Genomic DNA, 57,095 nt, shown 5'->3' on the forward strand with positions numbered 1-57,095 from the left:
GTGTCAGCAACGCATGGATTTCACTGTCGGTGCTGCGGCATTCGATACCCACCGCGCCCTGGCCACCGGCCGGAAGGCTGTCGTCGATGCTGATGGCCGAGGTGATGCGGTCTTCGAATCCCAGACGGATCAGGCCGGCAGCGGCGAGGATGATGGCGTCGTATTCGCCAGCATCGAGCTTGGCCAGGCGGGTGTTGACGTTGCCGCGCAGGAAGCGAATTTCCAGATCCGGGCGACGGGTCAGCAATTGAGCCTGGCGGCGCAGGCTGGAGGTACCGACGATGCTGCCCTGGGGCAACTCATCCAGGTTGGTGTAGGTGTTGGAAACGAAAGCATCGCGCGGGTCTTCCCGCTCGCAGATACAGAACAGACCGAGGCCTTCAGGGAAGTCCATCGGCACGTCCTTCATGGAGTGCACGGCGATGTCGGCTTCATTTTCCAGCAGCGCGGTTTCGAGTTCCTTGACGAACAGGCCCTTGCCGCCGATTTTCGACAGCGGAGAGTCAAGCAGCTTGTCACCACGGCTGACCATGGGGACGAGGGTCACCAGCAGCCCCGGATGAGCTGCTTCAAGACGGGCCTTGACGTATTCGGCCTGCCACAGGGCGAGAGCGCTTTTGCGGGTGGCGATGCGGATCTGGCGAGAGGACATGGATCAATCCGTACTGAATAGATATGACGGATAATAACAGCTCAGCCAAATCCACTTTGACTTGTATCAGATACTACTCGGCCTCCCTGGCCCCGGATGTCCGGCAATCGGGTGTAAAATTGGCCTGCGAACAGCTTTTTAAAGCTGTTGCATCATTTTGCGTACCCCAGCCACATGACGACGGCTGACGATCAGCGCATCACCGTTGAGGCCTTTGAGGAATAGCTGAAAATGCCCCAGGGGGGTGCGTTGCAATCGCTCGATACGCTCGCGGGCAACCAGTGCATTGCGATGGATACGCACGAAACGGTCACCGAATTCATCTTCGAGGGCCTTGAGCGGCTCATCGAGCAGCACTTCGCCGCTTTCGTGGCGCAAGGTCACGTATTTGTGGTCGGCAATGAAATACACCACCTGATCCAGCGGAATCAGCTCGATCCCTTTACGGGTTCGGGCGCTGATATGACTGCGCGGACCGTTGCCGCTTTCGGCAGCAGGGCGGGTCAGGGCGGAGAGTTGGGCACGATTGGGGCGCTCGGCTCTCTTTAATGCGTCATGTAATTGTTCAGTTCTCACAGGTTTCACCAGATAGCCTACGGCGCTGGCCTGTAAGGCTTCCACGGCAAATTCATCGGGCCCGGCGCAGAAAACCACGGCGGGGGGAGTTTCGCGTTCACACAACCGAGCAGCCACTTGCAGGCCATCCAGGCCAGGCATGCGGATATCGAGCAGCACAATATCCGGCTTGTGGCTGTCGATCAGTGCCAACGCCTCTTCGCCATTCGTGGCACTAGGCTCCAGGACACTGTACCCCTCGAGTTCGCCAACCATTCGGCTCAGGCGCTCGCGGGCCAAGGGTTCGTCATCAACGATCAGGACATTCATATTGCGCTGGATTCCTGCGTGAGTCTCGCACAAGGATAGCGTAGACAGGTGAAGTGACGTCCGTCACCGCGATCCACGCTAAGACTAGCGCGAGCGTCAAAAAGTGCCGCTGGTCCGGCGGCTAAATTTTCATCTACCGGGCGATTGGCGGCCCAGGCCCGCGTTGGCGATGCATCGCCACAGGGTTTGCTGATACGCAATATGAACACCCCACTCTTCTTATAGTCAGCGGCTGCACCGAGAAAATGCGCTGATCCTACTGTCCAACTGTAGACGGTTGCCGGGACGATATTGCTCAATTGGAAAATATCGTTCGGCAAAAATGCGTGGCTCTTGCCCCGGCCCGGTCCTTCTCTCCCCAAAAAAAACGTATCGACCAGTGTCAGCGACAGGATTGGCAACCCTGTTATTATCCGCGCCAGCGTTCCACGCCTTCTTACTTCAAGCCGATACGAGCGAATTCATGAGCACTGACAAGACCAATCAGTCCTGGGGCGGCCGCTTCAGTGAACCCGTCGACGCCTTCGTCGCCCGCTTCACCGCCTCCGTCACCTTCGACCAGCGCCTGTATCGCCACGACATCATGGGCTCGATCGCCCACGCTACCATGCTGGCCAAGGTCGGCGTGCTGACCGATGCCGAGCGCGACAGCATCATCGATGGGCTGAACACCATCCAGGGCGAAATCGAGGCCGGTCAGTTCGACTGGCGCATCGACCTCGAAGACGTCCACATGAACATCGAGGCGCGCCTGACCGACCGCATCGGCGTGACCGGTAAAAAACTGCACACCGGCCGCAGCCGTAACGATCAGGTCGCCACCGACATCCGTCTGTGGCTGCGTGATGAGATCGACCTGATCCTGGCCGAAATCACCCGCCTGCAAAAAGGCCTGCTGGAGCAGGCCGAGCGCGAAGCTGCCAGCATCATGCCGGGGTTCACCCACCTGCAGACCGCACAGCCGGTGACGTTCGGGCATCACATGCTGGCCTGGTTCGAAATGCTCAGCCGCGACTACGAACGCCTGATCGACTGCCGCAAGCGCACCAACCGCATGCCACTGGGCAGCGCGGCGCTAGCCGGCACTACCTATCCGATCGATCGCGAATACACCGCCAAACTCCTGGGTTTCGACGCGGTTGGCGGCAATTCGCTGGACAACGTCTCCGATCGTGATTTCGCCATCGAATTCTGCTCGGCGGCCAGTATCGCGATGATGCACCTGTCGCGTTTCTCTGAAGAGCTGGTGCTGTGGACCAGCGCGCAGTTCCAGTTCATCGATCTGCCTGACCGTTTCTGCACCGGCAGCTCGATCATGCCGCAAAAGAAAAACCCGGATGTGCCGGAGCTCGTGCGTGGCAAGACCGGTCGTGTGTTCGGCGCGCTGATGGGCCTGCTGACCCTGATGAAAGGCCAGCCTCTGGCCTACAACAAGGACAACCAGGAAGACAAGGAGCCGCTGTTCGACGCCGCCGACACCCTGCGCGACTCGCTGCGGGCCTTTGCCGACATGGTCCCGGCGATCAAGCCCAAGCATGCGATGATGCGCGAAGCGGCCCTGCGCGGTTTCTCCACCGCCACCGACCTGGCCGACTACCTGGTGCGGCGCGGTCTGCCATTCCGTGATTGCCACGAAATCGTTGGCCATGCCGTGAAGTACGGCGTGGACAGCGGCAAGGATCTGGCGGAAATGAGCCTGGAAGAACTGCGCAAGTTCAGCGACCAGATCGACCAGGACGTGTTCGCCGTGCTGACCCTGGAAGGCTCGGTCAATGCCCGTAACCACATCGGCGGCACCGCGCCGGCGCAGGTGAAGGCTGCAGTGGCTCGCGGTCAGGCGCTCCTCACCAGCCGCTAAAAGCTTCGCGGGCAAGCCCGCTCCCACAAGGATCCAGTACTTGCCAAAAATCCATGGCAAACAAAGAAACCTGTGGGAGCGGGCTTGCCCGCGATGACTGACTTCAGAACGCCACAGAACTACTTTTTGGCAGCAATCATCGCCATGAACGCCGGCATCGCGGCCTCCCGGTCCGCCGCCACACGCTGCACATTCGGATTCCCCCCCAAAAACTCCAGCAGCGCCTTGGCCTTCGGCATCTCGGCCAACAGATCGATGCCAAACAACTTCTTGGCGACCCCACACGCCAACGGCACGCTGTACAGAAAATACAGATCCGCCACACTCAGGCTTTCGCCAGCCACGTAAGGGTTGAATTTGCCGTGCCGGCCCAGCGCCGCCATCCCCAGCAACAATTCGGCTTTGGTTTTTTCCTTGATCGCATCCGGCAGGGTCATGCCGAAAAAGGCTTCGGGATAGCAGGCCCGGCCTGGCAATTCGATGTACAGCTCGATTTCCCTGGCCAGTGCCAGCACCTGCGCGCGCTCGAACGGATCGATCGGCAACAGCGGCGTGCCTTTCTGGCTTTGCTCGATGTATTCGAGGATCACGCTGGTTTCATTGATGAAGCCCTGCTCTACCTGCAGCACCGGGACCTTTCCGCGAGGGCTGATGGCCAGTGCCTCGGGGCTTGTGCCAGCGTAAAACGGTACTTCTTCGAAGGGCAGGCCTTTTTCCAGCAGCGCCAGTTTGACCATGTTGTAGTAGTTACTGACGGAGAATCCATAAAGCTTGATCATCACAAAGCCTCCAGGCCATGCGGGGGTGGGCAGTGCCTGTTTATAGAACGCTGCCGAGATTCTTGCCAGCAGCATCACGCCGCTGAATGCGGGTAAACTGGCCGCCTTTCCCTGAGGAGCCTGCCATGAGCGAGCCAACCCCCGATACCAACCAAGACGACATCGACGAAGAAAAGTTCGCCGAGAACACGCTGATCGAAGCCATCGAAAACCAGATCGAAAGCGACAACCCGCCAGCTGCCAAGGCGACGTTCAACAAGCTGACGCTGGTGGGTTACGAGCGGGAAGAAATCCTCAACCTGATGGCTCACGTTTTGGCGGTAGAAATCGACGCGATCCTCGAAGAAGACCGCGCGTTTAATACCGAATGGTACGAAGCTGCCCTGCGCGCCTTGCCCGAGTTGCCGCCAGAAAAGCAGTAAGCCCACACCTCCCTGTAGGAGCGAGCCCGCTCGCGAAAAACCTGAGAGCGCCGCTGGGCATCTGGTTTTACGCGTCATCGTTGACGACCTTCGCGAGCAAGCTCGCTCCTACAGAGTAAAAAAACCCTGTCGCGAGCACTGGACATGCCGGACAAGCGGGTTCACCTTAGGGGCGCTGTCGTCCAATTCCTAGAAAGTCTGGAGTCCTTATGTCGCTTACCCCTGAGTTGGTTGCCGAACTGGAAGTCCTCGCACTCTTCAACCTGGACAGTTCCCAGGAAGGTCTGAAAATTCATCAGACCGCTGCCCCGAAACACATTGCCGCCGCCAAACGCCTCTTTGAAAAAGAACTGACCGACCAGCCTGATGGCGGTTACCTGACTAGCCTGGGTCGTGACGCCGCGCAAAATGTGCAAGCCGTGCTGACCATTCTTAACGCCGAAGTAACAGCCTGAATTCTGCCGCATCGCCCACGGAGACCCCGATCCAGGGATTTCCGCGGGCACATCCCCCTGATTTCTGTCTGCAGCCGATAGAAATCTGACGCCAGAAAAACAAAATCAGCTTAAAAGTCGTCGCCTCAAGGCGCTAAACTGCCCCTCATCCGAAGAGCCCCACGTCCGAGCCCTGCGAGCCGGTTTGAGCTGACATGACGCGCACCCACGAAATCCGCCCCGATCTGGACGAGGGAATCGACCGCAAGGTTCTCAGCCAGCTGCGCGCACGTTTTCTGAAACTCAACGAAGGACGCATGGCTCGCACCATGGAAGGGTTGTCGACCCGCCAGCAAGGGGTCCTGACCTTGCTGCCGTTGTTTTTTCACGTTAACCATCCGCTGTTGCCCGGCTACGTTTCCGGCAGTACGCCGGCCGGGCTGTCGAATTTCGAGCCGGATGCCAATGTCCTCGCTGAAGCCCAGCGCCTGACCCGCTCGTTTTCCTACAAGCCGCGCCACGGCAGCAACCCGCCGAGGCCAATTCACGGACTGTTCCTGATGGGCAGCCTCGGCACCCTGGCCCAGGCCGACCAGAGCGACATGGATGTGTGGGTCTGCCATGGACCGGACCTGACCGAAAACGAACTCGCCGAGCTGCGCAAGAAATGCCAGTTGCTGGAAGCCTGGGCCGCCAGCCAGGGCGCCGAAGCGCATTTTTTCCTGATCGACCCGAGCCGTTTCGTCCGCGGTGAGCGCGATACCCAGCTGAGTTCGGAAGATTGCGGCACCACCCAGCACTACCTGTTGCTGGACGAGTTTTACCGCACCGCGATCTGGCTCGCCGGGCGCACACCGATCTGGTGGCTGGTGCCGGTCTACGAAGAGTCGAGCTACGACCGCTACACCCATGCCTTGATCTCCAAACGCTTCATCCGTGCCGATGAAACCCTCGACCTCGGCAACCTGGCCTACATCCCGCCCGGCGAATTTATCGGTGCCGGGCTCTGGCAGTTGTTCAAGGGCATCGAGTCGCCCTACAAGTCGGTACTCAAGCTGCTGCTGACAGAGGTTTACGCCAGTGAACACCCCAGGGTCCATTGCCTGAGCCTGCGCTTCAAGCAAGCGGTGTTCGCCAACCGCCTCGACCTCGACGAACTGGATCCGTATGTCGTGGTGTATCGGCGCATCGAGGAATACCTGATCGCCCGCAACGAACCGGAACGGCTGGAACTGGTGCGGCGCGCGCTGTACCTGAAGGTCAATCGCAAACTCACCGGCAACAGCCGCACCCAGAGCTGGCAGCGATCCTTGCTCGAACGCCTGGCCCATGAATGGCACTGGGACCAGCGTCAACTGACCCTGCTTGACAGCCGCAGCCAGTGGAAAGTCCGCCAGGTCGGCTCCGAGCGGCGGGCACTGGTCAACGAGCTGAACTACAGCTACCGATTCCTCACTCAGTTTGCCCGTCACGAACAAACGGTCAGCCGCATCAACAAGCGCGACCTGAGTGTCCTCGGCCGTCGCCTGTACGCCGCTTTCGAGCGCAAGGCCGGTAAAGTCGAATTCATCAATCCCGGCATCGCCCCGGACCTGGCTGAAGACACCCTGACGCTGGTGCACGCACCGAACAGGAAAGAGCCAGGGCAAAGCCAGTGGGGCTTGTACAACGGCAGCCTGACAGCACTGGAGTGGGAGCATTTCGCACCGATCAAACGCAGCCGTCACTTGCTCGAACTGCTGACCTGGTGCCACCGCAATGGCGTGATCGACAGCAGTACCCGCCTGGCCTTGCACCCCGGCACCAGCGACTTGAGCGAGTTCGAACTGTTCAACCTGCTCGGCAGCCTGCAACAGACCATCGCCCTGCCCTTGCCCACTGTCGCCGAGGAACCTCTGTTGCGCGCCAGTGTGCCGAGTGAAGTGCTGATCCTGGTGAATGTCGGCATCGATCCGCTCAAGCACCATCGCGACCTGAACATCCTCATGACCACCGAGCGCACCGACTCTCTGAGTTACGCGGGTGTCCGGGAAAATCTGGTGCTGACTCTGGACCAGGTCACGCTCAATAGCTGGAACGAAGTGCTGGTTGGCCGCTACGACGGCCCCCACGCCCTGCTCGACTGCATCCGCGACTACCTCAATAATCTGCCGGCCGGACCACAACAGCCGAAGCTGCGGGTGCGTTGCTTCTGCCATAACCGCGCGCAGTTCATCGCCCAACGGGTGGAAGAAATCCTCGATACCGCACAGATCCTGCTGCTCAGCCGGCTCAATCATCGCTACCTGATCCAGGTCCAGCAGCACTACCACGTGCTGGAGTTGGTGCCGGGCCAGGTCCAGCACATCGCGCTGGCCACTCTGCCGGCGCTGATCGATTACCTGGGCGAAGAAATGGCGAGCTACAGCCCGTTGCACCTCGATCCGAAGGCACTGGAAGACCACGACCTTGCGCTGTTCCTGCCAACGGGCCAACCGGACTGCATTCAAGTGTTCTATAGGGTCAACGAAGATCAGGCTGATCTGTACGTGCTCGATGAGTTCAACGCCCTGTGGCAGCAACGCCTGCCCTGGCACGATGAGCAAAGCCTGCTGGTGCCGCTGCAGCGTTTCCTGCAATCGATCCAGTACCGTCGCGATGCCTTGTTGCCGATGGACGCAGCCCACCCGCTGAACCTCGACACCCTGTACTGCCAGTTGCTACCGTCAGGCCCTGGCCGCGCACGCCGCATCGAAGCCCGGCCGGTGCCGCAGACGCCAGTGAACAAGCCGTTCTACGACGTGCAGGCGATCGTCGGCAAAGCCGCACCGGGTCAGGTGCAGGTGACGCTGTATTGCAATCAACGGGAATTTTCCGAGCTGGAACATGGCGACCAGTTGTTCCGCGTGGTCGCCCGGGAAATCGTCGGGCAGCGCCGGGAAACCGAACGCTACCGCTGCTACATCACCGACCTCGACCTGTCAGGCCTGCTCGGTGAAGGTCAGAGTTCCACCCATCTGTACCTGCGCTACAAAGCCGACCTGGAGCACGCATTGAACGAGGCGCTCGATCAAGTCTGAGGGGAAGTCACTCCGGGAACGCGCCGCCATTGGCCGGCTGCGATTCGACTTCCAGCAGTGTCAGCTTCAGGGTCTTGCCGCCCGGAGCCGGCCAATCGATGTGCTGGCCAACCTTCAGGCCGAGCAGCGCACTGCCCACCGGCGCCAGGATCGAGACCTTGCCTTCGTCGGCATTCGCATCCTTGGGGTACACCAGGGTCAGGTGGTAGTCCTTGCCACTGCCTTCTTCGCGGCAATGCACTCGGGAGTTCATGGTCACGACATCCGCCGGCACTTCATCGTGGCCGACCACGGTATCGGCGCGATCCAGTTCGGTTTGCAGCGCAATAACGCCCGGCAGCGTGTCGTCCAGGCTGTCGATCAGACGCTCCAGACGCTGGACGTCCAGACGGGTAAGGGTGATGGAAGGTGAGGTCATGATCTGGGCAGACTCCTTTCTTCTGCACGAAAAAAGCAAAACCCCGCCAGAAAAAGGCGGGGTTTTCACAAGCCTCGATGGGTTGAGGCGTTTCTGGACACTATCACAGCTCAAAAAATATACAAGTCATGGCCAAACCGACGCTATGGACTTGTAGAGAACTCCTGTGGCGAGGGGGCTTGCCCCCGTTCGGCTGCGCAGCAGCCGTAAAAACTTGGGGCCGCTACGCGACCCAACGGGGGCAAGCCCCCTCGCCACAATGACTCACTAGACTGAAGCTTTGCGGTGGGCAGCCTGCGCACAAATCACCCGCCTACGCTCGTCATCAGCCGAGCGCCACTCACGAATATCTTCGACATGGCGGAAGCAGCCCAGACACACTTTCTGCTCGTCCAGCCGGCACACACCGCTGCAGGGCGACGGTACCGCCGGGCTGACATTGCTGTAGAGCGGTTTGGGCGCACGGACAGGCGCAGGCTGGGTCACGATCTCACAGGCCTTCGAAATCGAGCTCGACGTCGGCTTGCTGCTTGACGATGCGCTCGAGCATTTCACCCAGCTGCTCTTCGCTCTTGTCGCACATCCAGCGTTCGCTTTCTTCGTCATAGTCGAAGTGGAACCCGCCGGACACTGCCGCCAGCCACAACTGGCGCAGTGGCTCCTGGCGACTGAAGATCAACGCGGTGCCGTTTTCAAACTTGACGGTCAGCACACCGGCCGAGCTTTCGAGATCGATATCCAGGTCGCTGTCGTCAAAGATGTCCTCCAACGTCTGCTGGGTGGCATCAACCAGATCGTGGAAACGCGCTTCGGACAAACTCATTACGGCAACCTCAAAAAGTGTCTGATCAGGCTCAAGCGCCGCACGATACGGGCGCTGCTTGCCGAATGCAAAGGATTACGAATTGTGGGAGCAAGCCTGCTCGCGAAGAGGCCGACATCTACAACATCATAGCTGCCTGACCCACCGCGTTCGCGAGCAGGCTCTCCCACAGGGATTGCATGATACCGACTGGCATCTTGCAAGGCCCGCCGGACGGCCCCCCCATCGCATAGGCAAGCTGCCGGGTGGCCGGTATACTCCGGCGCAATTAATGCATTTTCAAGGATTTCGCCATGAAGCGCCTGATCTCTTCCCTTGCTGCGCTCCTCGCGGTTGCCTGCCTTGTGTCGGCCTGCGGTCAAAAAGGCCCGCTGTACCTGCCCGATGAAGACCAGGACCCTGTGGAGCAAGCCAAGTCGTCGCAGCAGCAGCCTGCCTCCAAAGCACACAAGCACGACGTCTACCAATAATAAGGGAACATCATGGACGCTTTTAACTACCGTGACGGTGAACTGTTCGCGGAAGGTGTTGCCCTGTCTGCCATCGCCGAGCGCTTTGGCACACCGACCTACGTTTACTCGCGCGCACACATCGAAGCCCAATACCTGGCTTACGCCGATGCGCTGGTCGGCACACCGCACCTGGTGTGCTACGCGGTCAAGGCCAACTCCAACCTGGGTGTCCTGAATGTCCTGGCGCGCTTGGGCGCCGGTTTCGACATCGTCTCCCGTGGCGAGCTGGAACGCGTACTGGCCGCTGGCGGCAGCGCCGACAAGATCGTGTTCTCCGGCGTCGGCAAGACCCGTGACGACATGCGTCGCGCCCTGGAAGTCGGCGTGCACTGCTTCAACGTCGAATCCACCGACGAGCTGGAACGCCTGCAGGTGGTCGCCGCCGAACTGGGCGTTCGCGCGCCGATTTCGCTGCGCGTGAACCCGGACGTCGATGCCGGCACCCACCCGTACATTTCCACCGGTCTCAAAGAGAACAAGTTCGGCATCGCCATCGCCGACGCCGAAGACGTGTACGTGCGTGCCGCGCAGTTGCCGAACCTGGAAGTGGTCGGCGTCGATTGCCACATTGGCTCGCAACTGACCACCCTGCCGCCTTTCATCGACGCTCTCGACCGCCTGCTGGGCCTGGTCGATCGCCTTGGCGATTGCGGCATCTACCTGCGCCACATCGATCTCGGTGGTGGCCTGGGCGTGCGATACAAGGACGAGGAGCCGCCACTGGCTGCCGACTACATCAAGGCCGTACGCGAGCGTCTCGACGGTCGTGACCTGGCGCTGGTGTTCGAGCCGGGCCGCTTCATCGTCGCCAACGCCGGCGTGCTGCTGACTCAGGTCGAATACCTCAAGCACACCGAACACAAAGACTTCGCCATTGTCGACGCCGCCATGAACGACCTGATCCGCCCGGCGCTGTATCAGGCCTGGATGGACGTCACTGCCGTGAGCCCGCGCACCTCCGCTGCCCGCGCCTACGACATCGTCGGCCCGATCTGCGAGACCGGCGACTTCCTGGCCAAGGATCGTCAGCTGGCGCTGGAGGAAGGCGATCTGCTGGCCGTGCATTCGGCCGGTGCCTACGGGTTTGTCATGAGTTCCAACTACAACACCCGCGGCCGTGCCGCAGAAGTGTTGGTGGACGGTGATCAGGCATTTGAAGTGCGTCGCCGTGAAACGGTAGCCGAGTTGTATGCTGGCGAAAGCCTGCTGCCGGAGTAAAACCATGCTGCTGCGTTTTACCAAGATGCACGGCCTGGGCAATGATTTCATGGTCCTCGACCTGGTCAGCCAGCACGCGCACATTCTGCCCAAGCATGCCAAGCAATGGGGTGACCGGCACACCGGCATCGGTTTCGACCAGTTGCTGATCGTTGAAGCGCCGAGCAACCCGGACGTGGATTTCCGCTATCGGATCTTCAACTCCGACGGTTCCGAAGTGGAACAGTGCGGCAACGGTGCGCGCTGCTTCGCCCGTTTCGTGCTCGACAAGCGCCTGACCGCAAAGCGGCTGATTCGCGTCGAGACCAAAAGCGGCGTCATCGAGCTCGACGTGCGTAGCGACGGCCAGATCAGCGTCAACATGGGCGCCCCGCGCCTGGTGCCGGCGGATATTCCGTTCCAGGCACCGGAACAGGCCAAGAGTTATCAGGTCGACGTCGAGGGCACCCCGATCGATCTGGCCGCCGTGTCCATGGGCAACCCCCATGCCGTGCTGCGGGTTAGTGATATCAACAACGCGCCGGTGCATGAACTGGGTCCGAAAATCGAACATCACCCGCGCTTCCCGGCACGGGTCAATGTCGGTTTTCTCCAGGTCATCGACCGGAACCGCGCGCAATTGCGCGTCTGGGAGCGTGGAGCCGGGGAAACCCAGGCTTGCGGAACCGGCGCATGTGCCGCCGCAGTGGCCGCGATCAGCCAGGGGTGGATGGATTCGCCGCTATTGATCGACCTGCCTGGCGGGCGCTTGTCCATCGAATGGGCAGGCCCTGGCCAACCGGTGATGATGACCGGCCCGGCAGTGCGCGTATATGAAGGACAAGTGCGTCTTTGAGTGAGCGAAATCCATGACCGACAAGCCTCAGGTACCCGCACGACAAGCCGACGAATCACCGTCCGAAAGCCTCGAGGCGGCGGCTATTGCCGCGTACCTGGAGGCTCATCCGGACTTCTTCGTCGAGCACGAAGAACTGCTCCCGTCCCTGCGTATTCCCCATCGGCGCGGCGATACCGTGTCGCTGGTGGAGCGTCAGATGACCATCCTGCGCGACCGCAACATTGAACTGCGTCATCGCCTGTCGCATTTGATGGACGTGGCCCGGGACAACGATCGCCTGTTCGAAAAGACCCGTCGCCTGATCCTGGCATTGATGGATGCGGCCAGCCTGGAAGACGTGGTGATGTGCGTCGAAGACAGCCTGCGCCAGGAATTCCAGGTGCCCTTCGTCAGCCTCATCCTGCTCGGCGACAACGCCATGCCGGTGGGCCGCTGGGTCACCCACGCCGACGCTCAAGTGGCCATCGGCGGTTTGCTTTCGGAAGACAAAAGCGTCAGCGGCAGCCTGCGCGAGCATGAACTGGACTTCCTGTTCGGCGAAGAACAGCGCAAGCAAATCGGCTCTACCGCGGTTGTCGCCATCAGCCACCAGGGCATCCACGGCATCCTGGCCATCGCCAGCCGTGATCCGCAGCACTACAAAAGCTCGGTGGGCACCTTGTTCCTGAGCTACATCGCTGAAGTCATGGGTCGCGTGCTGCCACGGGTCAACAATTCCCTGCGCTCGGTACGCTGAACATGGAACGACAACTGGACGCTTACTGCGAACACCTGCGCAGTGAGCGGCAGGTGTCGCCGCACACACTGTCGGCCTACCGCCGCGACCTCGATAAAGTGCTGGGCTGGTGCGTCAAACAGAATATCGGCAGCTGGGCGGCGCTGGACATTCAGCGCCTGCGTAGCCTGGTTGCCCGACTGCATGCTCAAGGCCAATCGTCCCGCAGCCTGGCACGATTACTGTCAGCCGTTCGCGGGCTCTATCACTACCTGAACCGCGAAGGCCTGTGCGACCACGATCCGGCCAATGGCCTCGCGCCACCCAAAGGCGAACGCCGCCTGCCGAAAACCCTCGACACCGACCGCGCCCTGCAACTGCTGGAAGGTGGGGTCGAGGATGACTTCCTGGCACATCGGGACCAAGCGATTCTCGAGCTGTTCTATTCCTCCGGCTTGCGACTTTCGGAGCTGACGGGGCTCAATCTCGATCAACTCGACCTGGCAGACGGCATGGTCCAGGTGCTCGGCAAAGGCAGCAAGACCCGCCTGTTGCCGGTAGGAAAAAAGGCCCGCGAAGCGCTGGAGCAGTGGCTGCCATTGCGAGCCATGGCCAACCCGGCGGACGATGCGGTGTTCGTCAGCCAGCAAGGCCGCCGCCTCGGCCCCCGGGCGATCCAGGTGCGGGTCAAGGCTGCTGGTGAGCGCGAACTTGGGCAGAACCTGCATCCGCACATGTTGCGACACTCCTTCGCCAGCCATTTGCTGGAATCGTCCCAGGACCTGCGCGCGGTGCAGGAACTGCTCGGACACTCGGACATCAAGACCACACAGATCTACACCCACCTGGACTTCCAGCATCTGGCAGCCGTCTACGACAGCGCCCACCCACGGGCCAAACGCATGAAAGGCGACGATTCATGAGTATTCAGTTGATCACCTTCGACCTAGACGACACCCTGTGGGATACCGCCCCCGTCATCGTCAGCGCCGAAGCCGTTTTGCGTGAATGGCTGACCGAGCATGCGCCTAACCTGGGGGCAGTGCCGGTGGAGCATCTGTGGGCCATTCGTGAGCGCGTATTGAGCAGCGAGCCAGGCCTCAAGCACCGCATCAGCGCGCTGCGTCGGCGGGTGCTTTTTCATGCTCTGGAAGAGGCTGGTTACGACCACGGTCAAGCCTCAGACCTGGCTGATCAAAGTTTTGAAGTGTTTCTGCATGCCCGGCATCAGCTGGAAGTATTCCCCGAAGTCGAGCCGACGCTGGAGACGCTGGCCAAGCATTACGCCCTCGGTGTAGTGACCAACGGCAACGCCGATGTGCGCCGACTGGGCCTGGCGGATTACTTCAAGTTTGCCCTGTGCGCCGAAGACATTGGCATCGCAAAACCGGACGCACGACTGTTTCATGAAGCGCTGAGCCGTGGCGGCGCGACCGCCGAGACCGCGGTGCATATCGGTGATCATCCCGGCGATGACATTGCCGGTGCCCAGCAGGCGGGAATGCGGGCAATCTGGTTCAACCCGGCGGACAAGGTCTGGGAAGCCGAACGATTACCGGATGCGGAGATTCGCAGCCTGAGCGATCTGCCGGCATTGCTGGCGCGGTGGAACAAGGCCTCGGCCTGACACAAAACCTGTGGGATCACCACAGGTTTCATATTCTTTGTTTCAGGCATGAAAAAGCCCGCAGCGACGGCGGGCTTTTTCAGCAAGCGGGTAGCAGGCTCAGATAGGCCGGCTGCCGTACTTGTTGTCAGGCTTCTTGGGAGGATCTGCGACCACATTGGCCTCCACTTCCTGCACCTTGCCACCACGAGCCAGGAACTCTTCCATGGCCTTGGCCAGGGCGTCGCGCTCCTTGTTCTTGGCTTCGACACTCGGCAGTTCATCGACCGATACCGCTGCCTTGGCCTTGCCTTTGGCGGTCGGAACCGGCGCATCACCACCGTCGTCTTCAGCGACGTCTTCCGCCGCTGCTTCCAGACCTTCTTCGGTTTCGTCGTCGTCGCCTACTTCGAGGTCGTCGTTTTCCAGATCATCGTCGCTCATGTTCTACCTCATGACTTGCGAAAAGCAGATTAGTTATAGCCCAGCTTTGCCCTCTGTCGAAGGCTGCCGGAAAAAAATCAACAGCCGCTGCTGACCAGCGGTTATGCCCCTTCACCGTGCACGGTGGCGAGGACTTTACGGGCACCGCCATGATCACGGTGCTCGCCCAGATAAACGCCTTGCCAGGTCCCCAACGCCAACCGGCCTGCCGCAATCGGCAAACTGAGCTGACAGCCAAGCACGCTGGCCTTGAAGTGCGCCGGGAGGTCGTCCAGGCCTTCGTCGTTATGCTCATAGCCGTCTGCTCCTTGTGGGATCAGACGATTGAAAAATCGTTCGAAGTCGCGACGTACCGCCGGATCGGCGTTCTCGTTGATGGTCAACGACGCCGAGGTATGCTGCAGCCACAAGTGCAACAGACCGACCCGACACGCCTTGAGTTCAGGCAGGCCGGCGAGTAACTCGTCCGTTACCAGATGAAAGCCCCGGGGCCTCGCCTGCAAGGTAATCAGAGTCTGTTGCCACATACAGTTCTCCGCACGTTCGGGGCGCATTCTAGCGCGCTCTGTGAAAAAACAAAGGCCCTAATATTCCTTCAATCCTGTAAGCCTTTGGCTGCACAAAAACACCCGACGTAAACATCATAAAACCTGTAGGAAAAAACCTTTCAGCTCAGCCTTCAACGACAAATTCCAGACAAAAAAATGCCCGGCAAGCCGGGCAATTTTTTACGCGCTTGCTTACAAGTTGTAGCCGCGTTCGTTGTGAAGCGCCAGATCGATGCCGACCGCTTCTTCTTCTTCGTTGATACGCAGGCCCATGACCGCATCCAACACCTTGAGAATGATGTATGTAGCGATCGCGGTGTAGATCACCGTGAAGCCCACACCTTTGCACTGAATCCACACTTGTGCGGCGATGTCGGTCACGGTGCCGAAGCCACCCAGGGATGGAGCAGCGAACACACCGGTCAGGATTGCGCCGAGGATACCGCCGATACCGTGCACGCCGAAGGCGTCCAGGGAGTCGTCATAGCCGAGCTTGCGCTTCAGGGTGGTGGCGCAGAAGAAGCACACCACGCCAGCCGCCAGACCGATTACCAACGCGCCCATCGGGCCAACGGTGCCGGCAGCCGGGGTGATTGCCACCAGACCGGCAACCACGCCCGAAGCGATACCCAGTGCGCTAGGCTTACCGTGGGTGAGCCACTCGGCAAACATCCAGCCCAGTGCAGCAGCAGCGGTAGCGATTTGCGTCACCAGCATCGCCATGCCGGCGGTGCCGTTGGCCGCAGCGGCGGAACCGGCGTTGAAACCAAACCAGCCAACCCACAGCATGGCCGCGCCCATCAGGGTGTAACCGAGGTTGTGCGGCGCCATTGGTGTGGTTGGGAAGCCCTTACGCTTGCCCAGCACCAGGCAGGCAACCAGGCCTGCTACACCGGCGTTGATGTGCACCACGGTGCCGCCAGCGAAATCGAGCACGCCCCAGTCCCACATCAGGCCACCGTTGCCGGACCAGACCATGTGCGCAATCGGCGCATACACCAGGGTGAACCAGATGCCCATGAAAATCAGCATCGCGGAGAACTTCATCCGCTCGGCGAACGCACCGACGATCAGCGCCGGGGTGATGATCGCGAAGGTCATCTGGAAGGTGATGAACACCGCCTCGGGGAACAGCGCTGCCGGGCCGGTCACGCTCGCTGGCGTGACACCCGCAAGGAACGCCTTGCCCATGCCGCCGAAGAACGAGTTGAAGTTGACGACGCCCTGCTCCATGCCCGTGGTGTCGAACGCGATGCTGTAGCCATAAATGACCCACAGGACGCTGATCAGACCGGTAATGGCGAAGCACTGCATCATCACGGAAAGAATGTTTTTCGACCGAACCATGCCGCCGTAGAACAGCGCGAGGCCGGGAATGGTCATGAAGAGCACGAGAGCTGTCGAGGTCAACATCCAGGCGGTGTCGCCGGAGTTGAGGACTGGGGCCGCCACTTCGTCTGCCGCCAGAGCAAGGCTGGGCATTACGATGGACAACAGGGCTCCTAGCCCTGCGAATTTACGCAGAGTCATATTGTTTTCTCCTGGGGCGTTGGGTTTGTGGCGGCTTAGATCGCGTCGGTATCGGTTTCGCCGGTACGGATGCGAATCGCCTGTTCCAGATTGACCACGAAGATCTTGCCGTCACCGATCTTGCCGGTGTTGGCAGCCTTGGTGATGGCCTCGATTACCCGGTCCAGATCCTTGTCGTCGATGGCGACGTCGATCTTCACCTTGGGCAGGAAATCGACCACGTATTCCGCGCCGCGATACAGCTCGGTGTGACCCTTCTGCCGACCAAAGCCTTTGACTTCAGTGACGGTAATGCCCTGCACGCCGATCTCGGACAGCGACTCGCGTACGTCGTCCAGCTTGAACGGCTTGATGATGGCAGTGACTAGTTTCATGAAAACTCTCTCCCGAATTTGGTGGACTTGCCCCAGGAAAACAAACCCGTCTCAAGTCTAAGCGCAGTGCCTGGCTTTGTAACGCATCGTCGGCCCTGACCTGCCCGTCCGACGCCCCTCACGAAACACTCCCCCGCTTCGCTTGGCGCACTGCGTTCGTCACAGTGACTGCATCAGTGCATGGGTCATCAGGGTCTAAGCAGAAAGCTTGCCATCTCCATAAAAACTACTGTTTTCAAGCCTTTACCCGCAGATGACTGCTACTTCGCAACAATACCCGACGCGATACGCACTACAACGGTGCGACAGCGTCCGTCCCCATGCGCGAAAATCGTGCATCCCTTGCCCGCGCAAATGACTATAGACACTGCGTGATACACTGCCCGTCATTGTTTCCAGGACATTGCCCATGCTCGCGCCAAAAGACTTCCTCGACGCCCTGACCGGCACCGCCTCCCGCCTCTTCAGCGGCGACACGCCTCTGCCGAAAGCTGAAATCGAAAGCCAGTTCAAGATGTTGCTGCAAAGCGCCTTCAGCAAACTGGATCTGGTGAGTCGGGAAGAGTTCGATAGCCAGATGGTCGTGCTCGCCCGCACCCGCGCCCGCCTCGAAAGCCTCGAAGCGAAAGTGGCCGAGCTGGAAGCGAAACTGAACCCACCAGCCGAATAACACCACGACCCCTGTGGGAGCGGGCTTGCCCGCGAATGAAGGTCGGCACGACCTTCAGTTTCACCAGTAGGAGCTGCCGCAGGCTGCGATCTTTAGATCCGAAGCCCCGCAAAAATCCCGGCAACGTCCTACAAAGTTCTCGTCCGCCATCCGATTGCGCCGCATTGCTCCGGCTCCTAAGCTCCGCCCAGCTGAATGTTCAGCACCGGGTTTGGCGACCTGGAAGCTTAAGGAGCATGACGACCATCGACGCAAGTCATGGCGGTTGTGCGTGGGAGACCTCCGGGTCTGCCGGGTTCCTTTTGCTCCGGTTCGCCAACCTGCGTACAACTGCCACCCAATTGTTTGGCGACAATTGCGGCAGCCCTTAAGCAAAAGGAGCTGTATCAATGAATCGAGATGATGCTTACCTGATTCCGCATGTCTTCACCCGCCACAAACTCCACCTCCACGCCCTGCTCCTGCAAAACCAACCCTGGTTCTGCGCCCGCGACCTCGGCCGATTACTACGCATCTACCTAAACGACCGCCAACTCCGAAAACTCGATCCCGACCAACACCAAACTGCCAAAACACTCATCCACGGCAACATCGAAAATACCCTGCTGATCAGCGAATCCGGCGTCTACGCCCTCCTCGTCTACCACTACTGCCCCGAATACCGAGCCTTGCGTGAATGGCTCACCCACGAAGTCGTCCCCGCCCTGCGAGACGCCCACCACCCCACCACAACCGAACGCCCACAACTGAGCCTGCTCAACTGGCCGGAAATGTCGTTGAGTTTGTTGCACTGGAATAATCAGCCGTGGATACGGTTGCAGGATGTGCCGCAGCTGTTGCCGAGCGGCGAGCAGCCACAAAATGCGGTAAATCAGCCTTGGTGGAAAAGAGCTTCAAGGATGCTCCAGACATTCTGAAGAGCAAAAAACCCACGTGCTTGGCGTGGGGTTCAATCAATCTGAAGAAACAATCAGGCGCAGTGCGCAAGCCGCTCAACCTGATCCCGGATCGCTGCGCCTCGTTCTATTTCAGCTTTGCGCAAATCATAAGTCGATTGCAGATTCAGCCAAAACTCCGGAGTCGTATCCAGACAGATGGATAGCCTTAGCGCCATATCAGCACTGACCCCCCGACGCTGGAGCACAATATCGTTCACCGTAGGTGTCGACACGTTCAACGCTCTGGCCAGAGCGGTGGCCGTCAGGCTCAGAGGCTCCAGGTACTCCTCTTTGAGGATCTCGCCAGGGTGCACCGGGCGCATACCATTCTTAGTCATTACTCACCTCAGTGATAATCGACGATTTCGACATTCTCTGGTCCGTTAAGACCCCAAACAAAGCAAATTCGCCATTGAGCGTTGATGCGTATGCTGTGCTGACCTTTTCGATTGCCTTCCAGCGCCTCCAGTCGATTGCCTGGTGGTGATCGAAGGTCCATCAGTACGGCAGCCCCATCCAGCATCGTCAGCTTTCGTTCCACAACACCCAGAATGGCTGACCACATACGGGTCTTACCATTGCGAAACAGGTACTCGGTTTCAGAACACTTAAAGCTAACGATCATAATTTAAAGCTTAACGTTATGCATTAAACTTGAGTGTATTAGCTGAGTTCACAAATGCAAACGCACCGTTCTGAGTATTGGCCTCCCTTTCAAAACTTTAGGAATCGGATTACCTGCGTCCTTCAGAAGGCCTTCGAAATCCAGCCCCGTCCTACAAAAACAAGCGGTAATTCTCATTGCGTTAAAAGCCTGAAGAACCGGAGCCGATCCTGCAAAAACCGCCTGAATAGTGTTTTTTTGCGCCTCACAACTTCCCTGTTTCATACCCGCAACATCCAGTGAAAGTTTGCCCCCTAACCCGCCCCACCTAAATCCCCTCCCCCGACTACCCTTCAAAAACCCGCAGGAAGCGGCTCCCGTCATCTCAAGGAACGACCATGTCCCTCTCCATCGTCCACAGCCGCGCCCAGATTGGCGTGGATGCGCCCGCTGTCACTGTTGAAGTCCACCTGGCCAATGGTTTGCCATCGCTGACGATGGTCGGCCTGCCCGAAGCGGCGGTGAAGGAAAGCAAGGATCGGGTACGCAGTGCGATCATCAATTCGGGGCTGCAATTTCCGGCGCGGCGGATCACGTTGAATCTGGCGCCAGCCGATTTACCCAAGGATGGAGGGCGGTTCGATCTGGCGATTGCCCTGGGAATTCTCTCGGCCAGTGTGCAGGTGCCTACGTTGACGCTCGATGATGCGGAATGCCTTGGGGAGTTGGCGTTATCAGGTGCCGTGCGGGCGGTTCGTGGGGTCTTGCCAGCGGCGCTGGCAGCGCGCAAGGCCGGGCGCTGGTTGATGGTGCCGCGAGCTAACGCTGAAGAGGCGTGCCTGGCCTCGGGACTGAAAGTAATTGCGGTGGATCATCTGCTTGAGGCCGTTGCGCATTTCAATGGGCATACACCGATTGAGCCTTATGTCTCCAATGGCCTGCTCTACGCCAGCAAACCCTACCCCGACTTGAATGAAGTGCAGGGGCAACTCGCGGCCAAGCGTGCGCTGCTGATCGCTGCCGCTGGTGCTCACAACCTGTTGTTCAGCGGGCCGCCGGGAACGGGGAAAACCCTGTTGGCGAGCCGCTTGCCGGGATTGCTGCCGCCGCTGGCCGAAAATGAAGCGCTGGAAGTGGCGGCGATTCAGTCGGTCGTCAGTTGCTCGCCGTTGAGCCATTGGCCGCAGCGGCCGTTTCGCCAACCGCATCACTCGGCGTCCGGCCCCGCGCTGGTGGGGGGCGGCTCGAAACCGCAGCCCGGCGAAATCACTCTCGCCCACCACGGCGTCCTGTTTCTGGACGAACTACCGGAGTTTGATCGCAAGGTTCTGGAGGTGCTCCGGGAGCCACTGGAATCCGGCCACATCGTGATCTCCCGTGCCAAGGACCGCGTACGCTTCCCGGCGCGCTTTCAACTGGTCGCAGCGATGAATCCCTGCCCCTGTGGATATCTTGGCGAGCCGAGCGGCCGTTGCTCCTGTACGCCGGACATGGTTCAGCGCTATCGCAACAAATTGTCGGGGCCGCTGCTGGATCGTATCGATCTGCACCTTACGGTTGCTCGCGAAGCCACGGCGTTAAATCCTGCGTTGAAACCCGGCGACGATACTGCCACCGCCGCCGAGTTGGTTGCCGATGCACGAGAACGGCAACAAAAGCGCCAAGGCTGTGCCAATGCATTCCTCGATTTGCCGGGCCTGCGCAGACATTGCAAGTTATCCACAGTTGACGAAACCTGGCTGGAAACGGCGTGTGAACGGCTGACCTTGTCGCTGCGAGCGGCCCATCGACTGCTCAAGGTTGCTCGCACCTTGGCGGACCTTGAGCAAGTCGATGGCATCACCCGTGAACACTTGGCCGAGGCGCTGCAATATCGGCCGACAACACTCTAGTCAGCATTACCCCTTGTTGAGGTCAACCAACGGTGTCTGCCGCACCTCAGTCTCCCGCCCACCCTGAATCTCGCTCACCTGCTTCAAGGCCTTATCCACAGCTGCCTTATCCGCCAACAAGCTGTAACTGATACGGAACTGCTTGTGTTCCTTCGGCCCAATCGTCGGCACTAGGTTCAATGGCCGCTGATATCGGCGGTTGTAGGAAAAACTCGTTCCTGGTTCCAGCCCCGTGACATAGCCCTGCCCCTGGGTATCGGTGTTTTTCCACAGGGAGAACACGGGCAGTGTCTGGGTGTTGAAGCCGACCGAAACACCCAGGCTACCGACCTTGTTATGCAACACGGTCAACGTATCGCCCTTGGCATCGGCATACGGCACCACGTTGTAAACCGTTTCGTCGTAGTCCTTGGTCGGTGCGCGGTAAGTTTGCCAGTCCGGCAGATCGCCTTTGGCTTTGTCGTTGAACGGTGAGACCTGTTTCACCGGCGCGGCGAAGCGGGCGCCCTGTTCCAGAAATGGCGTACTGAAGTTGCTGTGATACAGCGCCTGGTATTCCTTTGGATAGTCACCGTTGTTGGTCAGGGTGTCGTTGAGGACAAACGTTACGCTGCCGGGTTCGGTGACCAGTTCGGTCGCCACGGAGAAGTCGACTTTCTTGAACGCCTGCTCTTTCAGCTCGCCACGCAGGCTGATGGCGTATGGCGGTTTTTCATCGATGTGCAGGGTGACTTTGTTGGCCGGAATGTTGGCGGCGCGGCCGTGCAGGGTCAGCAGTTCACCGTTGTCCATGCCGGGATGGCCGACCCATTCGTAGCCGCAACGGGTGACCAGCTCATTGAAACCTTCCAGCCAGCCCAAGCCACCGCGACTATTGAGTTCGATGAAGGACGGGTTGACCACTTCCTTGACCGGCGAATCCCAGCCCATGCGCACATTGCCGACCGAAGCCTGCAAGACGTTCATGCCGCGAGTCGGCACCACCGAGAGTTTCATCTTGCCGTTATCGATGTCGACGATGCTGACGCCCTCTTGCCGACCGCCGTGCAAGGTACGAAGTGTCACGGAGAAGGGTTGGTCGGTTTTCACACCGAGTTGCTGGCTGGTGATCTGCCAGTTTTGCGCGGCTTTGTCGCTGTCGAGCAGGACGTAATCCCAGGCCATGGCATGGGAGGCGGACAACGCGCCAAGGACAAGGAGGAGTTTGAGCGGGTTCATGGGGAAAGCCTTTCTTGGAGTTGTGCATTTTTTATAGCGCTGATGAAACGATTCAGCAAGCATAAAAAAGCTTACGCCCAAGCCTTCCCAAGCTAATTAAATTTGACCTTATGCAACCTCCGCACGCTTACGTTAGTCTCATAAGGTTTAAACCTCCGGCAGATTGACGGCGATATCATTATGACACTAATGTCGCCCGCTAAATGCAGGAGCAAGTACAGACACATTTGTCTGTCATTTTTGCGCAACGGATCGTATGGAGTTTGAATGCGCGGGGCACTATTACGCAGCGGTAAGAGCGGGTCATTCACTGCCCTCGGCGAAACAGGTCAACCGGTCTACCGAGCAGCCCTGCAATTGCGCGAAGCCATTCGCCGCAAGAACCCCGAGTTGGTCGATCATCTGGCCATCCCTCAAAGCGATGAACTCGGGAACCAGATCGATTGGTACAGCGCTCTCGACGGCGATGTGATTCCGTGGAGCAGCGCGACCGAAGAAGAACGTGCCCCTGCCCGCCGCCAGCTTGAAGCACTGAAGACCGCGCTCGAAGAATTGAGCCAGCGTTTCCTGGGTACGGACTCCGCCGAACAGCCGCAAGGCGACAAAGCCGTGTTCGGTAAGCTACTCAAGCGCGTGATTCATTTCCCGGACGAAAACTTCGTCTACCTGGTGCAAGGCAAACCGGTGCTGACTTTCTGGGGTTTCGAGCATGCCGGCACCGGCAATGGCGATCCCCTGCACTGCCTCTATCAGGTACCACCCGCGTTCACGCTGCCACCCGAGGTCGAAGCGCCTGTTGTTCCGCCCGTTGTGCCGGTGGTTGCTCGTCCGTGGTGGCGTCGTTGGTGGTGGCTGTTGCTGCTGCCGCTCCTGCTGCTGCTTTTGTGGCTGTTGCTCGGCCTGCGAGGGTGCGTACCGATTCCGTTGGTGGCGGTAGATTTGCTGCCTGACGGCGTTGTGCCAGTAGAAAAACAACTGGAAGAGCCGCCACTGTCCGGAAATGTCACGACACTCAACAACGTTCCGGTGACAGGCACCGTTATAGGCTCGACCACTGGAACCGGCACCGCCGAGACTGGAACGCAGGGTGTGGAAACGCCGGCCGTCGAGGGTAACGAGGCTGACATGGCACCCGCCGACTTGACCAAAGACCCGGCCATAGACCCGGCAGCTGAAAACAAAACTGCGCCACCCGAAAACAAAACTGAGCCACCAGAAAACAAAACCGCGCCGCCGGATGTCACATCGCCCGAGGCAGAAAAACCCGCCGCTGCCAACCCCGGCCCGCCCCTGAGCATCCCGCCAGACGCCGCCGACGGTGCCGCCAAGTTTCTCGATGGACAGTACAGCGCAGGCGCCGGGATTCAGGATCGCCGAACCGGCAAACCGCTACGTCTGGAGTACCAACTCAAGGACGGTAAGGGCCAAGTCACCGTACATCAGGCCGACGGCTCGAAATGCAGCGGGCCGGTGAGCGCTACTATGAAGGGTGGCAGCCTGGCCATCGACAGCCAGGGCCAGGCCGTTTGCGGCGATGGCAGCACTTACGACATGCCCAAGGTCAGCTGCCGCCCAGGGGCGACCATGATCGCAGACTGCACCGGTGGTTACGGAAAAGAACAATTCCCCATGTCCATGCGGCAAGTGGCCGAATAAAAACGGAATAACCCGACATGTTGCCTGAAGTCACTCAATTCGAAGACACCGTCACGCTGGTCAGCGACACCGGCATCCAGTTCATGGATTTCGCCCTGCGCCTGGATCCCCGCAAGGAACCGGCGGGCGAGTTCGCACCGATGATCAGCGGGCTGATCTGCCGCCTGGCGTACAACGAAGAGAAAGACTTCTTTTTCTACGAACCCGAACCGGAAAAGGTCGAAAAAGCCAAACCTGCGTTCAGCGTCGACATGAAAAGCAGCCTCGATTTGCTCGACGGTATCTGGCTGCCGATCCCGTTTTTCCGCTTCATGCCGCCGCATCGCTTCGACGAAGGTCCGACCAACTGGTCGCGCATGCGTTTGGTGAAATTGGCAACTCCTGACATCGACGGTAATACCCACCGCCTGACGATGGCGTTCGACAGCCGTGTGATGCCCAAGCGTGACGGCACTGCCTATCTGGCGCCGAACGATGAAGACATCAGCTCCGGCGTGTCTTTCAAACTGGCGACCAAGGCTAGCGAAACCCGCTGGTTCCTGGCGCAGCCGTGGGTCAACGAGTGGTTGCTGGAAGTGTTCAATGAGGGCAATGCCCACCGTTCGCGCGCAGAGCTGGACATCGATATTCGCGCCAACCATCACCTGGCGCACTACCTCAACTTGCTCAGCCTGTTGAGCAAACCGTCAGCCGCCCAGGAGTCGAAGGCCCGGGCGAAAGTTGAAATCCCCGAGCTGAAAGTGGTCGCCAACGACAGCAATGGCCTGGTCAAACCCATACCGGTGGACCTGGTGCTGGACGTCGGCAACTCGCGCACCTGCGGCATCCTGATCGAAAATCACGGTCAGGCCGGCTCCGGCCTGAAGCAGAATTATGTGCTGGAACTGCGTGACCTGATCACCCCGGAACACACCTATAACCTGCCGTTTGAAAGCCGCGTGGAATTCTCCCAGGCGTACTTCGGCAAGGATCACTGCTCGGTCAAGAGCGGTCGCCACGATGCGTTCCAATGGGCGACGATTGCCCGTGTCGGCAATGAGGCCAGTCGTCTGGCCAGTCGTCGTCGCGGCACCGAAGGCTCCACTGGCCTGTCCAGCCCGAAACGCTATCTGTGGGACGAAAACGCCTATGGCCACGGCTGGCGTTTCAACTGCTCGTATATAAAGACCGACAATGAGCCGTACGCCACCGCCGCGCCGTTCTCGCACCTGATCAACGAAACCGGCGAGGCGCTTTACAGCCTCGAAGAAGACGATCGTCTGCCGGTGTTCATGCCGCGTTACTCACGCAGCTCGCTAATGACCTTCATGCTCGCCGAAGTACTGGCCCAGGCGCTGTCGCAAATCAACAGCCCGGCCCAGCGTTCGCGCCAGGGTCACACCCGCGTGCCGCGCCAGCTCAACAGCATTACCCTGACTGTGCCACCGGGCATGCCACAGGCCGAGCGCAGCATCCTCAACGAACGCATGCTGCAAGCCATCGGCCTGGTGTGGAAAAGCCTCGGCTGGCATGCCGGCGAGGAAGATCCACATCAGGATCAGGCCGTCAGCCCGCGCACGCCGATCCCGAGTATCCGCGTGGAATGGGACGAAGCGTCCTGCGGCCAGTTGGTGTACCTGTACACTGAGGTCAACGAGAACTTCGCCGGTCACCCGGAAGAGTTTTTTGACACCATCGCCCGGCCGGACAAGGTCGACCGACAACGCATCACCCTCGCGACCATCGACATCGGCGGTGGCACCACCGACCTGGTGATCACCGACTATCGCCTCGACCGTGCGGGCAATACCGGCAGCGGCAGCAACGTGCACATCGTGCCGGAACAGCGTTTTCGCGATGGCTTCAAAGTGGCCGGCGACGACATCCTGCTGGACGTGATCCAGGACTTCATCCTGCCGAGTTTCGAAAAAGCCTTGCAGAACGCCGGCGTAAAGGCCCCGAACTCACTGATGTCACGGCTGTGTGGCGATGAATCGGTCAGCGCCCAGGACATGATCTTGCGTCAACAATTGAACCTCCAGGTGTTCGCCCCGCTGGGCCTGGCGCTGCTCAAGGCGTATGAGCATTACGATCCGCAGGTCCCGCAAGAAGTCATCCCGCAAAGCTACCGTCAATTGCTCGGTGACAATGCCATCAGCCAGACCGTGCTCGACTACGTCAATGTCGCCGTGCGTCGCGATGTCGGCGCTCAGAGCGGTTTCGACCTGTATGACGCGCCGATCAGCTTCGACCTGCAAAAGCTCCATGCCGCGTTTCTCAACGACCAGATCAACATCACCAAGATCCTTGGTGCGCTGTGTGAAGTGGTCGCGCATTACCCCTGTGATGTCTTGCTGCTGACCGGCCGCCCTTCGCGCCTGCCCGGCATCCAGGCGTTCATTCGCAAGCTGTTGCCGCTGCCACCGGGGCGTATTCTGGCGCTGCAAAACTACCGCACCGGCGGCTGGTATCCGTTTCACAAGAACGGCCGGATCGACGACCCGAAAAGCACCGCCTCGGTCGGCGCCATGCTCTGCCTGTTGTGCGCCAACCACAGCGTGCCGAACTTCTACTTCCGGGCATCGGCGCTCAAGCCGTATTCAACGGTCAAGCACATCGGCGTCATCGATCTGAACAACGTGATCAAGGATGCCGACGTGCTGTACCGCGACATCCAGTCCGAAGACTACAAAATCAAGCTACCGGAAATTGGCGTTGGCGACGCCGCCGACACACCGCAGCTGGAAATGCGCGGCGACCTGCGCCTCGGTTTCCGCCAGTTGGCCGCTGACCGCTGGGCTGCTTCGCCGTTGTATACCTTGCGGTTCACCAAGGCGGGTCGGGAGAAGTTTTCCCGGGCAACCGGTGAAAACGGCAGCGCCCCGCTGCTCAAGGTGCGGTTCGAGGTCAAACCGGCGGACAAGTACACGCGCAAGCAGGATCTGGTCAGCGACCGCCTCTCGGTTCGCGACATCGAATCCAACAGTAACAACGTCAACTTCAACCCGCGCAGCGACCTCGAGCTGGAACTCAACACCATGCTCGACGCCGGCCTGAGCGAGACCAAGTACTGGCTCGACAGTGGAAGTGTGAAACGCAAATGAAAGACCTGACCCCCGATCAAACTCAGCTCTCTGCCAGTTGGGCCGCTGTTTATGAAGGCGCCGGTCAGGCGCTGGACTGGATTGACCAGACGCGCGGCAATGCGCCGCGCCTGGACAGCGAAGCCGACAACCTGAACATCCGCCTGCACCGCGCCCGCAACCTGGCTCAAAGCCTCGGTCGCGTGGCCTGCACGCCGATGACCATTGGCTTTTTCGGCTTGTCCCAGGCCGGCAAGTCCTACCTGATTTCGGCCCTCGCCGCCGGTCAGAACGGTAAGCTGGAAACCGAGTTCGGCGATCATCGCCTGGACTTCATCAAGCACATCAACCCGGTGGGTGGTGGCAAGGAAGCCACCGGCCTGGTAACGCGCTTCAGCCGTCGGGCGACGGAAAGTCAGGACAAGGACTTCCCGGTAGAACTTACGTTGTTCAAGGAAATCGAGCTGGCGAAGATTCTCGCCAACGCCTGGTTCAAGGATTTCGACCTTGAGCGGATTTCCTACGAGATCGACGAGGAGCGCATCCAGCGCGTGCTCAAACCGTTCGAAGGTCGCGAAACCGGGCCGCTGCAAACGGGCGTCAACGCCGACGATCTGGTGTCGCTGTGGGATTACCTGCGCGACAATTTTCGCAACTCGGTGAAGAAGCTTGAGCACCTGTTCTGGCCCAAAGCGTTGCAGCTGGCGCCACGCCTGAATTTCCAGGAACGGGCCGAGCTGTTTTCGATCCTCTGGGGTGAACAAAGCGAGTTGACACGCGTGTACCAGAAACTGGCCGGCGCGCTGCACAAGCTGGGGCTGCCCGAGACCGTGTTCGCACCGTTGAAGGCCTTGGTGAGTTTCGACAACGACACCTACAGCCAGCGCGACAGCATCATGAACGTCGACATCCTCGAACGCTTCGGCAGCCCGCTGGACTTACCGATCGAGGTTCGACCGCTGGTTGGCGATCGCCTGCAAAACAGTCAGGCGATTGCGGTCGCGCAACTGGCGGCACTGACCGCCGAAATGACCTTCCGCCTGATCGAAGCGCCGGTGGATGACATCGTCAATCAGGTCGACCTGCTGGATTTCCCCGGTTATCGCGGGCGCCAGAAACTGCACGAGATCGCCGATTCCAACGACCCGCAATCCAGTACCAAGGACAACTCCGTTTCCCAGCTGATCCTGCGCGGCAAGGTCGCCTACCTGTTCGAACGCTACACCGACAACCAGGAAATGAACGCACTGGTGGTCTGCACCAGTTCGACCAAGCAGAGCGACGTCAACGACGTGGGTCCGGTGCTGACCCGCTGGATCGAAAAAACCCAGGGCGCCGACTCGGCTGCTCGCAGCAAGCGCGATACCGGCCTGATCTGGGCGCTGACCATGCTCGACCTGCGCATTACCAACTCCCTGAGCCTGACACCCGATCAGTACGACGAGAGCTGGAACGGCATGGTCAAGCTGACCATGCTGGAGCGTTTCGGTAGCCTGAGCTGGATGAACGACTGGGCCGGTACACCGTTCCAGAACACCTACCTGGTGCGCAAGCCACGTATGGATGCGGCGTTCATCGGGCAAGACGCAACCGGTGCGGAAACCGGCCTCAATGCCATTTATCAGGAACGTGTCAGCGCGCTGGGCACCAGCTTCGCCAGCAACGCTCTGGTGTGCAAACACATCAAGAATCCGGTCAACGCCTGGACAGAAATGCTGCGCAACGATGACGGTGGCATCAGCCACTTCAGCGGCAGTTTCAAAGGCGTGGCCAATATCGAATTTAAATTGCAGCGTATCCGCGAGCAATTGAGCGAATGCCTCGAAGGCCTGACCACTCACGGCCTGAGCACCTGGTACCACGCTGACGACGACGGCGCCGCAGCCGCCAAGAAAGCCAAAGCGCAAATGATTCTGACGGGGTTGGGCCGTCGCCCGGCGGTACTTGGCGAATTGATCGATCAACTCGACATACCGAGCGAAGAGGTGCGCGACCTGTACCTCAGCGGCGTGTACGAAACCGATGACGAGCCGGCCGTGAACGACGAGCCGGTCACCCCGACACCGAGCCAGAGCCTCTACGGCAATGACACCGGTTTCAATTTCGATTTCAGTGACGACCTGGGCCACGACGCGCCAGTCAGCAGCAAAACCGGTACCCCGGCGCCCGAACCGCAAAGCAACGAGCACCGTTTCGCCAAAGCAGCGTTCAAGGCCTGGATCGCGCACTTGCGTGAACTGACCACCCGGCAAAGCCTGCTCAACCTGCTGGGGCTGGAAAAGGGCTTGCTGGAAGCGGTGGTCGATGAACTGATCACCGCCGGCTATCGCCAGGACTTGCCGGGGCAACTGAGCCGCGCCGTCCTCAAGCGCGCACAAAGTGGCGCGCGGCGCGATCAATTGGTTGAGCGGCAGGTGCTGGAAGTGCAGCGTGTGCTGCGCGATTTCGTGTCCTGGTTCGGCTACCTCCAGAAACCGGTGAGCGAGCGTCCGAACAGCCGCGCCGGTGCCAAGGAGCCCTTGTTTTCGTTCTACACCGACATTGGCCCTGGACAAGTGCCTGTACTGCCGGCGCAACCGGCGAATCAGGCGCAACGGTATCTAGGCGACTGGCTTTCGGGCCTGGCCTACATCACGCAGGACAATGCCGGCCATGGTGCCGGACGTGAAATCACCCCTGAACAGAACGAACGGCTGGGCCAAGTGCTCACAGCCTTCGCAGCGAGATAAGCAATGCCAATTCGTGTCGACCTGCTCGCGTTAGAGCCCAATGTGCCTGGCCAGGCTCGCCTCACTGTGAAGAAATGGCAGGGTGACGAGGAACAGCTGGAGTTTTCCATTCAGCGCAACCAGGACGGTTTTTACCTTCAGGACCACAAGGCCTGGAGCAACAATCCATTCTGGTTCAAGGTCTCGCGTTTCAACCTCGCGGCCAACGGCGAAGCTTTGGAAACCCAGGTCGGACCGGACGTGGTTGACCCACTGCTGGAAGGCGGCGCCAACTCGCAATTCCAGATCGAACTGCGTGAACAGAGCCAAGGCCACACCGACAAAGGCGTGGTTCGGCCAGGCGTCGGCTTGCTGCCGTCCACGGCCGGCGGCCAGACACGCTCGACTTACGGCGGTGCCGAACTGACGGCGCCGAGCGCACCGGCACCGGAAATCCCGGAGATCCCGGATTTACCTGAACTGACCCTGTCCACCGCCGAGCCAGAAGTGGAGTTGGAATCGGTACTCACCGAGCGCGCCTATACGCCGCCTCCCGCACCGGTGAAAAAAAGCAACAAAGGTCTGATCGGCCTGTTGATTGTGGTGTTGCTGCTGGCGGCGGGCGCCGGATTCTGGTTCTACAAACGCACCCCAGCGCCTGCGGTTGCAGCCACTGCCGGCGCACCTGCCGGCGCCAATGTTCAAGCCTGCACCCTCGACAGCATGAACAGCCTGCCCGAGTTGACCTTCGTCCAGACCTGCATCAAGGCGGCACCCGACAGTGCCAGGTTGTTGGAGATCATCGACCAGGCCAAGACCAGTAAACATTGCGGCGTCGCCCAGCGCCTGTACGCCAACCGTGCCCAGTCTGGTGACGTGCTGATCGCCAATGCCTATGCCCGTGAATACGACCCTAAATACCTGAAGGCCAGTGAGTGCTTCCCGGCCGCGGACAACGCCACCGCCGCCTACTGGTATGAAACCATCCTCACCCAGGACCCGAACAATGCCGAAGCCAAGCAGCGTTTCGAGGAGTTGCAGAAGTGATGCGTTCACCCATGAGTCGACTCCTGCTGAGCGGTGCCGCCTTGCTCGCGCTGTGCATCAGCCCGCTGTCCCAGGCTGATGACAAACCGCTGATCCAGGCCGGTAAAAAGACCCTGTTCCAACGCGTGCTGACCACGCCGGGCTGCAAAGTCAGCCCGACGGCAGGCGGTGCGGCAGGCGACGCACAACCGGTCTTCAGCCGCTTTTATGTGTACGAGCGCGCCCAGGCGAACAACGCCGAGTGGCTGAAAGTCGGCCCCGACAGCTACGGCAAAACCATTGGCTGGCTGCCTGCCAGCTGTACCACCGACTGGAAGATGCAACTGACGCTGGCCTTCACCAACCCGGCCAACCGCGACCGGCTGCTGTTCTTCAAGGACCGCGCCACCGTCGAAGGCATACTCGATGCACCGGACCCGGTCAGCAAAGTTGCGCCGCTGCGGGCCACGCTGAAAAAGGGCCAGCAAGCACCGGGCGTTCTGGCTGAAGAACCTGAATACTTCGTCGACCTGCAAAAGCAGTTCTACCTGCTGCCAGTGCTCAGTGGCGAAGAAGTCATGACCGAAAGCGGTTTCCGCACGCGCTTGCTCAATGTCGCCTCCGTCAGCAAGCCGGATGACAAGAACGCCAAGGGTGGTGCTGTAAACAGCGCGGCCGGCGGCAAGGAAGCCGAAGAGAAAAAGGCCAACCAACTGAAGGAATTCAGTGCGGCCGTGGTATTTGTCATCGACTCGACGATCTCGATGGACCCCTATATCGACCGCACCCGCGAGGCGATCCGCAAGGTTTACCAGAAGATCGAAGCGCAGAACCTCGGCAAGCAGGTCAAGTTCGGCCTGGTGGCTTTCCGCTCCAACACCCAGGCGGTGCCGGGACTGGAATACACCACCAAGATGTACGCCGACCCGACGCAGGTGAAAGACAGCGCCGACTTTTTCGCCAAGATTGCAGACCTCAAGCAGGCCACCGTGTCGAGCAGCAGCTTCGATGAAGACTCGTTTGCCGGCGTCATGGAGAGCATCGACAAGGTCGACTGGAACCAGTTCGGCGCACGCTACGTGGTGCTGATCACCGATGCGGGCGCCATCGAAGGCGACGACAAGCTGTCGAAGACCGGCTTGAGCGCTGCACAGGTGCGTATCGAAGCCGCCACCCCGGGCGTGGCGATTTACACCCTGCACCTGAAAACTCCGGCCGGAGCCAAGGACCATGCCAAGGCCGAGGCGCAATACAAGAACCTGTCGACCTACCCGGGCACCAACACTTCGCTGTACTACCCGGTGAACGCTGGCGATGTGCAGGAATTCGGGCGCAAGGTCGACGCACTGGCCGCAGCGATCACTACACAAGTCAAAGCCGCCTACATGGGCGAAGACGCCATCGGCAGCGCGGCGAACGCCAAGCAGGACCCGGCCGATAAAAAAATGCTCGAAGACGCGGCATTGATCGGCCACGCCATGCAACTGGCCTATCTCGGCGAGAAGACCAACAGCAAAGCCCCGCCAGTGTTCAAGGCATGGATCACCGACCGCGACCTGATCAAGCAGAACATCCCGACCACCGACGTGCGGGTGCTACTGACCAAGTCACAGCTCAGCGACTTGAGCGACGTGATGAAGAAGATTCTCGATGCCGCCAACGAAGGCCTGATTTCGCCGACAGACATGTTCAATCGCCTGCGCTCGGTGGCGGCGACCATGGGCGCCGATCCCAATCAACTCAAACAGAACAGCAATGCCAAACTGGCGGACATGGGCGTCCTCGGTGAATACCTCGAAGACCTGCCCTACCAGAGTGAAGTGCTGAACCTGGATGAAGAGACCTGGAAGAGCTGGGATGGTCTGGCACAAGAAAAATTCATCCGCACGCTGAACACCAAACTGCGGCATTACCAGCGTTACAACGCCGATGTCGACCGCTGGGTAGCTTTAGCCAAAGACAGCGATGCTCGGGACAACGTCTATCCCGTGCCACTGGAAATGATGCCTTAACGAGACGCCCATGCTCGATATCAAGAACCTGCTGGTGCGCCGTGGAGAAGGCGCACAGGCTCATCACGTGCGACTGCCGCACCTGCAGATCGGCGCCGGAGAAATCCTCGCCGTCACGGGTGAGAGCGGCAGTGGCAAAAGCACGTTGCTCGAAGCCATCGGCCTGTTGCTCGCACCGGTGGAACTCGAGCGCTTTCGGCTGGGCCCGACGCACGCTCAGGATATCGCCCAACTGCTGGCCACGGACGATCAGCCTGCGCTTGCAGCGGTGCGTTCACGGCACTTGGGATTCATTTTGCAGAGCGGCGGCTTGCTGCCGTTCCTGAGCGTGAGAGACAACATCAGCCTGCCGCGCCGTTTGCTCGGGATGCAGGCGAAGAGCGATCACATCGACCACGCCGTTGACGTATTGCGCCTGCAAGGTTTGTTGGACAAACAACCCCAGGCCTTGTCGATTGGCGAGCGCCAGCGCGTCGCCTGCGTTCGGGCAATTGCCCATGAACCGCTGCTGCTGTTGGCCGACGAGCCGACCGCCGCACTCGACCCTCACAGTGCCCGGCGATTGTTTGAGTTACTCCTGAGCCTGGTGTCGAGCATGGGCCTGAGTGCACTCGTGGTATCTCATGATTGGGCCTTGCTGAAAAATTTCGGCTTGCCACGACTCGGTGCTATCAACCATCTGGGAGAGACTCTGTTTGAACCGATGGACTGATCGCTTGCGCCTGCTGGGCTCACTGGCACTGCAAGACCTCTGGCACGACCGCAAGGTCTCGCTGTGTATCGCCGCTTCCCTGGTGGCGGTGATCGCGCCGTTGTTGTTGCTGTTCGGGCTCAAACACGGGGTGGTCAGCCAGCTGCAGGACGAACTGCTGCGCGACCCGCGCAACCTTGAAGTGAAGATGCTCAGCAACGGCAACTACGACGCAGCCTGGATAGAGCGTTTGCGCCTGCGCCCCGAGACCGGCTTTGCCCTCGGCCAGACCCGCTCGCTCAACACCCAGGCAGACCTGCTGATCGGCATGCAACGCTTTGTCGAAGGCGCGGAAATCATCGCCACCGAGCCCGGCGACCCACAGCTGAATCTGGCGTCCCTCAACCCCGTCGGCAATCAGGTGATCCTCAGCGCCAGCGCAGCGCAACGCTTGCAGGCCAAGGCCGGCGACAGCGTGCAGCTACGGGCCTTGCGCCGCCTGGAAGGTGTCAATGAACGCGGCGAGATGACGCTAACGGTACTGGCCGTGCTCGACGGTGCCCGCTTCGGTCGCGCTGCCGGGTTCGTCGCCCCGCCGCTGTTACTGGATCTGGAGCGCTTTCGTGACGGTTATCAGGTCAGTGAGTTCGGCGTTACCACCGGCAAGCCTCAGGGGAATCTACAACCGCTGTATGCCCGCGCCCGCGTGTATGCGCGCAACATCGACCAGGTCGCGCCGCTGGAACACTGGCTCAACGAACAACACATCGAAACGTCGAGCCGACTGGCCGACATCGACAACGTCAAAGCCATCAACCATGTGCTGGGGTTGATCTTCGGTGTGATCGCCATGGCGGCACTGATCGGCTGCGTGGCGTCCATGGTTGGCGCGTTCCTGGCCAACATCGATCGTAAACGCAAAAGCCTGGCGGTCCTGCGCCTGCTGGGCTTCAAGCGCAGGTCCGTCGGCGGTTTCGTGGTCCTGCAAGCGCTGGTGCTGAGTTTGGCCGGCTACGTGGGCGGGCTGGGGTTTTATACCGTGGGCAGTCATTTGTTCGACTCCCTGCTCGGCAGCAGCCAGACCACCGGTACCTTCGTTTGCCACATCACGGTCTGGCACGGCGTTGCCGCCCTGCTCCTGACTTTTCTGGTCGCTGCCCTGGTGGCCATGATCGGCGCGCTGAGAGCCATCAACATCCAACCTGCGGAGAGTCTGCGTGAGCTATAAACGTTTTGGCTTGCTGTTACCTCTGAGCCTCGGCTACTTGCTCGACGCCTCGGCGGCGAGCTGGGAAGAGAAGCATTACAACCCGATGCCCGAGGCTGGTGACGTCGTGCTGCCGATGCCCTGCGAAGGTTCGATGGTGTTTCGCAAAGTGTTCATTCCGGTCGCAGGTCCCCTGGATGACTACCCGATCAACATCGGTCAGGACGGTGCGGAATATGGCTATGTCGAGCAAACCCGCCCGACCTTTATCGCTGGCAGTTTTACCGGGGCCAGGAACGACAAGTCCCGCTACTACCTGATGGCCAAGTACGAGATGAGTCAGCTGCAATACGCCGCGCTGACCGAAGCAACCTGCCCCACCGCCGCCACCAAAATGCGCTTGCCGCAAACGGCGGTGAGCTGGGTGCAAGCCATCGACGCCGCCGACAAGTACAACCTGTGGCTGCGCAAAAACGCCGCCGGCAAGCTGCCAAAGGAAGACGGCGCCCTGGGATTCCTGCGCCTGCCGACCGAGATCGAATGGGAGTTCGCCGCGCGCGGCGGGCTGGAAGTCGGTGCCGCTGAATTCCGCGACACGCACTACCCGATGCCAGAAGGCATCAATGCCTACGAGTGGTTCGCCGGGGCGCAATCGTCCAACGGCAAAGTGCAATTGACCGGTCTGCAAAAGCCCAACCCGCTGGGCCTGCATGACATGCTCGGTAACGTCGACGAAATGATGTTCGAGCCGTTTCGCCTGAACAAACTCGACCGCCAGCACGGTCAGGCCGGCGGCTATGTCGTCCGTGGCGGCAACTACCTGACCGCGCAGGCCGACCTGCGTACGGCATTGCGTAAGGAAGAGCCGTATTACAACGCCGAAGGCCAGGTGAAAAACAAGACCACCGGCCTGCGACTGGTGCTGGTCTCCCCGACCCTAACCTCTCGCGAACGGGTCGCCAGCATCGAAAGCAGCTGGAAGAAACTCGGCACCGGCAGCAAGGAAACCGAATCCGCCGACAAAGGCACCGTACAATCGCTGAACAGCCTCGCCTCGGGTGTCGAAGACAAAGCGCTCAAGGAAAAGCTCCAGGCCCTGGAGAACCAGCTGCGCGCCAGCAACCAGCAGCAGGAAGAAACCCGCGACCAGGCGATCCGCGCCAGCCTCAACCTGGGTGCGTTCCTGTGCACCAAGATGCTCGACGACGGCCAGTACGTCGACTTCCTGCAAAAGAACTACAAGCTCAACTGCGAAAGCGCAGACAAAGATGCCAGTTGCGACATGCGTAAAAGCAAGCTCAACGAGCAAAAGGATCGCCTGCACAAACTCAGCCGCTACTACGCCAGTAGCCTGGTGGAGTCGGCTACCTTGTATGGCCAGCCACTGCTTGAATCGCAAGTCCCGGTGATGGAAGAAATCATCACCCGCAACAAACAGCTGCAAGACCTCAAACCTTACTTGCGCACCCACTGGGCCAATCAGAAGGCGTTCCTGCAAAAGCAGAAAGTCGACACTGAAGCCTGGCTGAACAGCTGCAAAACCGTCACTCAATAACAACGCGTCAACACCGTTACGTAGGAGTTTCACCATGTCGCGCAGCCTTTGGACTCGCTTCAAGCTACAGATCGCTTTCGTAGTCGCCGGCAGCCTGCTAATGAGCGGTTGCGCCAACACCGGCAGCTCCATGCTGGGCGAAGGCGAAGGCGACGGTGCCGACCCGCGCCTGACCCAGGGCAATGACGCAGAGTTCTTCAGCAAATCCGGTTACCAGGCCTGCGCCGTCGGCGCCGGTGTCGGCATCCTCGCTTGCGCGCTGTCCAACAGCAGCAACAAAACCGTGTGCGTCATCGCTGCCGGTATTACCGCGTGTGGCGTAGCCATGGGCGCGAACTATTACCTGGATCAACGTCGCGCCCAATACGCCGACACCACCACCCGCTTGGCGAAGATGAACAGCGACGTCGAACAAGACACTCAGAATGTGATTGCCCGGACTGCGACCGCTCAGCAAGTGATCGATGATGACCATGCGCAAATTGCCCAGATCAAAAAGGACATCGCCAACAAGAAAGTCGACAAGAGCAGGGCTCAGGCGCAAATCGCCGGGATCGACTCGGACATCGCACGCCTGCGCAAAGACCTTGCCAACATGCGTACCAAGGTCACCGAGTACAGAAAGGTGGCAGACGCCGAGCGTTCACAAGGCACCAGCGCCGAGATCCGACAGGTGGACATGAACATTCAGAGAATGAACCAGAAAGTCGTCAGTCTGCAGAAGGAAGTCGACGCTCTGTACAGCCAACGCTCCGCAATCACCCTGGGTTAAGCACATGACGCTACGACAACTAATGGTCATCACTGCCGTCCTGGCTCTGAGCGGTTGCGCGACCCAGCCCGGCGAATGCGATGCAACCAATCGCGACAGCAGCCTGCTGACCAAGATGAACTGCGACTACTCCGGTGGTTACAGCGATCAGGTCAAGCAGAAAGAACTGGCCCTGAGCGAGTCCCGACAGCAAAACGCAATGTTCCGTCAGGTGTACGAGAACATTCAGGCCCAGCAACTCAGCACCAAGACCGATCTGGCCAGCCAGCAGAAATCCCAGGCGGCGCTGAATCAGTCGCTGGCGCAACTGCTGAGCTCGCTCAAGGCTCGGCGTGGCAATGAGGCCCAGGTGCAGAAGCAGATTGCCGACCTCGAGAAGCAGCTCAAGGCTTCGCAAGCGGCGCCAACGGCCAAATCAACACCCGCGACATTGGCGGCCAAGCAGCAAGAGCTGAAAACATTGCAGAAGAAGGTCAATCAGCTGCAATTCAGCCTCGGCTACGAAGAGTAACTTTTCACCCCGCAAGCGTCCCGATGGATGCCTGCACTTTTTCAGGAATCGTCGTCATGCAGCGGGTCATCAGGGATGCGCAAGCCACATCGGAGGGGATGAGTGCGCTGCAAGCCAAAGTCGCCCTCATCCAGAAACACTTTCCGCCGACCGTCGCCAGTCTGTTTGCTATCCCGCGGATGGGCAGCGGCGACGTGCTGGAATGGTGGACCGAACTGGGTGGCCAACCCACGCCTTATGCCGATCTCAACGAGGACGCGCAACGACGTTTGCTGGAAACCTATGAAGTGCGTCAGACGTCCCTCGGACAGCTGGCGGATGAACTGCAAAAACGCGGTCAACCGACGGAAGCGAATGACCTGCGCAGCCTGCTCGGTACGCCTGAGCTGGACAAACTCTACAGCCTCAATGGTGAGCCTTTGGTGGTGCGGTGGAACCAGCGTCCGCCCAAACCGATCGTGCCGCCAGTGGTGCCCGTCCTACCGCCGTCGCGTCGTGGCTGGTGGATTGCGGCGGCCTTGCTCGCGCTGCTGTTGCTGCTTCTGGCGCTCTGGCTCTGGTGGTTCCTGCACCGTGAGCCGGTTGTCGCAGTTCCGCCTGTAGCGCCGGTGGCTCCGGTAGTGACGCCGGTTGAGAAACCGGTTGAGAAACCAATTGAGAAACCAGTTGAGCCTGTCCCCGAACCTGTCGTGGAACCAGAACCCACGCCAGAACCGGTACCGGAACCCAAGCCGGTCCCGCCACCAAAACCGGCACCGGCACCGGAACCCAAGCCGACCCCGCCACCCAAACCGGTTCCACCACCAAAACCGGTAGTGGCTGCCCCGCCACCAGCCCCGACGCTGGACAACTTCGCATGCCGCAAAACAGCGCCGAAGGCAGAGGTCCCGCAGTTCGTGGTGGTGCTCGACACGTCGGGTTCGATGGATCTGAATATCAAGTCAGTGAAAGCCGACGAGGACTGGTTCTTCGGTAGTGACCTCAACAAGCTCCTGGACCCGGACCGCACCATGCGGCTCACCGCCAAACCCAGCCGCATGGACGTCGCCAAGGACTCGCTGGCCGGCATGATCAACGGGCTGGACCCGAAGATCGACACACGCCTGATCACCTTCGCCGGCTGCGAAAGAACACCGGATCGGGGTTTGTTCAAATTCGGCGACCGCCCGCGGCTGATCAACGGGATTCGAGGCCTGGTTCCCGACGACGGCACACCGCTGGCCGACAGCCTGGCCCACGCGGCGAGTACCGTCGACGGGCGCAATAACGATGCGGTTATCGTGATGTTCGTCGACGGAGAAGACGGTTGCGGGCAGGACGTTTGCGCGGTGTCCCGTCAAATCGCCAGAGAACAACCGCGCCTGCGGGTCAACGTGGTGAAAATCGGTGCTGGCGGCCCGTCACGCTGTATCGCTGAAAACACCGGAGGTCGGGTTTACAACAGCACCAATGCGGCTGAGTTGAGCAACCTGTTGAAACAGGCGAGCAAGGAAGTGTCCAGCAATGCCAAGTGCGATTAGCTTGGGGAGTGATCCGACTTGCCTGCGATGATTCAACTCAGGTGCTTGACCGCCGGTAACTCCATGGCCCGAACCTCACCCAAAAGAAAATCGCTGAGGCGGCGCAAACGCTCGCCTCCGGGGCGGGTTTTCGGCCAGACCAGGAAATAATTCTCACCGCTGGCGACGGCTGTCGGCCACGGCAAACTCAGACGTCCCTGCGCGACATCCTCCGCGACCATCAGCAAATCGCCCATGGACACGCCGTAGCCACGGGCGGCTGCAATCATGCCCAGTTCCAGCGTGTCGAACACCTGACCTCCCTTGAGCGAGACCTGATCGGTCAGGCCCATGCGCTCCAGCCAGTTGCGCCAGTCACGGCGGTCCGGTGTCGGGTGCAGCAGCTCGGTACTGGCCAGGCGCGCGACGTCCCATGGTTGATCCTTCAGAAGATTCGGCGCGCCCACCGGAATCAGCTCTTCGGGGAACAGGAAAGTCGCCTCCCAGTCCGGTGGAAAATGCCCATTGCTGAGGATGACGGCGCAGTCGAAGGGTTCGTGGTTGAAGTCCACTGAATCGACGTCCATCCAGGCACTGGTCAATTGCACTTCGTTGCCTGGCTGCAGGTGACGGAAGCGACTGAGGCGCGCCAGCAACCAACGCATGGTCAGGGTCGACGGGGCTTTCATGCGCAGGATGTCGTCTTCGGCGCGCAAGGTATTGCAGGCGCGTTCAAGCGCGGTGAAGCCTTCGCGAATGCCCGGCAACAGCAACCGGGCCGACTCGGTCAGTTGCAGGTTGCGGCCACTGCGATGAAACAAGCGGCAGGCAAAGTGCTCCTCGAGCGTACGAATATGCCGGCTGACCGCACTTTGGGTAATCGACAGCTCTTCGGCCGCGCGGGTAAACGAACTGTGCCGCGCCGCCGCTTCGAATGCGCGCAGGGCATACAAGGGAGGAAGACGACGGGACATTGGGAAAGCTCCTACTGCGGGGTTCGCCTACCCTAGCAGAAACTCTCCAGCATGAGTTTGAATCATGCCATCCATCCTTTTTATCCCTTTGTGAAAACCGTGCAGAGCGCCGAGAATCGGTGCTTTCCTGTTCCCTTTTGATAATCGAGCGTGATGACCATGCAGCATCCAGCACGTACTGAACTCTGGGCCATCCTGCGGCTGGCGGGGCCGTTGATTGCCTCGCAGTTGGCGCACATGCTGATGGTCCTCACCGACACTCTGATGATGGCGCGCCTGAGTCCCGAGGCCCTGGCCGGTGGCGGGCTCGGTGCGGCGACCTATTCGTTCGTGTCGATTTTCTGCATCGGCGTGATTGCGGCGGTCGGCACCCTGGTGGCGATCCGTCAGGGTGCCGGCGATATTGTCGGGGCCACTCGACTGACCCAGGCCGGGTTGTGGCTGGCGTGGCTGATGGCGCTGGTCGCCGGTTTGCTGTTGTGGAACCTCAAACCGGTGCTGCTGCTGTTCGGCCAGACTGAAAGCAACGTCAACGCAGCCGGGCAGTTTTTGATCTTCCTGCCGTTCGCCCTGCCCGGTTACCTGAGCTTCATGGCCCTGCGCGGCTTCACCAGCGCCATTGGCCGTGCAACGCCAGTGATGGTCATCAGTGTTGGCGGTACGGTCGCCAACTTCCTGCTCAACTATGCGCTGATTACCGGCATGTTCGGCCTGCCGAAACTGGGGCTGACGGGCATCGGGTTGGTCACGGCGATTGTCGCCAACCTGATGGCACTTGCGCTGGCGTGGCACATTCGTCGGCATCCGGCTTATGAGGCCTATCCGCTGCGCCAGGGCCTGTCGCGGCTGAACCGCCAGTACCTGAAGGAGCTGTGGCGTCTGGGCCTGCCGATTGGCGGCACCTACGCGGTGGAAGTCGGGCTGTTTGCCTTCGCCGCGCTGTGCATGGGCACCATGGGCAGCACACAGCTGGGGGCTCATCAGATTGCCCTGCAAATCGTTTCGGTGGCGTTCATGGTCCCGGCAGGGATTTCTTATGCAATCACCATGCGCATCGGCCAGCACTACGGTGCCGGGCAATTGCTGGATGCGCGGCTGGCCGGGAGGGTCGGTATTGCCTTCGGGGCGGCGGCGATGCTGTGTTTCGCCATGGTCTTCTGGCTATTGCCAAACCAGTTGGTCGGTTTGTTTCTCGACCACAACGACCCGGCGTTTCGCGATGTCATCAACCTTGCCGTGAGCCTGTTGGCGGTGGCGGCATGGTTCGAACTGTTCGACGGCACGCAAACCATTGCCATGGGCTGCATCCGCGGGCTCAAGGATGCCAAGACCACTTTCCTGGTCGGTCTGGGTTGCTACTGGCTGATTGGCGCACCGGCGGCGTGGTGGATGGCGTTCCACCTGGACTGGGGGCCAACGGGCGTCTGGTGGGGCCTGGCGCTGGGGCTGGCGTGTGCGGCGGTGAGCCTGACGCTGGGATTTGAGTGGAAGATGAAGCGAATGATCAAGCGCGAGCCGGCGTCAGAGCAGCGCTTTGAGGTCCCTCAGCCTGACTGAGCCCCCTGTAGGAGCGAGCTCGCTCGCGATGGTCGTCAACGATAACGCTGGTTGGCAGGTACCCCACGGCGTTCTCAGGTTTATCGCGAGCGAGCTCGCTCCTACAGGGTTGCGTGGCAACCTCAGCCCACGATTTCCAGCGCTGGCTGCTGAGTGGAGCCAAACGTCAGATACTCCACCAGCTCTGCCAGCGGCAATGGCTTGCTGATCAGATACCCTTGCACCTGATCGCATTCAAAACCGCGCAACAGCTCCAGTTGCTCCAGCGACTCCACACCTTCGGCGACCACCTCAAGGTTAAGGTTGTGCGCCAGGTTGATCATCGCGTGCACCAGTTTGCGGTTTTCCTCACGCTGCTCCATGCCGCCGACAAAGCTCTTGTCGATCTTCAACAAGGTGATCGGCAGGCTGTTGAGGTGCACGAACGACGAGAACCCGGTGCCGAAGTCGTCGAGGGAGAAGCGCACACCGAGGCGCCCGAGGGCGTCCATGGTCTGCTTGACCAGATCACTGCGACGCATCACGGCGGTTTCGGTCAATTCGAACTCCAGCCACTGCGCCTCGACACCGCGCTCGGCAATCAGGCGGCTGAGAGTCGAAAGTAACTGGCTGTCCTGGAACTGCCGGAATGACAGGTTGATCGCCATGTGCAACGGTGGCAATCCCAGCTCGAGCAGCGCCTGCATGTCGCGCAAGGCCCGGGAAATTACCCAGTACCCCAACGGCACGATCAGACCGCTTTGCTCAGCCAGTGGCACGAACTCGCTCGGAGGCAACAAACCGCGCTCGGCATGGCGCCAGCGCACCAGGGCTTCGAGGCCGACAATCTGCCCGTCTTCGAGGTTCAGCCGTGGCTGGTAATGCAGCTCCAGCTCATCGCGGCGCAGTGCCCGACGCAGCTCGGTTTCGAGGTCGGCGATACTGCGGGCATTGCGATTGATGCGCTCGTTGAAAATGTGAAAAGTGCAGCCCTGGGTGCTTTTGGCCTGCTGCATGGCGATGTGCGCATGCCACATCAGCGGATCCGCACCGGCCTGGGCCCGGGCGTAGGCAATGCCCAGGCTGGAACCGATCAACAGGCTTTCGCCATCGACCCAATAAGGCTCGGCCAGTACTTCGCTGATGCGCTCGGCCATCCACTCGGCACGCTGAGGAGCACGACGGGTGTCGATCAGCAGAGCGAATTCATCACTGCCCAGGCGCGCCAGTTGATCGCCGGCCTCAAGCTGACTCTTGAGCCGCGCCACCACTTGCAGGATCAGGCGATCACCGGCCTGATGGCCGAGGGCGTCGTTGGCATAACGAAAGTTGTCGAGGTCGAGATGACCGAGGGCCAGACCGCGACCGTCGTTTTCCGCCAGGCGCGCCGTCAGCAGAGTCTGGAAGCCCTGGCGGTTAGCGATGCCGGTCAGCGGATCTTGCTCGGCCAGACGTTGAAGGGTGTTTTCCAGAACGCCACGTTCGCGCACATGGCGTAGGCAACGGCGCAACATGCCGGGATCGAGGTGATCGCGCACCAACCAGTCACTCACACCATCGGGCGGGATCAGCGGCTCATGGTCGAGCAACAACACCGTCGGCAGGCTGCAACGGCCCGGCGCCGGTTGAAGTTGCGGGATAGTCAATAACACCGCGCTGCGGTTGTCATCGAACAGGCTGCTGACAGACTCCCAACTCGGCGCGCCGATGAGCACGGCCGAGCTCCCCATAGGAGCCAGACACTCGCGCAACAACGCTGCCCACGCTGGCTCTTCGGCCAGTAGCAGCAAACGCAAGGGTTCGACAGGCGTAGACAAGCTAGCTCCCTAGACTCTGCAAAATGTAGGCGACGGGCATTATGCCGTTCCGATGCCCAATGACAATGACATCGGTGAGCAAAACGAGACCTTTGTATCCGGAACTACGAACATTAGCCGCAAATTCGTTGCGCATCCTGCGTGAAAGTAACAAAACCGGCAATTACAGATAGCGTGGTACGTCACAAGTCGGACAGAGCAGCACAATTCGCTGAGCCTGTTAAAATGCCGGCCCATTTCGTGACTGACTCCTGAATTTACCTATGTCCCGACTCAATCCCCGGCAGCAAGAAGCCGTGAGCTACGTCGGCGGCCCTCTTTTGGTGCTCGCCGGTGCTGGCTCCGGCAAGACCAGCGTGATCACGCGCAAAATCGCGCACCTGATCCAGAACTGCGGCATCCGCGCCCAGTACATCGTCGCCATGACCTTTACCAACAAGGCCGCCCGCGAGATGAAGGAACGGGTCGGCACCCTGCTGCGCGCCGGCGAAGGTCGTGGCCTGACGGTCTGCACCTTCCACAACCTGGGCCTGAACATCATCCGCAAGGAACACGTGCGGCTGGGCTACAAACCGGGCTTCTCGATCTTCGACGAGACCGACGTCAAGGCCCTGATGACCGACATCATGCAGAAGGAATACTCGGGCGACGACGGCGTCGACGAGATCAAAAACATGATCGGCGCCTGGAAAAACGACCTGATCCTGCCGGCCCAGGCCCTGGAAAACGCGCGCAACCCCAAGGAACAGACCGCTGCCATCGTCTACACCCACTACCAGCGCACGCTCAAGGCGTTCAACGCGGTCGACTTCGACGACCTGATCCTGCTCCCGGTAAAGCTGTTCGAAGAACACGCCGACATCCTGGAAAAGTGGCAGAACAAGGTGCGCTACCTGCTGGTGGACGAATACCAGGACACCAACGCCAGCCAATATTTGCTGGTGAAAATGCTCATCGGCAAACGCAACCAGTTCACCGTGGTGGGCGACGACGACCAGTCAATCTACGCCTGGCGGGGTGCACGCCCAGAAAACCTGATGCTGCTCAAGGACGACTACCCGTCCTTGAAAGTGGTGATGCTGGAGCAGAACTATCGCTCCACCAGCCGCATCCTGCGCTGCGCCAACGTGCTGATTTCGAACAACCCCCACGAATTCGAAAAGCAGCTGTGGAGTGAAATGGGCCACGGCGACGAGATCCGCGTGATCCGGTGCCGCAACGAGGACGCCGAGGCCGAACGCGTGGCCATGGAAATCCTCAGCCTGCACTTGCGCACCGACCGCCCATACAGCGATTTCGCGATCCTGTATCGCGGCAACTACCAGGCCAAGCTGATCGAGCTGAAATTGCAGCACCACCAGGTGCCGTATCGCCTGTCCGGCGGCAACAGCTTTTTCGGTCGCCAGGAAGTAAAGGATCTGATGGCCTACTTCCGCCTGATCGTGAACCCGGACGACGACAATGCCTTCCTGCGGGTGATCAACGTGCCGCGCCGCGAGATCGGCTCGACCACGCTGGAGAAGCTGGGCAACTACGCCACCGAGCGCAAGATCTCGATGTACGCCGCCACCGACGAAATCGGCCTGGGCGAGCATCTCGACAGCCGCTTCACCGATCGCCTGTCGCGCTTCAAGCGCTTCATGGACAGGGTGCGCGAGCAGTGCGCCGGCGAAGACCCGATCTCGGCCCTGCGCAGCATGGTCATGGATATCGACTACGAGAACTGGCTGCGCACTAACAGCTCCAGCGACAAGGCCGCCGATTACCGCATGGGTAACGTCTGGTTCCTGATCGAGGCGCTGAAGAACACCCTGGAAAAAGACGAAGAAGGCGAGATGACCGTCGAAGACGCCATCGGCAAACTCGTCCTGCGCGACATGCTCGAGCGCCAGCAGGAAGAGGAAGACGGCGCCGAAGGCGTGCAGATGATGACTTTGCATGCGTCCAAGGGCCTGGAATTCCCCTACGTGTTCATCATGGGCATGGAGGAGGAAATCCTCCCGCACCGCTCCAGCATCGAAGCCGACACCATCGAAGAAGAACGTCGCCTGGCCTATGTGGGCATTACCCGTGCACGCCAGACCCTGGCCTTCACCTTCGCCGCCAAGCGCAAGCAGTACGGCGAGATCATCGATTGCGCGCCGAGCCGCTTCCTCGATGAGTTGCCGCCGGACGACCTGGCCTGGGAAGGCAACGACGACACACCGACCGAAGTCAAAGCCGTGCGAGGCAACAACGCATTGGCGGATATACGCGCGATGTTAAAGCGCTAGAATTGACCACTTTTTTAAAACCTTAAGGCGCACAAGGCGCCAACAGAGGACAGCTTCATGGAAGCCCTGCACAAGAAAATTCGCGAAGAAGGCATCGTGCTTTCCGACCAGGTCCTGAAAGTCGACGCCTTTCTGAACCACCAGATCGACCCGGCCCTGATGAAGCTGATCGGCGACGAATTCGCCACGCTGTTCAAGGATTCGGGCATCACCAAGATCGTCACCATCGAAGCCTCAGGCATCGCTCCGGCGATCATGACCGGCCTGAACCTCGGCGTGCCGGTGATCTTCGCCCGCAAGCACCAGTCCCTGACCCTGACCGAAAATCTGCTGTCGGCGACCGTGTACTCGTTCACCAAGCAGACCGAAAGCACCGTGGCGATCTCTCCGCGCCACCTGACCAGCAGCGACCGCGTGCTGATCATCGATGACTTCCTGGCCAACGGTAAGGCGTCCCAGGCATTGATTTCGATCATCAAACAGGCCGGCGCCACCGTGGCGGGCCTGGGCATCGTTATCGAGAAGTCGTTCCAGGGTGGTCGTGCAGAGCTGGACTCGCAGGGTTATCGCGTAGAGTCCCTGGCCCGCGTGAAGTCGCTGGCCGGTGGCGTTGTGACGTTCATCGACTGATCCGCCACACCGCAAAACCAGTGTGGGAGCAAGCCCGCTCCCACATTTGTTTTGTGTCGGCTGCTATTGCGCAGTGGCCTTCAGGCCCGTGAGCAGCAAGCGCTGATACAAGTCTTCCTTCAGCCCTTCCGGATTGGCCAACTGCATGCGCTCCAGATGTTCTGGAAACAACGCAGGCTTCGGCGCATCCAGCGCTGCCTTGCCCAATTCCAGCACCTCACTCAGCTTGAACTTGCTCTTGAGCCACTTCAGCGCCCGCAACACATCCCGCTCGACCTCGGTGAAATCACAACCCAGTGGGTACTCTGGAAATAGCTGCGGGTGCCGCGCCTGAATCTCCTGCAAACGCTGTGGACTGTTATCGGTAAAGCGCGGATTGAGACGGAAGTCCTTGGGCAGTTTGCCGACTTTCTGTGCCTGCGCGATCAGCCCCGACTGGAAACGTGAGTCGCTGATATTTAACAGTGCTTCAATCACCGCCGCATCGGTCTTGCCCCGCAGGTCGGCGATGCCGTACTCGGTAACCACGATATCCCGCAGATGCCGCGGAATCGTGCAGTGACCATACTCCCAGACGATGTTCGAGCTGACGTCGCCTCCAGACTCACGCCAGCTGCGCAGCAGCAACACCGAACGCGCGCCTTGCAACGCATGCCCTTGCACCACGAAGTTGTATTGCCCACCTACGCCGCTGAGCACACGTCCGTCTTCGAGCTGATCCGCCACCGCGGCACCGAGCAGGGTCACGGTGAACGCGGTGTTGATGAACCTCGCATCCAGGCGCTGCAAGCGCTTGAGTTCTTCCTGGCCGTAGAGCTCGTTGATGTAGCTGATGCGGGTCATGTTGAATTCAAGCCGTTTGCTCTGAGGCAACTCACGCAAGCGTTCATAGTAGCTGCGCGGCCCAAGGAAGAATCCGCCATGCACCGAGATGCCATCGGTTTGCGCAGCCTCGTCGAGGGTGCCGGCATTCGCCCGCTGTTGAGTCGCCACGTCTGGATAAACCTTGCGCCGCACGATCCCGGCATCGGCCAGCACCAACAAACCGTTGACGAACATTTCGCTGCAGCCATACAGGCCTTTGGCGAAGGGCTCGATGCCGCCTTCGCGCTCGATCAGTTGCGCCCAGTGGCTGAGGTTTACGTCTGCCAGCAAAGCCCTGTATCCGTCGTTGTCGGCTTGCCGCGCCAGCAGCGCCGCCGTCAGCGCATCACCCATGGAACCGATACCGATCTGCAAGGTGCCGCCGTCACGCACCAAAGTGCTGGCGTGCAGGCCGATGAAATGGTCCTGAAAGCCCACCGGCATATTTGGCGTGGAAAACAGTGTGGTGTTGTCCTTCTCATTGATCAGCAGGTCAAAGGTGTCGATGCCCAGTTCCGCATCGCCGGGCATGTAAGGCAGATCGTTGTGCACCTGGCCGACCATCAGGATGGTTTCTCCGGCGGCGCGGCGCTTGGTTATCATCGGCAACAGGTCGAGGGTGATGTCCGGGTTGCAGCTGAGGCTCAAGCGATCGGGATGCATGGCATGGCTGGCCACCAGCTGCGCCACCAGATTCAACCCGGCGGCGTTGATGTCCCGGGCCGCATGGCTGTAGTTGCTGCTGACATAATCCTGTTGCGCCGTAGCACTGTTGAGCAGGCTGCCAGGCTGCATGAAGAACTGCTGGATGTGGATGTTGCCCGGTAAACCCTCGCGACGCAGGTCGGCGAGAAACTCCAGCTCCGGATAATCACCGAACACACGTTCGACAAAGGGTTCGAGAAATCGCTTTTGCAAACCATCGCCCAAAGGTGGGCGCCCCAGACACAACGCGGTGTAGATCGTCAGTCGTCGCTCGGGCGACTGCGAGATTCGTCGATACAGCGCGTTGACGAAGTGATTGGGTTTACCCAACCCCAGAGGCAGGCCCATGTGGATATGCGCCGGCAACCGTGCCAGGACGTCATCGACTGCCTGTTCGATAGAGCACAACTGAACCATCGGATCCTCCCTCACTTTCCATGACTTGGGCTTGGACCGAGCTTGCCGGGTCTTTGCTGCAATGAACAGCCATCCGGCACAAATCACAGGTACAAAAAAGCCGCTCGAGAGCGGCTTTTTTGCGAAAGAGGCGGGCTGAATTACAGACCGGACATCTCTTTGATGGCGCCCTTGAGCTCGTCGTCGGAGCAGTCGGCGCAGGTGCCTTTAGGCGGCATCGCGTTGATGCCGGTAATGGCTTTGGCAAGGATGCCGTCGAGGCCGCCCTGGTGATCGGCGCGTTCTTTCCAGGCCGCTTTGTCACCGATTTTCGGCGCGCCCAGCAGGCCGGTACCGTGGCAAGCGTTGCAATGCTTGGCAATAACATCTTTAGGCGCCTTGGCACCGCCACCACCGCCGGCCGAAGCGGCGACTTCCATGCCCTTGCACTCTTTGCCCTGAACGCAGACTTGGCCAACTGGCTCAAGACGTTTGGCAATTTCGTCGTTGGTCGCAGCCTGAGCGCTGACACTGACAGCCCATAGGGCCAATACGGTTGCTGGTGCAGCCAGCATTTTCATAATTAGGTTCACGCGTTCACCCTCAATGGTGGCTAGTCACGCCTACGGCCACGGTTCGCAGGCGGGCGCAAGTATAGCGGTAAGCCCGTCGCACTGAAACAACCCCAAAGTCGGAGGGGTCTTAGGCCGCGACGGAAAAACAGCCTGGGCGCCTCTGCGATGCTGGCAGGACGCCTCTTTTCTTAGAAATTCGCCGGTGTGGCTGCGCTGATTAGTCGCGCCGGCACATCGAACGGATTACGGAAACGGTGTGGCTTGGTACTTTCAAAGTAGTAGCTATCGCCGGCTTCGAGGACAAAAGTTTCGAGACCGACCACCAGCTCCAGTTTTCCTTCGACCAGGATGCCGGTTTCCTCACCCTCATGGGTGAGCATCTCGTCACCGGTGTCGGCGCCTGGCGGGTAAATTTCATTGAGGAATGCGATAGCGCGGCTCGGATGCGCCCGGCCGACCAGTTTCATGGTCACTGCGCCATCGGAAATGTCGATCAGCTCATTGGCCTTGTAGACGATCTGAGTCGGTTTTTCCTGCAGGATTTCTTCGGAAAAGAACTCGACCATGGACATGGGAATCCCGCCCAGCACTTTACGCAGCGAACTGATCGAAGGGCTCACGCTGTTCTTTTCGATCATCGAAATCGTGCTATTGGTGACCCCTGCCCGTTTGGCGAGTTCACGCTGGGAAAGGCCTTTGAGCCTACGGATGGATTGCAGTCGTTCACCGACGTCCAAAGCTAGCGCCTCCAGGATTCAGAAATGTTGGAATAGTGAGCGTTATCATGGCGACAGCGTTCAGTATTTACAACACCTTGACCTGAATCCTGCTCAGCGAGGCGACTTCCGGTCTGGAGCCCTGCTCACTAAGCCCCGGAATAGAGCAGTGGCACTCGGCGCAAGTTGCAGAAGATCTGGTAAGGAATCGTGCCGGCAGCCATGGCCACATCACTGGCGAGAATGTTTTTGCCCCACAACTCGACGGTCGAACCGAGACCGGCCTGCGGTACATCGGTCAGGTCGATACAGAGCATGTCCATCGATACCCGGCCGATCAACTGACTGCGCTGCCCGGCAACCAGCACGGGTGTGCCGGTTGGTGCCAGGCGTGGGTAGCCGTCGGCGTAACCCATGGCCACCACGCCAATACGCATCGGTTTGGGGGTGATGAATTTGGCGCCGTAACCGACGGGCTCGCCAGCCGGCAACTCGCGCACACTGATTACCTTCGATTCCAGGGTCATGACCGGTTGCAGCCGCGATGCTACTTCGTTGGCTTCTTCGAAGGGCGTGGCGCCATACAGCATGATGCCTGGGCGCACCCAGTCACTCGGTATCTGTGGCCAACCGAGCACCGCCGGCGAGTTACGCAGGCTGACCTCGGCGGACAAGCCCTTGCGTGCCGCTTCGAATACCGCCACCTGTTCGGCGCTGGCCTGTTCGTGCAGTTCGTCGGCACGCGCAAAGTGGCTCATCAGCACCACTTTCGCGACCTTGCCGCTGGCCAGCAGCCGTTGATAGGCCGCTTGATAATCCGCCGGGTGCAGACCCACTCGATGCATGCCCGAGTCGAGCTTCAGCCACACGGTGATCGGCTTGCTCAACGCGGCTTTTTCGATGGCTTCAAGCTGCCACAGTGAATGCACCACGCACCAGAAATCATGCTCGACGATCAGCGCCAGCTCATCGGCTTCGAAAAAGCCTTCCAACAGCAGGATCGGCGCACGAATACCCGCCGCCCGCAGCTCCAACGCCTCTTCGATACAAGCCACGGCAAACCCGTCCGCCTCGGCTTCCAACGCCTGGGCGCAACGTACCGCGCCATGGCCATAGGCATCGGCCTTGATCACCGCGAGGGCTTTGGCCCCCGTGAGTTCACGGGCGATCCGGTAGTTGTGACGCAGGGCTTGAAGGTCGATCAGGGCACGGGCAGGACGCATGGCGGCAGACTTCTGGTCGGGTTAACGGGAAGAAAAACCGGTGCTGGCTGACAGCGTTAACCGCCAACAGCACCGGGAGAGGGATCTTTTCTGACAGGCTTATGGCAGAGCGGCAACAACCGACAGCTCGACCAGGATTTCCGGTTCGCACAATTTCGCTTCAACGGTGGCCCGGGCGGGAGCGACGCCTTTTGGCAGCCACTTGTCCCACACTGCGTTCATGCCTTCGAAATGCGCGTCGATGTCCTTCAGGTAAATCGTCACCGACAGCAGATTGTGCTTGTCGGTGCCGGCCAGATCGAGCAACCGCTCGATGTTGGCGAGAGTTTCACGAGTCTGCTGTTCAATCCCGGCGTTCATGTCGTCGCCCACCTGTCCGGCCAGGTAAACCGTGCCGTTATGGGTGACGATCTGACTCATGCGCTCATTGGTGAGCTGGCGCTGGACTGACATGCTTTGCAGACTCCTGGGTTTTGTTGCCGTAACGGGAAATATCGAGGCCTTCGGCGCTGATCTGCGGCTTTCTCTTGGCCATCAGGTCAGCCAGCAAGCGACCGGAGCCACAGGCCATGGTCCAGCCCAGCGTGCCGTGACCGGTGTTCAGGAACAGGTTCTTGAACGGTGTGGCGCCTACGATTGGCGTGCCATCTGGAGTGGTCGGGCGCAGGCCGGTCCAGAAGCTCGCTTCGGCCAGATTGCCGCCCTGAGGATAAAGGTCGTTGACGATCATCTCCAGGGTTTCGCGCCGGCGCGGATTCAGCGACAGGTCAAAACCGGCGATCTCCGCCATGCCGCCAACGCGGATGCGGTTGTCGAAACGGGTGATCGCGACCTTGTAGGTCTCGTCGAGAATGGTCGAAGTCGGGGCCATTGCCGGGTTGGTGATCGGCACGGTCAGGGAGTAGCCCTTGAGCGGGTACACCGGCGCCTTGATCCCCAGTGGTTTGAGCAGTTGCGGCGAGTAGCTGCCAAGCGCCAGGACGTAGCGGTCGGCGGTTTCCAGCTTGCCGTCGATCCATACGCCGTTGATGCGGTCACCGGCGAAGTCGAGGCGCTGAATGTCCTGGCCGAAACGGAATTGCACACCGAGGTTCGCGGCCATCTCGGCGAGCTTGGTGGTGAACATCTGGCAGTCGCCGGTTTGGTCGTTCGGCAGGCGCAGGGCACCGGCGAGGATATCGGTGACGCTGGCCAAGGCCGGCTCAACGCGGGCAATGCCTTCGCGGTCGAGCAATTCGAACGGCACGCCGGACTCTTTCAGCACGGCGATATCTTTCGCGGCGCCGTCCAGTTGAGCCTGGGTGCGGAACAGTTGGGTCGTACCAAGGCTACGGCCTTCGTAGGCAATGCCGGTTTCGGCACGCAGTTCATCGAGGCAGTCACGGCTGTACTCGGACAGACGGACCATGCGCTCCTTGTTCACCGCGTAACGGCTGGCGGTGCAGTTGCGCAGCATCTGTGCCATCCACAGGTACTGGTCGATGTCGGCCGTGGCCTTGATCGCCAGCGGCGCGTGACGCTGCAACAGCCACTTGATGGCCTTGAGCGGCACGCCCGGCGCGGCCCACGGCGAGGCATAACCCGGCGAGACCTGCCCGGCATTGGCGAAACTGGTCTCCATGGCAGCGGCCGGCTGCCGGTCCACAACCACCACTTCAAACCCGGCACGGGCCAGATAATAAGCACTGGTGGTACCGATGACGCCGCTACCCAAGACCATGACGCGCATTTTCATATCCCTCATCGCGGCTAACCGCTGACGTTTGTTATTCAGAGCTTCAGATGTGCGCAGTGTAAAAAAGATTTGCCAGTGCATTTCACTATATAAGCGCCTATATTTGGCGACAATTCTCGGCAAAAACCCTTTTCACGGAGGCGCATCCCCTATGCGTACCAACACTCAGACCAAACGTGAGCTGGACAAGATCGACCGCAACATCCTGCGGATCCTGCAAGCGGACGGGCGGATTTCCTTTACCGAGCTTGGGGAAAAGGTCGGGCTCTCGACCACGCCCTGTACCGAGCGGGTCCGGCGCCTGGAGCGCGAAGGGATCATCATGGGCTACAACGCCAGGCTCAATCCGCAGCATCTGAAGGGTAGTCTGCTGGTGTTCGTCGAGATCAGTCTGGACTACAAATCCGGTGATACTTTCGAAGAGTTCCGACGTGCGGTGCTGAAATTGCCCCATGTGCTGGAGTGTCACCTGGTGTCAGGGGATTTCGACTATCTGGTGAAGGCGCGGATTTCCGAGATGGCCTCGTACCGCAAATTGCTGGGCGACATCCTGCTCAAGCTGCCCCACGTGCGCGAGTCCAAGAGTTACATCGTGATGGAAGAAGTGAAAGAGAGCCTGACGTTGCCGATTCCGGATTGAGTATTGCGGTGTCCGAACCGGCCCAGTTAGACCAGCACTTGCCGGTTCGATGCCATGTACTCGAACACCTGCGTTTCCACCCGCGGATGAATCAATTCCACTGGCCCGCGTCCATTGGGGCAAGGCAAGGTCTTGGTGGTACCGAACAACCGGCAGATCAGCGGCCGCTCGTCATACACCGTGCAACCATTGGGCCCCAGGTGCACACAGTTGAGTTCTTCCATGGCGGCATCCTGCTCGGCGCGGGTCTTGCGCGGCAGGCGTGACATTTCTTCCGGCGAGGTGGTCACCGGGCCGCAGCAGTCATGGCAGCCAGGAACGCACTCGAACGAGGGAATCTGCTGTCGCAATGTGCGGATTGTCTGACTGTTGCAGCTCATTGAAGCGGTGACCAATAGCGGAATAGAGCGCGATTCTGACGCAAAAGCCCCGATCCAGACAGCACCAGCCGACCAATGTTGCCCGTCCGGGAAGGTCCGGCTTATGCTCCGTCAAGTTTTCTAAACATCAACACCAGGATCACGCACATGAACCCTCGTGCTCAGCAGCCTGCTCCGGACCACATCGCCTCCTACTACGCCGCCAGCAGCCTGCCGCAGCCCGAACTTCCGGCGCTCAAAGGCGAAGTGCTGGCCGATGTCTGTGTGGTGGGCGGTGGGTTTTCGGGGTTGAACACGGCGCTTGAGCTGGCCGAACGCGGCCTCAGCGTAGTGTTGCTTGAAGCCCATAGAATCGGCTGGGGCGCCAGTGGACGCAATGGCGGGCAGCTGATCCGCGGCGTCGGCCACGGACTTGATCAGTTCAGCAACGTCATCGGTGCCGAAGGCGTACGGCAAATGAAACTCATGGGCCTGGAAGCCGTGGAAATCGTCCGGCAACGGGTCGAGCGCTTCCAGATCCCCTGCGACCTGACCCGGGGATACTGCGACCTCGCCAACAAGCCCCGTGACCTTGAAGGGTTCGCCGAGGATGCCGAAGAGCTGCGCAGCCTCGGTTATCGCTACGAGACCCGTTTGCTGCAAGCCAACGAAATGCACACCGTGGTCGGCTCTACGCGTTACGTCGGCGGCCTGATCGACATGGGCTCGGGGCACCTGCATCCACTAAACCTGGCCTTGGGCGAAGCATCCGCGGCACAACGACTGGGGGTCCGGCTGTTCGAGCACTCGGCCGTGACTCGCATTGACTATGGCCCAGAGGTCAAGGTCCATACCGCCGAAGGCTCGGTGCGCGCCAAGACCTTGGTACTGGGATGCAATGCCTACCTCAATGACCTCAACCCGGAACTCAGCGGCAAAGTCCTGCCCGCCGGCAGCTACATCATCGCCACCGAACCACTGAGCGAAGAACAGGCCCACGCCCTGCTGCCGCAGAACATGGCAGTCTGTGACCAGCGCGTGGCGCTGGACTACTACCGGCTCTCGGCGGACCGGCGCCTGCTGTTTGGCGGCGCCTGCCATTACTCTGGCCGCGACCCCAAAGACATCGCTGCGTACATGCGTCCGAAAATGCTGGAGGTCTTCCCGCAACTGGGTGCAGTGAAGATCGATTACCAATGGGGCGGCATGATCGGTATCGGCGCCAACCGCCTGCCGCAGATCGGGCGACTCAAGGACCAGCCGAATGTGTATTACGCCCAGGCCTATTCCGGTCATGGCGTGAACGCCACACACCTGGCCGGCAAGCTGTTGGCCGAAGCTATCAGCGGTCAGCACAGCGGCGGCTTCGATCTGTTTGCCAAGGTGCCGCACATCACATTCCCGGGTGGCAAGCATTTGCGCTCGCCGTTGCTGGCATTGGGGATGTTGTGGCATCGGTTTAAGGAGTTGGTCTGAAGGTTTAGCCGGGCCTGTACCGATGCCATCGCGAGCAAGCTCGCTCCACAGTGTTTGGCGGCGCTCACAAGATTTGTGTTCACCACCTTTCCTTGTGGGAGCGAGCTTGCTCGCGATGAGGCCCTGAAGAACACTGCAAAACTCAGATCCGCCAGAAAGGCTTCAGCCCCTCCTCTTGCGCCTGCTCCCGCGTCAGCCCGACGTCCTTGAGCTGGTCGGCCGTCAGCGCCAGCAACGCCTTGCGCGTGTGCAAGCGATGCCAGAACTGGTCCCAGCGACTCAGGCCGGACGGCGCACTACGCATTCCCGCCTCTCGCGTGCCGTTGTTCTGCCCTGTCGCCAGTTCCTGACTGTGTAACGTCAGCCGCACATCGCTCAAGCCGTTCATCTTGGATGCTCCTGTTTACTTGGGTAGCCAGAGGTTCCATGATGCGTGTGCGCGCAAAAGCATTACAGATTCAAAGCAACTGTATTAAATCCATACAGATTTGCCGATTCCGCCACTGAATCCCGATTTTTTGCCCGATCTGTACTGGTTAACCGAATCACCCTTATCGAGGCTGCACCATGACCCTTTACGTCAACCTCGCCGAATTGCTCGGCACACGTATCGAGCAGGGCTTCTATCGCCCCGGTGACCGGCTGCCTTCGGTTCGGGCGCTGAGCGTCGAGCACGGCGTCAGCCTGAGCACAGTGCAGCAGGCCTATCGGGTGCTGGAGGACAGCGGGCTGGCCATGCCTCGGCCCAAGTCCGGGTACTTCGTCCCGGCCAGCCGCGAACTGCCGGATTTGCCGGCAGTAGGCCGCCCGGCCCAACGGCCGGTAGACATTTCCCAATGGGATCAAGTGCTGGAGTTGATTCGCGCCGTTCCGCGCAAAGACGTGGTGCAACTGGGTCGCGGCATGCCGGACATCACCAGTGCGACCATGAAACCGCTGCTGCGTGACTTGGCGCGAATCAGCCGCCGGCAGGACATGCCCGGCCTGTATTACGACAACATCCACGGCAACCTTGAACTGCGCGAACAGATCGCTCGCCTGATGCTCGATTCCGGCTGCCAGTTGAGTGCCAGCGAATTGGTGGTGACCACTGGATGCCATGAAGCGCTGTCCACCAGTATTCGCGCGATCTGTGAGCCCGGCGACATTGTCGCGGTGGACTCGCCGAGCTTTCACGGTGCGATGCAGACCCTCAAGGGCCTGGGCATGAAGGCTCTGGAAATCCCCACCGATCCACTGACCGGCATCAGCCTCGAAGCGCTGGAACTGGCACTGGAACAGTGGCCGATCAAGGTCATACAGTTGACCCCCAACTGCAACAATCCGTTGGGCTACATCATGCCAGAGTCGCGCAAACGCGCGTTGTTAACGCTTGCGCAGCGCTATGACGTAGCGATCATCGAGGACGATGTGTATGGCGAACTGGCCTACACCTACCCGCGTCCGCGCACGATCAAGTCCTTCGACGAGGACGGTCGAGTCCTGTTGTGCAGTTCGTTTTCCAAGACCCTGGCACCCGGCCTGCGCATCGGCTGGGTCGCGCCCGGTCGCTATCTGGAACGGGTACTGCACATGAAATACATCAGCACCGGATCCACCGCGCCACAACCACAGATCGCCATCGCCGAATTCCTGAAAGGTGGCCACTTCGAACCGCATTTGCGGCGGATGCGTACGCAATATCAGCGCAATCGCGACATTATGATTGATTGGGTGACCCGCTACTTCCCGACCGGCACCCGCGCCAGTCGCCCACAGGGCAGCTTCATGCTGTGGGTCGAACTACCGGAAGGTTTCGACACCCTGAAACTGAATCGTGCATTGCACGACCAGGGCGTACAGATTGCCGTAGGCAGTATTTTTTCCGCCTCGGGCAAGTACCGCAATTGCCTGCGTATGAACTACGCTGCCAAGCCAACACCGCAGATCGAAGACGCCGTACGCAAGGTCGGTACGACAGCGATCAAACTGCTGGCGGAAAACGATTAGCTCAGCGACTGACCTTTCTTCGGACATCAGCGTACATATGCCTATCTTCGC

At 60.1% G+C, this 57,095-nt stretch carries 53 protein-coding genes and 1 pseudogene (1 of these 54 cut by a window edge); 30 read left to right on the forward strand and 24 right to left on the reverse strand.

Features of this window, described 5'->3' with window-relative positions:
- The 3 genes and pseudogenes from hemC to AC3WTM_RS02240 form a co-directional block, all read right to left on the reverse strand.
- On the reverse strand, positions 1 to 652 hold the 5' portion of the coding sequence (hemC, locus tag AC3WTM_RS02230) for a hydroxymethylbilane synthase (protein WP_102669354.1). 290 nt of this gene lie to the left of the window's left edge; only the first 652 of its 942 coding nucleotides appear in the window; the start codon lies at positions 650 to 652; its stop codon lies beyond the left edge, outside the window.
- 138 nt (positions 653 to 790) lie between these two features.
- Positions 791 to 1,537, reverse strand: coding sequence for a LytR/AlgR family response regulator transcription factor (locus AC3WTM_RS02235; protein ID WP_057712788.1), 747 nt, complete (start codon positions 1,535 to 1,537; stop codon positions 791 to 793).
- Positions 1,534 to 1,656: pseudogene (locus AC3WTM_RS02240) on the reverse strand (sensor histidine kinase); the annotation flags it as partial. The pseudogene AC3WTM_RS02240 and the gene AC3WTM_RS02235, both read right to left, overlap by 4 nt.
- 344 nt (positions 1,657 to 2,000) lie before the next feature.
- Here AC3WTM_RS02240 and argH point away from each other — a divergent pair.
- Entirely contained in the window at positions 2,001 to 3,395 is a 1,395-nt protein-coding gene (gene argH, locus AC3WTM_RS02245) for an argininosuccinate lyase (RefSeq protein ID WP_102669355.1), read from the forward strand.
- Positions 3,396 to 3,514: 119 nt separating this feature from the next.
- On the opposite strand, the gene AC3WTM_RS02250 is transcribed toward argH, so the two are convergent.
- Entirely contained in the window at positions 3,515 to 4,174 is a 660-nt protein-coding gene (locus AC3WTM_RS02250; protein ID WP_102669356.1) for a glutathione S-transferase family protein, read from the reverse strand.
- Between the two features lie 125 nt (positions 4,175 to 4,299).
- On the opposite strand from AC3WTM_RS02250, the gene AC3WTM_RS02255 reads away from it, so the two are divergent.
- The 3 genes from AC3WTM_RS02255 to AC3WTM_RS02265 all read left to right on the forward strand — a co-directional run bounded on the left by AC3WTM_RS02255 (position 4,300) and on the right by AC3WTM_RS02265 (position 8,089).
- The gene (locus AC3WTM_RS02255) at positions 4,300 to 4,596 is read left to right on the forward strand and encodes a hypothetical protein (protein ID WP_102669357.1); all 297 of its coding nucleotides are present in this window, start codon (positions 4,300 to 4,302) and stop codon (positions 4,594 to 4,596) included.
- Positions 4,597 to 4,805: 209 nt separating this feature from the next.
- A complete protein-coding gene (locus AC3WTM_RS02260) occupies positions 4,806 to 5,051 on the forward strand; it encodes a TIGR02647 family protein (protein WP_008050850.1) in 246 nt (81 codons plus the stop codon).
- Positions 5,052 to 5,245: 194 nt separating this feature from the next.
- Positions 5,246 to 8,089: a class I adenylate cyclase gene (locus AC3WTM_RS02265; protein ID WP_102669358.1), complete on the forward strand. Its 2,844-nt coding sequence runs from the start codon at positions 5,246 to 5,248 to the stop codon at positions 8,087 to 8,089.
- Between the two features lie 7 nt (positions 8,090 to 8,096).
- On the opposite strand, the gene rnk is transcribed toward AC3WTM_RS02265, so the two are convergent.
- From rnk to cyaY, 3 genes are all read right to left on the reverse strand, one after another.
- The gene (gene rnk, locus AC3WTM_RS02270; RefSeq protein WP_057712783.1) at positions 8,097 to 8,507 is read right to left on the reverse strand and encodes a nucleoside diphosphate kinase regulator; all 411 of its coding nucleotides are present in this window, start codon (positions 8,505 to 8,507) and stop codon (positions 8,097 to 8,099) included.
- A 267-nt stretch (positions 8,508 to 8,774) separates the two neighbouring features.
- Entirely contained in the window at positions 8,775 to 8,993 is a 219-nt protein-coding gene (locus AC3WTM_RS02275) for a DUF1289 domain-containing protein (protein ID WP_079246817.1), read from the reverse strand.
- Positions 8,994 to 8,997: 4 nt separating this feature from the next.
- The gene (gene cyaY / locus AC3WTM_RS02280) at positions 8,998 to 9,330 is read right to left on the reverse strand and encodes an iron donor protein CyaY (protein ID WP_102669359.1); all 333 of its coding nucleotides are present in this window, start codon (positions 9,328 to 9,330) and stop codon (positions 8,998 to 9,000) included.
- 293 nt (positions 9,331 to 9,623) lie between these two features.
- Here cyaY and lptM point away from each other — a divergent pair, with 293 nt between their 5' ends.
- The 6 genes from lptM to AC3WTM_RS02310 are packed head-to-tail and all read left to right on the forward strand — an operon-like array spanning position 9,624 to position 14,240.
- Complete coding sequence (lptM, locus tag AC3WTM_RS02285; RefSeq protein WP_007980804.1) at positions 9,624 to 9,800, forward strand: LPS translocon maturation chaperone LptM; 177 nt, start codon at positions 9,624 to 9,626, stop codon at positions 9,798 to 9,800.
- Between the two features lie 12 nt (positions 9,801 to 9,812).
- On the forward strand, positions 9,813 to 11,060 hold the full coding sequence (gene lysA, locus AC3WTM_RS02290) for a diaminopimelate decarboxylase (protein WP_057712781.1): 1,248 nt from the start codon (positions 9,813 to 9,815) through the stop codon (positions 11,058 to 11,060).
- Between the two features lie 4 nt (positions 11,061 to 11,064).
- Positions 11,065 to 11,895, forward strand: a complete 831-nt coding sequence (gene dapF / locus AC3WTM_RS02295) for a diaminopimelate epimerase (protein WP_102669360.1) — start codon at positions 11,065 to 11,067, stop codon at positions 11,893 to 11,895.
- A 13-nt stretch (positions 11,896 to 11,908) separates the two neighbouring features.
- Positions 11,909 to 12,634: a DUF484 family protein gene (locus AC3WTM_RS02300; protein WP_102669361.1), complete on the forward strand. Its 726-nt coding sequence runs from the start codon at positions 11,909 to 11,911 to the stop codon at positions 12,632 to 12,634.
- Between the two features lie 2 nt (positions 12,635 to 12,636).
- Entirely contained in the window at positions 12,637 to 13,536 is a 900-nt protein-coding gene (xerC, locus tag AC3WTM_RS02305; protein WP_102669362.1) for a tyrosine recombinase XerC, read from the forward strand.
- A complete protein-coding gene (locus AC3WTM_RS02310) occupies positions 13,533 to 14,240 on the forward strand; it encodes an HAD family hydrolase (protein WP_102669363.1) in 708 nt (235 codons plus the stop codon). Before xerC ends, AC3WTM_RS02310 begins: the two co-directional genes overlap by 4 nt.
- 99 nt (positions 14,241 to 14,339) lie before the next feature.
- On the opposite strand, the gene sutA is transcribed toward AC3WTM_RS02310, so the two are convergent.
- From sutA to glnK, 4 genes are all read right to left on the reverse strand, one after another.
- Positions 14,340 to 14,663 (reverse strand): dormancy-specific transcriptional regulator SutA, encoded by a 324-nt coding sequence (sutA, locus tag AC3WTM_RS02315; RefSeq protein ID WP_007980816.1) that lies wholly within the window; start codon positions 14,661 to 14,663, stop codon positions 14,340 to 14,342.
- A 101-nt stretch (positions 14,664 to 14,764) separates the two neighbouring features.
- Entirely contained in the window at positions 14,765 to 15,190 is a 426-nt protein-coding gene (locus AC3WTM_RS02320) for a secondary thiamine-phosphate synthase enzyme YjbQ (protein ID WP_102669364.1), read from the reverse strand.
- 213 nt (positions 15,191 to 15,403) lie between these two features.
- A complete protein-coding gene (locus tag AC3WTM_RS02325; RefSeq protein WP_102669365.1) occupies positions 15,404 to 16,741 on the reverse strand; it encodes an ammonium transporter in 1,338 nt (445 codons plus the stop codon).
- Between the two features lie 35 nt (positions 16,742 to 16,776).
- Positions 16,777 to 17,115, reverse strand: coding sequence for a P-II family nitrogen regulator (gene glnK, locus AC3WTM_RS02330; RefSeq protein WP_002555808.1), 339 nt, complete (start codon positions 17,113 to 17,115; stop codon positions 16,777 to 16,779).
- Between the two features lie 409 nt (positions 17,116 to 17,524).
- On the opposite strand from glnK, the gene AC3WTM_RS02335 reads away from it, so the two are divergent.
- Positions 17,525 to 17,785, forward strand: coding sequence for an accessory factor UbiK family protein (locus AC3WTM_RS02335; protein ID WP_102669366.1), 261 nt, complete (start codon positions 17,525 to 17,527; stop codon positions 17,783 to 17,785).
- 389 nt (positions 17,786 to 18,174) lie between these two features.
- A complete protein-coding gene (locus tag AC3WTM_RS02340; protein WP_102669367.1) occupies positions 18,175 to 18,702 on the forward strand; it encodes a BRO-N domain-containing protein in 528 nt (175 codons plus the stop codon).
- Positions 18,703 to 18,755: 53 nt separating this feature from the next.
- Here AC3WTM_RS02340 and AC3WTM_RS02345 read toward each other — a convergent pair whose 3' ends face one another.
- Both AC3WTM_RS02345 and AC3WTM_RS02350 read right to left on the reverse strand, forming a co-directional pair.
- Complete coding sequence (locus AC3WTM_RS02345; RefSeq protein WP_102669368.1) at positions 18,756 to 19,061, reverse strand: HigA family addiction module antitoxin; 306 nt, start codon at positions 19,059 to 19,061, stop codon at positions 18,756 to 18,758.
- An 8-nt stretch (positions 19,062 to 19,069) separates the two neighbouring features.
- Positions 19,070 to 19,348: a type II toxin-antitoxin system RelE/ParE family toxin gene (locus tag AC3WTM_RS02350; protein WP_102669369.1), complete on the reverse strand. Its 279-nt coding sequence runs from the start codon at positions 19,346 to 19,348 to the stop codon at positions 19,070 to 19,072.
- A 377-nt stretch (positions 19,349 to 19,725) separates the two neighbouring features.
- Between AC3WTM_RS02350 and AC3WTM_RS02355 the strand changes: the two genes are divergently transcribed.
- A complete protein-coding gene (locus AC3WTM_RS02355; protein ID WP_057712774.1) occupies positions 19,726 to 21,219 on the forward strand; it encodes a YifB family Mg chelatase-like AAA ATPase in 1,494 nt (497 codons plus the stop codon).
- 6 nt (positions 21,220 to 21,225) lie between these two features.
- Here AC3WTM_RS02355 and AC3WTM_RS02360 read toward each other — a convergent pair whose 3' ends face one another.
- Entirely contained in the window at positions 21,226 to 22,437 is a 1,212-nt protein-coding gene (locus AC3WTM_RS02360) for an aldose 1-epimerase family protein (protein ID WP_102669370.1), read from the reverse strand.
- 267 nt (positions 22,438 to 22,704) lie between these two features.
- Between AC3WTM_RS02360 and AC3WTM_RS02365 the strand changes: the two genes are divergently transcribed.
- The 11 genes from AC3WTM_RS02365 to AC3WTM_RS02415 are packed head-to-tail and all read left to right on the forward strand — an operon-like array spanning position 22,705 to position 39,157.
- Positions 22,705 to 24,093: an SrfA family protein gene (locus AC3WTM_RS02365; protein WP_102669371.1), complete on the forward strand. Its 1,389-nt coding sequence runs from the start codon at positions 22,705 to 22,707 to the stop codon at positions 24,091 to 24,093.
- Between the two features lie 17 nt (positions 24,094 to 24,110).
- Positions 24,111 to 27,176 (forward strand): virulence factor SrfB, encoded by a 3,066-nt coding sequence (locus tag AC3WTM_RS02370; protein ID WP_102669372.1) that lies wholly within the window; start codon positions 24,111 to 24,113, stop codon positions 27,174 to 27,176.
- Positions 27,173 to 29,884, forward strand: coding sequence for a putative virulence factor (locus AC3WTM_RS02375; protein WP_102669373.1), 2,712 nt, complete (start codon positions 27,173 to 27,175; stop codon positions 29,882 to 29,884). Before AC3WTM_RS02370 ends, AC3WTM_RS02375 begins: the two co-directional genes overlap by 4 nt.
- Positions 29,885 to 29,887: 3 nt before the next feature.
- Positions 29,888 to 30,910 carry a hypothetical protein gene (locus tag AC3WTM_RS02380; RefSeq protein ID WP_102669374.1) on the forward strand — a complete coding sequence of 341 codons (1,023 nt, stop codon included), beginning with the start codon at positions 29,888 to 29,890 and terminating at the stop codon, positions 30,908 to 30,910.
- A gap of 11 nt (positions 30,911 to 30,921) precedes the next feature.
- Complete coding sequence (locus AC3WTM_RS02385) at positions 30,922 to 32,901, forward strand: vWA domain-containing protein (protein WP_102669436.1); 1,980 nt, start codon at positions 30,922 to 30,924, stop codon at positions 32,899 to 32,901.
- Positions 32,902 to 32,911: 10 nt separating this feature from the next.
- Positions 32,912 to 33,613, forward strand: coding sequence for an ABC transporter ATP-binding protein (locus tag AC3WTM_RS02390; RefSeq protein WP_102669375.1), 702 nt, complete (start codon positions 32,912 to 32,914; stop codon positions 33,611 to 33,613).
- On the forward strand, positions 33,597 to 34,820 hold the full coding sequence (locus AC3WTM_RS02395; protein WP_102669376.1) for an ABC transporter permease: 1,224 nt from the start codon (positions 33,597 to 33,599) through the stop codon (positions 34,818 to 34,820). The genes AC3WTM_RS02390 and AC3WTM_RS02395 overlap by 17 nt, the downstream gene beginning before the upstream one ends.
- A complete protein-coding gene (locus tag AC3WTM_RS02400) occupies positions 34,810 to 36,354 on the forward strand; it encodes an SUMF1/EgtB/PvdO family nonheme iron enzyme (RefSeq protein WP_102669377.1) in 1,545 nt (514 codons plus the stop codon). Before AC3WTM_RS02395 ends, AC3WTM_RS02400 begins: the two co-directional genes overlap by 11 nt.
- A gap of 34 nt (positions 36,355 to 36,388) precedes the next feature.
- Complete coding sequence (locus AC3WTM_RS02405; protein ID WP_102669378.1) at positions 36,389 to 37,126, forward strand: hypothetical protein; 738 nt, start codon at positions 36,389 to 36,391, stop codon at positions 37,124 to 37,126.
- Positions 37,127 to 37,130: 4 nt separating this feature from the next.
- Positions 37,131 to 37,637, forward strand: a complete 507-nt coding sequence (locus AC3WTM_RS02410) for a hypothetical protein (protein WP_102669379.1) — start codon at positions 37,131 to 37,133, stop codon at positions 37,635 to 37,637.
- Between the two features lie 56 nt (positions 37,638 to 37,693).
- Positions 37,694 to 39,157 carry a VWA domain-containing protein gene (locus AC3WTM_RS02415; protein WP_102669380.1) on the forward strand — a complete coding sequence of 488 codons (1,464 nt, stop codon included), beginning with the start codon at positions 37,694 to 37,696 and terminating at the stop codon, positions 39,155 to 39,157.
- Between the two features lie 32 nt (positions 39,158 to 39,189).
- Here the strand turns inward: AC3WTM_RS02415 and AC3WTM_RS02420 are convergent, their stop codons facing one another.
- Positions 39,190 to 40,110, reverse strand: coding sequence for a LysR substrate-binding domain-containing protein (locus AC3WTM_RS02420; protein ID WP_102669381.1), 921 nt, complete (start codon positions 40,108 to 40,110; stop codon positions 39,190 to 39,192).
- Between the two features lie 159 nt (positions 40,111 to 40,269).
- Here AC3WTM_RS02420 and AC3WTM_RS02425 point away from each other — a divergent pair, with 159 nt between their 5' ends.
- Complete coding sequence (locus AC3WTM_RS02425; RefSeq protein ID WP_102669382.1) at positions 40,270 to 41,667, forward strand: NorM family multidrug efflux MATE transporter; 1,398 nt, start codon at positions 40,270 to 40,272, stop codon at positions 41,665 to 41,667.
- 122 nt (positions 41,668 to 41,789) lie between these two features.
- On the opposite strand, the gene AC3WTM_RS02430 is transcribed toward AC3WTM_RS02425, so the two are convergent.
- Positions 41,790 to 43,463, reverse strand: a complete 1,674-nt coding sequence (locus tag AC3WTM_RS02430) for a putative bifunctional diguanylate cyclase/phosphodiesterase (RefSeq protein ID WP_102669384.1) — start codon at positions 43,461 to 43,463, stop codon at positions 41,790 to 41,792.
- Positions 43,464 to 43,726: 263 nt separating this feature from the next.
- Here AC3WTM_RS02430 and rep point away from each other — a divergent pair, with 263 nt between their 5' ends.
- Complete coding sequence (gene rep / locus AC3WTM_RS02435) at positions 43,727 to 45,736, forward strand: DNA helicase Rep (protein WP_007989511.1); 2,010 nt, start codon at positions 43,727 to 43,729, stop codon at positions 45,734 to 45,736.
- Positions 45,737 to 45,793: 57 nt separating this feature from the next.
- Entirely contained in the window at positions 45,794 to 46,366 is a 573-nt protein-coding gene (locus AC3WTM_RS02440; RefSeq protein WP_102669385.1) for a xanthine phosphoribosyltransferase, read from the forward strand.
- Between the two features lie 63 nt (positions 46,367 to 46,429).
- On the opposite strand, the gene AC3WTM_RS02445 is transcribed toward AC3WTM_RS02440, so the two are convergent.
- The 6 genes from AC3WTM_RS02445 to dadA all read right to left on the reverse strand — a co-directional run bounded on the left by AC3WTM_RS02445 (position 46,430) and on the right by dadA (position 52,574).
- A complete protein-coding gene (locus AC3WTM_RS02445) occupies positions 46,430 to 48,352 on the reverse strand; it encodes an acetyl-CoA hydrolase/transferase C-terminal domain-containing protein (protein ID WP_102669386.1) in 1,923 nt (640 codons plus the stop codon).
- A gap of 140 nt (positions 48,353 to 48,492) precedes the next feature.
- Positions 48,493 to 48,912: a c-type cytochrome gene (locus AC3WTM_RS02450; RefSeq protein ID WP_102669387.1), complete on the reverse strand. Its 420-nt coding sequence runs from the start codon at positions 48,910 to 48,912 to the stop codon at positions 48,493 to 48,495.
- Between the two features lie 182 nt (positions 48,913 to 49,094).
- Positions 49,095 to 49,643 carry a cupin domain-containing protein gene (locus AC3WTM_RS02455; protein WP_008023455.1) on the reverse strand — a complete coding sequence of 183 codons (549 nt, stop codon included), beginning with the start codon at positions 49,641 to 49,643 and terminating at the stop codon, positions 49,095 to 49,097.
- Between the two features lie 128 nt (positions 49,644 to 49,771).
- Entirely contained in the window at positions 49,772 to 50,845 is a 1,074-nt protein-coding gene (alr, locus tag AC3WTM_RS02460; RefSeq protein ID WP_102669388.1) for an alanine racemase, read from the reverse strand.
- Between the two features lie 99 nt (positions 50,846 to 50,944).
- A complete protein-coding gene (locus AC3WTM_RS02465) occupies positions 50,945 to 51,298 on the reverse strand; it encodes a RidA family protein (protein ID WP_057712756.1) in 354 nt (117 codons plus the stop codon).
- The gene (gene dadA / locus AC3WTM_RS02470) at positions 51,270 to 52,574 is read right to left on the reverse strand and encodes a D-amino acid dehydrogenase (RefSeq protein WP_057716537.1); all 1,305 of its coding nucleotides are present in this window, start codon (positions 52,572 to 52,574) and stop codon (positions 51,270 to 51,272) included. The genes AC3WTM_RS02465 and dadA overlap by 29 nt, the downstream gene beginning before the upstream one ends.
- A 157-nt stretch (positions 52,575 to 52,731) precedes the next feature.
- Between dadA and AC3WTM_RS02475 the strand changes: the two genes are divergently transcribed.
- Positions 52,732 to 53,220, forward strand: coding sequence for an Lrp/AsnC ligand binding domain-containing protein (locus AC3WTM_RS02475; protein WP_007975155.1), 489 nt, complete (start codon positions 52,732 to 52,734; stop codon positions 53,218 to 53,220).
- 26 nt (positions 53,221 to 53,246) lie between these two features.
- Here the strand turns inward: AC3WTM_RS02475 and AC3WTM_RS02480 are convergent, their stop codons facing one another.
- Positions 53,247 to 53,600, reverse strand: coding sequence for a YkgJ family cysteine cluster protein (locus tag AC3WTM_RS02480; protein WP_102669389.1), 354 nt, complete (start codon positions 53,598 to 53,600; stop codon positions 53,247 to 53,249).
- 147 nt (positions 53,601 to 53,747) lie between these two features.
- On the opposite strand from AC3WTM_RS02480, the gene AC3WTM_RS02485 reads away from it, so the two are divergent.
- Positions 53,748 to 55,055, forward strand: a complete 1,308-nt coding sequence (locus tag AC3WTM_RS02485) for an NAD(P)/FAD-dependent oxidoreductase (protein WP_102669390.1) — start codon at positions 53,748 to 53,750, stop codon at positions 55,053 to 55,055.
- A gap of 142 nt (positions 55,056 to 55,197) precedes the next feature.
- Here the strand turns inward: AC3WTM_RS02485 and AC3WTM_RS02490 are convergent, their stop codons facing one another.
- A complete protein-coding gene (locus AC3WTM_RS02490) occupies positions 55,198 to 55,443 on the reverse strand; it encodes a DUF1127 domain-containing protein (RefSeq protein WP_102669391.1) in 246 nt (81 codons plus the stop codon).
- A gap of 179 nt (positions 55,444 to 55,622) precedes the next feature.
- Here AC3WTM_RS02490 and AC3WTM_RS02495 point away from each other — a divergent pair, with 179 nt between their 5' ends.
- Positions 55,623 to 57,044 (forward strand): aminotransferase-like domain-containing protein, encoded by a 1,422-nt coding sequence (locus tag AC3WTM_RS02495; RefSeq protein WP_102669392.1) that lies wholly within the window; start codon positions 55,623 to 55,625, stop codon positions 57,042 to 57,044.
- The last annotated feature ends 51 nt before the right edge of the window (positions 57,045 to 57,095 follow it).

This window comes from Pseudomonas sp. EU05-FHT14B02, assembly GCF_058791055.1.

Bases quoted from the DNA above. Each gene is read 5' to 3' on its own strand.
- alr (WP_102669388.1), bottom strand. From the start codon at position 50,845: ATGCGTCCTGCCCGTGCCCTGATCGACCTTCAAGCCCTGCGTCACAAC.
- AC3WTM_RS02375 (WP_102669373.1), top strand. From the start codon at position 27,173: ATGAAAGACCTGACCCCCGATCAAACTCAGCTCTCTGCCAGTTGGGCC.
- AC3WTM_RS02320 (WP_102669364.1), bottom strand. From the start codon at position 15,190: ATGTGGCAACAGACTCTGATTACCTTGCAGGCGAGGCCCCGGGGCTTT.
- AC3WTM_RS02410 (WP_102669379.1), top strand. From the start codon at position 37,131: ATGACGCTACGACAACTAATGGTCATCACTGCCGTCCTGGCTCTGAGC.
- sutA (WP_007980816.1), bottom strand. From the start codon at position 14,663: ATGAGCGACGATGATCTGGAAAACGACGACCTCGAAGTAGGCGACGAC.
- dadA (WP_057716537.1), bottom strand. From the start codon at position 52,574: ATGCGCGTCATGGTCTTGGGTAGCGGCGTCATCGGTACCACCAGTGCT.
- AC3WTM_RS02300 (WP_102669361.1), top strand. From the start codon at position 11,909: ATGACCGACAAGCCTCAGGTACCCGCACGACAAGCCGACGAATCACCG.
- AC3WTM_RS02235 (WP_057712788.1), bottom strand. From the start codon at position 1,537: ATGAATGTCCTGATCGTTGATGACGAACCCTTGGCCCGCGAGCGCCTG.
- cyaY (WP_102669359.1), bottom strand. From the start codon at position 9,330: ATGAGTTTGTCCGAAGCGCGTTTCCACGATCTGGTTGATGCCACCCAG.
- AC3WTM_RS02415 (WP_102669380.1), top strand. From the start codon at position 37,694: ATGCAGCGGGTCATCAGGGATGCGCAAGCCACATCGGAGGGGATGAGT.
- AC3WTM_RS02350 (WP_102669369.1), bottom strand. From the start codon at position 19,348: ATGATCGTTAGCTTTAAGTGTTCTGAAACCGAGTACCTGTTTCGCAAT.
- AC3WTM_RS02310 (WP_102669363.1), top strand. From the start codon at position 13,533: ATGAGTATTCAGTTGATCACCTTCGACCTAGACGACACCCTGTGGGAT.
- AC3WTM_RS02475 (WP_007975155.1), top strand. From the start codon at position 52,732: ATGCGTACCAACACTCAGACCAAACGTGAGCTGGACAAGATCGACCGC.
- AC3WTM_RS02490 (WP_102669391.1), bottom strand. From the start codon at position 55,443: ATGAACGGCTTGAGCGATGTGCGGCTGACGTTACACAGTCAGGAACTG.
- glnK (WP_002555808.1), bottom strand. From the start codon at position 17,115: ATGAAACTAGTCACTGCCATCATCAAGCCGTTCAAGCTGGACGACGTA.
- AC3WTM_RS02450 (WP_102669387.1), bottom strand. From the start codon at position 48,912: ATGAAAATGCTGGCTGCACCAGCAACCGTATTGGCCCTATGGGCTGTC.
- rep (WP_007989511.1), top strand. From the start codon at position 43,727: ATGTCCCGACTCAATCCCCGGCAGCAAGAAGCCGTGAGCTACGTCGGC.
- AC3WTM_RS02485 (WP_102669390.1), top strand. From the start codon at position 53,748: ATGAACCCTCGTGCTCAGCAGCCTGCTCCGGACCACATCGCCTCCTAC.
- AC3WTM_RS02325 (WP_102669365.1), bottom strand. From the start codon at position 16,741: ATGACTCTGCGTAAATTCGCAGGGCTAGGAGCCCTGTTGTCCATCGTA.
- AC3WTM_RS02420 (WP_102669381.1), bottom strand. From the start codon at position 40,110: ATGTCCCGTCGTCTTCCTCCCTTGTATGCCCTGCGCGCATTCGAAGCG.
- AC3WTM_RS02345 (WP_102669368.1), bottom strand. From the start codon at position 19,061: ATGACTAAGAATGGTATGCGCCCGGTGCACCCTGGCGAGATCCTCAAA.
- AC3WTM_RS02385 (WP_102669436.1), top strand. From the start codon at position 30,922: ATGAGTCGACTCCTGCTGAGCGGTGCCGCCTTGCTCGCGCTGTGCATC.
- AC3WTM_RS02445 (WP_102669386.1), bottom strand. From the start codon at position 48,352: ATGGTTCAGTTGTGCTCTATCGAACAGGCAGTCGATGACGTCCTGGCA.
- lptM (WP_007980804.1), top strand. From the start codon at position 9,624: ATGAAGCGCCTGATCTCTTCCCTTGCTGCGCTCCTCGCGGTTGCCTGC.
- AC3WTM_RS02465 (WP_057712756.1), bottom strand. From the start codon at position 51,298: ATGTCAGTCCAGCGCCAGCTCACCAATGAGCGCATGAGTCAGATCGTC.
- AC3WTM_RS02355 (WP_057712774.1), top strand. From the start codon at position 19,726: ATGTCCCTCTCCATCGTCCACAGCCGCGCCCAGATTGGCGTGGATGCG.
- AC3WTM_RS02440 (WP_102669385.1), top strand. From the start codon at position 45,794: ATGGAAGCCCTGCACAAGAAAATTCGCGAAGAAGGCATCGTGCTTTCC.
- AC3WTM_RS02495 (WP_102669392.1), top strand. From the start codon at position 55,623: ATGACCCTTTACGTCAACCTCGCCGAATTGCTCGGCACACGTATCGAG.
- AC3WTM_RS02340 (WP_102669367.1), top strand. From the start codon at position 18,175: ATGAATCGAGATGATGCTTACCTGATTCCGCATGTCTTCACCCGCCAC.
- AC3WTM_RS02480 (WP_102669389.1), bottom strand. From the start codon at position 53,600: ATGAGCTGCAACAGTCAGACAATCCGCACATTGCGACAGCAGATTCCC.
- AC3WTM_RS02250 (WP_102669356.1), bottom strand. From the start codon at position 4,174: ATGATCAAGCTTTATGGATTCTCCGTCAGTAACTACTACAACATGGTC.
- rnk (WP_057712783.1), bottom strand. From the start codon at position 8,507: ATGACCTCACCTTCCATCACCCTTACCCGTCTGGACGTCCAGCGTCTG.
- xerC (WP_102669362.1), top strand. From the start codon at position 12,637: ATGGAACGACAACTGGACGCTTACTGCGAACACCTGCGCAGTGAGCGG.
- argH (WP_102669355.1), top strand. From the start codon at position 2,001: ATGAGCACTGACAAGACCAATCAGTCCTGGGGCGGCCGCTTCAGTGAA.
- AC3WTM_RS02380 (WP_102669374.1), top strand. From the start codon at position 29,888: ATGCCAATTCGTGTCGACCTGCTCGCGTTAGAGCCCAATGTGCCTGGC.
- AC3WTM_RS02405 (WP_102669378.1), top strand. From the start codon at position 36,389: ATGTCGCGCAGCCTTTGGACTCGCTTCAAGCTACAGATCGCTTTCGTA.
- AC3WTM_RS02425 (WP_102669382.1), top strand. From the start codon at position 40,270: ATGCAGCATCCAGCACGTACTGAACTCTGGGCCATCCTGCGGCTGGCG.
- AC3WTM_RS02255 (WP_102669357.1), top strand. From the start codon at position 4,300: ATGAGCGAGCCAACCCCCGATACCAACCAAGACGACATCGACGAAGAA.
- lysA (WP_057712781.1), top strand. From the start codon at position 9,813: ATGGACGCTTTTAACTACCGTGACGGTGAACTGTTCGCGGAAGGTGTT.
- AC3WTM_RS02260 (WP_008050850.1), top strand. From the start codon at position 4,806: ATGTCGCTTACCCCTGAGTTGGTTGCCGAACTGGAAGTCCTCGCACTC.
- AC3WTM_RS02360 (WP_102669370.1), bottom strand. From the start codon at position 22,437: ATGAACCCGCTCAAACTCCTCCTTGTCCTTGGCGCGTTGTCCGCCTCC.
- AC3WTM_RS02335 (WP_102669366.1), top strand. From the start codon at position 17,525: ATGCTCGCGCCAAAAGACTTCCTCGACGCCCTGACCGGCACCGCCTCC.
- dapF (WP_102669360.1), top strand. From the start codon at position 11,065: ATGCTGCTGCGTTTTACCAAGATGCACGGCCTGGGCAATGATTTCATG.
- AC3WTM_RS02365 (WP_102669371.1), top strand. From the start codon at position 22,705: ATGCGCGGGGCACTATTACGCAGCGGTAAGAGCGGGTCATTCACTGCC.
- AC3WTM_RS02390 (WP_102669375.1), top strand. From the start codon at position 32,912: ATGCTCGATATCAAGAACCTGCTGGTGCGCCGTGGAGAAGGCGCACAG.
- AC3WTM_RS02370 (WP_102669372.1), top strand. From the start codon at position 24,111: ATGTTGCCTGAAGTCACTCAATTCGAAGACACCGTCACGCTGGTCAGC.
- AC3WTM_RS02265 (WP_102669358.1), top strand. From the start codon at position 5,246: ATGACGCGCACCCACGAAATCCGCCCCGATCTGGACGAGGGAATCGAC.